Here is a 57,671-nt window from a genome sequence, read left to right as displayed (position 1 = left end):
CAACTCGCTGTCATCAACGACAAGGAGATGCGGTCCTGCCGCTTCCTGCTTGCTGGGGGAAAGCGGTTCGGGGGCGCTGGCCGGGGGCTGGATACGGTGTGCCAAGCGGGCCAGGATCACGGATAGCTGGTCCAGAACCGGCTCGGCCGCGGCTTCCCATCCCTCGACACCACCCCGGATCATGTCTTCGACCGACCGGGCCGACCGGCCCAGATCCTCGGCGCCGATACTGGCAGCCGTGCCAGCCAGCGCATGCAGGATGGGCAGCACGCGGGCCGCCTCCCGCGATTGGATGGCCGTGCGCAGATGCGCAAAATCGCCACCTTGCTGACGGACAAACCCGTCCAGCAACTGTACCAGCAGGTCAGCGCTGCCACCCGCTCGTCGCAACGCATCATCAATGTCGAGCAATGGCGACAAATCCCGCAGCGCCGAGATCGTGGACGCGGTCGGTGCTGGCAGGTTCACCGGCGCCAGGATGAGTGCCCCATCGCGCCGGGGTAGCCAGGTCAGCAGCGCCTCCACCAGTTCTTCGACCACGACAGGCTTGGTGACATGGCCATCCATGCCGGCGTCTCGGCATTTTTGCCGGTCGCTTTGCAGGGCATGCGCCGTCATGGCCAGGATCGGCACGCGGGGCCGGTCTGGCATGGCCTCGGCCTCTGCCCTGATAACACGCGTCGCCTGATAGCCGTCCATCACCGGCATCTGAATATCCATCAGCACCAGATCAAAACGCTCGGCCTTGACCCGATCGGCCGCCTGCCGCCCATCCTCTGCCAGTGTGACCTTCATGCCCCAGCGGCTCAGCAGGTCAAAGGCCACCTGTTGGTTCAACGGGTTGTCTTCCACCAGCAGGATATCCGCCCCGGCCACGGGAGCCAGCCGTTCTTCCGGGGTAGCAGCCAGCAGGGATCGTCCCCGAACCTGGGCAAAGGTCTGGCGCAACGCATCGCGCAACGCCGTCGGTGTCACCGGTTTGGCCAGGATCTGCCGAACGGGGGTTCCCGCCGTTGCGGCTGCCAACTCATCGACATCATAGGCTGTGACCATCAACATCGGCGGCGGTGGGGCTGCCGCTGCCATAATGGCACGGCAAAGATCCAAGCCATCGGCGTCCGGCATACGCCAATCAGTGATCACCAGATCATAGACAGGGCGGTCGGCATCGCGCAGGCGGGCCAGGGCCGTGTCAACATTCTGCACCCCCTCCACCTGAATGCCATACTGGTTCAACATGCTGGTCAGCACATCAATGGCCAACGCGCTGTCATCGACCAGCAGCGCGCGCTTGCCTGACAGGTCCACATCATTGTGCAGCAGGTCCGCCGACGCGGCCGGGCGCCAGCGCAGCGGCAGGCTGAAATAGAACCGGCTGCCCTGACCGATGGTGCTGTTGACGGCGATGCTGCCGCCCATCATCTCCACCAACTGCCGGCAAATGGCCAGCCCCAGACCGGTGCCACCATACCGGCGGGTGGTAGAACTGTCGGCCTGCGAGAAGCTGACGAACAGACGCTCCATCTGTTCCTGGTTCATGCCGATGCCGGTATCCTCCACCTGGACCGACAGCCGCAATGTCTCGGCCTCTACCGCCTCAAAGCTGGCGGAGATCGTGACACCGCCTTCATGGGTGAACTTGACCGCATTGGCGATAAGGTTGCTGATCACCTGGGTCAGGCGCAACGGGTCGCCCAGCAGCACACGCGGCACGCTGATCGGCCGACGTTGGATAAATTGCAGACCTTTGCGTCGTGCCTCATCCCCATGCAGCGAGGCAACGCTGTCCAGCAATTCATCCAGCAGGAAATCGACACATTCAATGGTGACGCGACCGGCCTCGATCTTTGACAGATCCAGCACGCTGTTGATGATGCCCAGCAGCGATTTGCCAGCTTCTTCGATCTTGGTCAGATATTCCCGTGCCTTTGGTGGCAGGTCGGTACGCAGCGCCAGATAACTCATCCCGATGACAGCATTCATCGGTGTGCGGATTTCGTGGCTCATATTGGCCAGGAATTCGGACTTGGCCCGGCTGGCAGCTTCGGCGGCTTGCTTCGCCTCACCCAGCGCTTCGGCCAGTCGCTGCAACTCCGCCTCACGCCGGCGGGCCTCCGTGACATCGGCGTAGGAGGTCACAAAACCACCACCGGGCATCGGATTGCCATGGGCATCCAGAACGGTTCCATCCGGGCGCACCACTTCAAAACGGTGTGGTTCTGTCCGTCGGGTGCCTTCAAGCCGTGCTTCGATCAAGGCATCAATGCCACCAGGCGGCACCGGGCCATATTCCTCCCGCAGCGCCTTCCAGCGGATCAGTTCCCGCATATCCGCACCCTGCCGGCAAAGGCCGGGCGGCAAGCCATGCATGGCGATAAACCGGGTATTGAAAGCCAGGATGCGCAGGTTGGAATCAAAGGCGACAATTCCCTGATCCACCGTGTCCAGCACCGTGGCCAGCATGGTTTCGCGCGACCTGGCGGTAGCCCGGGTCTCCTCCAACAGGCTGACATCCTGGAATGTTCTGATCCATTGCACAACGCGCCCCCCATCACCGGTGACGGGCGCGCTTTCTTCACGGATCCAGCGCACCGTGCCATCCGGCAGGCGCAGGCGGCTCAGGCGGTTGACCACCCCATCCTCGGCTGGCAAGGGCGCTTCGGCCGCCCCCGCCTCCATTCGGCGGGCAATCAAAGAGGGCAGCGCATCCGGCTGCATCATTTCCGACGGCGACAGCCCGAGCAGCGGTGATAGATTACCCGAAACCTCGCAACTGGCATTGTCGATATCCTCGACGAGCCAGGCCAGATTGGCTACCCGCTGCGCTGCCGCCATACGTTCTTCCCCCCAGCGCAGGGTTCGGAATCCCTCCCAATTGCCGCGCAGGAACAAAATCTGTCCCATGGTCATCAGCAGCATGAGCAATGTTGTACCCAACCAGATCGGGTCGTCGCGGTCACTGGCCGCCAAGAAAATCGCGGCTCCCATCATCGGGCCGGCATAGGCGAGGCAGGCCTGTGGCACCACCGACAGGGCCGCATTGGCGCCAACCGCCAGAAAGGCGCAGCCGCCCAGCAGCAACGCCTTTGCCTCTAACGGCGCCTGCGACAGGTAAAACAGCATCATGCCCGCCCAATAGACGCCCATGACACTGGAACTCATGATGATTTGACGGATACGCCGGCGCGACGCACTGCGTGGCGGGCGCCGCCCGCGGGCTTTCAGCAACCCCCGGATGGCCGGCAACATCAGCAGCGGGACACCCAGCAGCAAGGGGATCAGGGCCAGCAGCGAAAAATCATGCCAAAGGACCACCGCACCAATCCAGGCACCCAGCAGATTGCCCAGGATGATCATGGGTAACTGACGAACAAAGGCCGCCGACTGTGCCGCCCTGATCGTCTCATCGTCCTGAATGCGATACCAGGGGCTCAGCACAGGGTCGTTCCGTCCAGAAGAGGGGAGAACCAAGAGATCAATCTTGCCGACGCCGCAACCGGCCCGCCATCCTCATCACTGGATGGTGCTCCACACAGCATAGTATGTCGGGGACAAGGGGGCCGTGCAATCACCGGCTTATCTCATTTGGTTAGGTCTGCGATGCTTTCAAGAAGCCAGCAGTCACCCCGAAACAAGGAAAGGCCCGGAGCAAGGTCCGGGCCCTCCCTCACCCCTCTGGCGGGGGTCAGCAAACCCACCACCGGGCGCCGCAGCCGCGCCAACCCGGTGGTGTCAGAACGCCGGTGTTGACACCGTCGGCGAACCGGATCGACGGCGGCTTAAGCAGCCGACCGGGCAGTCGCCTCGGGCAACAGGGTGAGATCAACCGGCGCATGGAAACGCAGGCTGACCCCATCGGTGGCGGGGACCGCCCCGGAAACCCGCGCTGTCAGTCTGCCGAGCCGAAACTGGACAATGCCATCCGTATCCAAGGGGCCGGTAGCAATGATACGCGCGCCGTTGGCAGAGATATCAATCAGTCGGGCTGACGTAATCTGGCCGCCGCTCAGCTGCAGCTCACAGTCCGCTTCGATCCGATGGCGGGGTGCTACCCGACGATCCACTTCCGGTGTGGCCGTCCGGATGGCTTGTACCAGCACGCTTTGCAGCCCCGTGAGATGTTCACGTACACGGGCGGCGGCGTCACTGACCATACCGGCCACGACGGTGGTCTGCTCCGCTTCTTGCGACACCTGCCCCATCCGGGTTGAGACATCACGGACCGCGTCAATCACCTCCAGCACAGAACGGGAGATCTCTTGTGTGGCGGCAAGCTGCTGTTCCACCGCGGTACCGATATCGGTTGCCGCCACCCTTGCCTCCGCAATGCTGCGGGACATGCCGCCAACTGTGGTGACAGCATTACGCATCAGCGTATCGATCTCCCGCACGATGCCGTCAATTTCGTTGGTGGATTGCGCCGTCTGGTTTGCAAGGTTCTTGACCTCGCTGGCAACGACGGCAAATCCCTTGCCAGCTTCGCCCGCCCGCGCGGCCTCGATGGTGGCGTTCAATGCCAGAAGGTTGGTCTGTCCCGCGATACCGGCGATAATTTCTGTGATGGATCGGATGCGCGCCACCGCCTCGGCCAGTCGGCCGATTTCCGCAGCAGCCTCGGTCCCCGCAGCATCCGCTTGCCGGGCGACCTCGGCGGAAGCCTGGGCACGCCTGCCAATATCGCGAACATTGGACTCCATTTCGTCCGTAGCCGCACCAACCGTCTCGGCATTGCCCAGAACCTGCGCCATCGCAGCCGAAACCCCGGCCGCCTCCTGCCCGACCTTGCGGGCGGAATCGGCCATCTCTTCGGCTCGGCTGCTCATGTCGTCGATGCGGACGCTGGACACAGAGACAACCTTGCTGGTCTCCGTCTCCACCGTGTCGGCCATATCCTTCAGGGAGGCGGTGCGATGTTGCTCGGCCAGTTCCCGATCTTGCTGGGCCCGCGCTTCCAGGTCACGGGCATGCATCAGGTTGCGGCGCAGCACAGCCGTTGCCCGGACTGTCCGCGACACTTCATCGGTGCGCTGTCCAACATCCGTCAGGGTGATATCATACTGTCCATCGGCCAGACGGGTCACCGTATCCGCCACAGATTCGATACGGCCGGCAACCGACCGTGACAGATAGCGTCCCATCCATAATGACAGCACAGAGGCCGCCACCAGAATAAAGGAAAACAGACTGAACATGGCGATGGCCTCCGCCCGCAGGTCCGCCAGAAGCGCAGTCTTTTTGCCAATGGCACTGGCGGACAAGGCTTCAGCGACCGCAAGAGCCTGGGTGCTCTGCGCGAAGAATGCCTCAAACGCGATGTCATACTGGCCCGTCGGGGCGGCAGCCTTCACCCGCTGCCGGATCTCGCCATAGGTGCCAAAATATTCGCGCTCCAGCCGATCAATGTCGGCCTGCAGGTCCGCCGGCACCCGGTCACGCAGGTTGGCGATACCGGCCCGACGGCGCAGGGCAGTATCGTGAAAGGCCTGCATACGGACAAGACCAGCCTCGCTGACCGGTTCTTGGCGGGCAATGGCAATGGCCATCATTGTGCGCTCCCGTCCGCCATATTCGCGGATGGCCCAGGCCAGATGCTGAATTTGCTCCAGTTGCAGCACCTCCATCGGCACGGTCACGTTTGGATCACGCAAAACCTGGCTGAGCAGTTCCAGATCACCAATGATGCGCGGCACTTCAGACGACCACCGGGAGACAAAGTTGGGATCGCGCTCGGTGCGCGGCAGGCTGAGAAGCCGGTCAGCCTCCCGCCGCAGCGCATCCAACTCTTTCAGGCTGGCATCCACCTTTCCTTTGAAGACGGCATAGCGTTTGTCCGCCTCCGTCAGGGCGCGGATTTCTGCGAATCCCGTCGCGACCTTACGGCGCTGCTCATCAATCATGGTGCGGTATTGCGCCGCGATGGGCGTGTCCAGCGACAAGGTGACCTGTACCAGCGATCGTTCCAGCGACAGTTCGATGACCGTACTGGACAGACGCGCCATCACTTTGCCGACATCACTGATCTGATCAATCGCACGCATGCTCTGCGCAGATTTCCACAGCAGCCCGACCGAAAGAGCAGCCACCAGAAGAAAGGTCACTGTCCCAATCAGGAAAGATAAGCGACGGATGCTCATCACTCCAACCTCGCCAAGTTTTATATTATGAATTCATCATTAAGCTGGGTAACAACCGACTAACAATCTATTCCTTTGGATATAATACCTTACCACCCATGGTCTGATGGCGTCGGACCCTTGTTGCAGGGCCGGCGACGACCACGACACAATCATCTCTGTGGAATGCACCCCTGGAATGCACTCCTGGAATGGATGAATTTCACCCCCCTCCAGCGGGTCTTACAGGCAGCACCCGTCAGTGTGCGCGGTCCTGGCCGAACAGGGGATGGGATGCAACATGACCAGATGGCCTGTCGGTAACCGTCGCTGCACCGCAGACGCCACGCGCATCGCCAAAGCATGCATCAACGCAACCTTGGGGGCGCCTCACCGAAAAGATCATCGAACAGCGGCGGGAAAGGAAACCCCCAGCAAAAGCGGCGACGCGCCGCGGCGGGGGTAAAAGGGGCAGAAAACACTTTGTTCTCAATGCCCTGCTTCGAGGATGGTGATTCCGGTGGGATTCGAACCCACGACCCCATGATTAAAAGTCACGTGCTCTACCGACTGAGCTACGGAATCATACCGGCGAAGTGGCGCGCACCATAGGCAAGCAGACTGCATCCGTCAACATGCACGATGCGGCATCGCACCTTTGAATAATTGCAGGGCTTCAAGCCCCCTTGGTTGCCCTTTCGGCATCGAAACGAGACTGAAGACTGGCCGCGACACGTGGGCTGACAAACTGGCTGATATCGCCACCCAAGCGCCCAATCTCCTTCACGAAGCGCGACGAGATGAACTGGTGTTTGTCCGATGCCATCAGGAAGACCGTGTCGATGGCAGGGTTCAGGCGGGCATTCATGCCAGCCATCTGGAATTCATATTCGAAATCCGACACGGCCCGCAGGCCACGGATAATCACCGAGGCCCCACAATCCATGGCGAATTTCATCAACAGTTGGTCAAAGGGCCGCACCTCAACGCTGAACCCCTGCTGATTAAGGGTCGCCAATTCCCCGGCGACCAGGGCAACCCGTTCATCGGTGGTGTAGAGCGGACCTTTGCCGGCATTGCTGGCCACACCCACAATCAGATGGTCGACCATGCGGCAGGCGCGCTGGATAATGTCGAAATGACCGTTGGTCACCGGGTCGAATGTGCCCGGATAGACGCCGATACGCGGTGCCGCCATGGTCCTCTACCCCTTCCCCTCTAGTCTCTCTTTTGACCGTCGGCCCGGGTCATGGCCCGCGCACTTTTCCGGTCAACCGGTCGGGTTCCTGGGGGCTCTCTCCCCGGAACCCGCGCGGATGATTCTCAATTCACTCGGTTGCGGCGGCCTCTGCGCCATCGGCGCTGGCATCGGAACCGTCATCTTCCAGACGGGCCACCGACACCACCTTTTCCTCACCCGACAGGCGGAACAGGGTGACGCCTTTGCTCTTGCGGCCCGTCAGGCGGATATCATGGACAGGCATGCGGATGACCTGGCCGCCATCGCTGACCATCATGAGCTGGTCGGTCTCATGGATGGGGAACACGGCCGCAATGGCCTTGTTGCGATCCCCCATATCCATGTTCCAGATGCCCTGGCCGCCACGGCCTGTCAGGCGATATTCATAGGCCGAGGTGCGTTTGCCGAAGCCCTGCTCAGACACGGTGAGGATCATTTCCTCCCGCGCCTGCATCTCGGCAAACTGCTCAGGCGAAAGCTGCGCCTCGCCCACCGGCTCGGCATCGACATCCACCGCGTCATCTGTATCCTCGCCCTCGGCCCGGCGCAGTTCGCGCGCCTGCTTCAGATAGGCGGCGCGTTCTTCCATGCTGTAATCGGTATGGTGCAGGATCGACATGCCGATCACCGCGTCGCCACTGGCCAGCTTGATACCGCGCACACCGGTGGAGGTACGGCCGCTGAACACGCGCACTTCCGTCACGGGGAAGCGGATGCAGCGCCCCAGATGGGTGGCCAGCAGCACATCATCCTGATCGGTACAGGTGCGGACGGAAATCAGGGTCTCCCCCTCCTCCTCCAGCTTCATGGCGATCAGGCCATTGGCGCGGATATTCTGGAAGTCCGACAGCTTGTTGCGGCGGATGCCGCCCTTGGACGTGGCGAACACGATCTCCAGATCGCCCCACGTGGCCTCATCCTCCGGCATCGGCATGACGGTGGAGATGGTTTCCCCCTCCTCCAGCGGCAGCAGATTGACCAGGGCCTTGCCGCGCGTCTGCGGCGTGCCCTGCGGCAGGCGCCAGACCTTCAGCTTATGAACAATGCCACGGCTGGTGAAGAACAGCATCGGCGTATGCGTGTTGGACACGAACAGGTCAGAAACCTGATCCTCTGCCTTCAACTGCATACCCGACCGGCCTTTGCCGCCACGGGCCTGGGCGCGATAGGTGGACAGCGGTACCCGCTTGATATAGCCGCCCTGGGTGACGATGACGACCATGTCCTCGCGCTGGATCAGGTCCTCAATGTCAGACTCGAATTCAGACTCTTCAATGGTTGTGCGGCGCGGCGTGGCAAAGCGGGCTTTCATCTCGCCCAGCTCGTTGCGGATCACATCCAGCAGCAGGGTACGCTCGGCCAAAATCGCCAGGAAAGTCTTGATCTGATCGGTAACCCCGGTCAGTTCCTCACCGATCTTGTCGCGCTCCAGCCCGGTCAGCCGGTGCAGACGCAGATCCAGAATGGCACGGGCCTGGGCTTCCGACACACGGTAGGTACCCGCCTCCGACAGGCCACGGCCCGGCTCGTCAATCAGCGCAATCAGCGGGGCCACGTCAGCGGCGGGCCAGTCGCGCGCCATCATCTGCTCACGCGCCGACTGCGGATCGGGCGCATTGCGGATGAGCGCGATCATTTCATCCAGGTTGGCGACCGCAACGGCCAGACCGACCAAGATGTGCGCACGCTCACGCGCCTTACCCAGCTCAAATTCCGTCCGCCGCGTCACCACCTGTTCGCGGAAGCGGACAAAGGCGGCAATGATGGCCTTCAGATCCATCAGTTCCGGCCGGCCGCCATTCAGCGCCAGGGTATTCACGCCGAAACTGGTCTGCAGCGCGGTGTGCCGGAAAAGCTGCGCCAGCACCACGTCGGGCACGGCGTCGCGCTTCAGTTCCACGACCACACGCACGCCGTCGCGGTCAGACTCGTCGCGGACATCGCTGATGCCCTCGACCAGCTTTTCATTCACGCATTCGGCGATACGTTCCAGCAGCTTGCCCTTATTGACCTGGAACGGGATCTCGGTGGCAACAATGGCCCAACGATCCTTGCGGATCTCCTCCACCTCCGTCTTGGCGCGCATGATCACGCTGCCACGACCGGTATGGAAGGCCGACCGGATACCCGACCGCCCCAGGATCAGGGCGCCCGTGGGAAAATCCGGGCCGGGAACGATCTCAATCAGTTCATCAATGGAGATGTCGGGATTGTCGATATAGGCCAGGCAGGCATCAATCACCTCGCCCAGATTATGGGGCGGGATGTTGGTGGCCATGCCCACCGCGATACCGCCGGCCCCATTGACCAGCAGGTTGGGGAACTTGGCCGGAAGGACCGTGGGTTCTTCTTCCGACTCGTCATAATTGGGCTGGAAATCGACCGTTTCCTTGTCGATATCGTCCAGCATGAATTCGGCGACCTTGGCCAGTCGGGCCTCGGTGTAGCGCATGGCCGCCGCCGCGTCGCCATCCATGGAGCCGTAATTGCCCTGACCATCAATCAGGGGCAGGCGCATGGAGAAATCCTGCGCCATACGCACCATGGCGTCATAAATCGCACTGTCGCCATGCGGATGGTATTTACCCATCACGTCACCGACGATACGCGCCGACTTCTTATAAGGCTTGGTACTGTCGTACCCGCCTTCCTTCATGGCGAACAGGATACGCCGATGCACAGGCTTCAGGCCGTCGCGCACATCCGGCAGGGCTCGGCTCACGATCACGCTCATCGCGTAATCGAGATAGGATCGCCGCATCTCATCTTCGATGGTGATGGGCGTGATATCGGATGGCAGAGCGGGCGTGGAGGTCACCGAGCGGAACTCGTCATTACGGGTCTACAAAGCCAGACGGCCGGCAGGACCGGCCATCGGGCACCCCTTGTAGCACCATTCGCGGGTGCGAACAACGAAAGGGGAAATCAGACACCGGCCGCCCGATCATCCCGCCGTGACAGCCACCAGAACCGGCCCATCAGGAAGGTCACCGCCACAAAACTGGCAATCAGAATGCCCATGAACAAGCCCAGCACCCCCTGGCCCATGGGGAAGGCCAGATACCAGCCCAGGGGCATCATGATGGCGTAATAGCTGACAAAATGCATGGCGGTGGGTACCCAGGTGTCGCTGCGTCCGCGCAGGGCTTGCGCCATCACCACCTGCCCGCCATCGGCCACCAGCAGCCAGGCCGACAGCGCCAGCAAGGGCGCGGTCAGCGCGATCAGGGCCGGGTCCGCCGTGAACTGCGCTGCAACCCAGGCGGGAAACAGCAGGAAGATCACCCCGACCAGCGCCAGGATGACGCTGGTCACGCCCAGCCCGGTCCAGCCGGCAACCTTGGTTTCCACCCGGTCCCCCGCACCATAGGCATTGCCCACCCGCACCGATGTGGCCGTCGCCAGCCCCAGCGCGCACATAAAAGGCAGGGCGATCAGGTTCAACCCGATCGTGTAGGCCCCGACCGACATGGCACCCAGCCAGCCCGCAAACAGCGCCAGCGCCGCAAAGGCTGATCCTTCCAGCCCGTTGGACAGGCCTGCGGCATAACCCACCTGCCGCTGTGGACCGCTGTCTCGCCACCAGCCCTTGAACCCGCCGCGAATGCCCCAGGCATGGCGCGCCGGCAGCCACCAGACATAGGCGATCAGGCCGATAGCCCCCAGCCAGCGCAGGATGGTGGTGGCCCAGGCCGCCCCCTCCGCCCCCATGGCGGGAAAGCCGAAATGGCCCCAGACCAGGACCCAGTTCAGCCCGACATTCAGGACATTGCCGATCAGCATGGCCACCATGCCGGGAATCGGTCGTTTCATCCCTTCCAGATAAAGGCTGGTGGCCAGATGCAGGCCGGCGGCTGGCATGCCAATGGCGATCACCGCCATCACGCCGGCCCCACCGGCGGCCAGGTCGGGGGCCTGGCCGGTGATCAGCAGGAACTCCTCACCCAGCAGGCACAGGCCCGCCATGCCCCCTCCGACCAGCAACGAATAAGGGATGGCCCGGCGCCAGATCATACCGGTCGATGCCTCCTCGCCCCGCCCCACGGCCTGGGCCGTCATGACCACCACGCCCAGCATCAGCCCGACCATGACGCCCAGCATCACGCCGACCGGCATGTTGCCCAGCCCGTAATAGGCCAGTTCCTGGGCCCCGAACCGCCCGACCATCAACGTGTCGGTCAGCGCCATGACCATGATGCCCGCCCGCGCGATGATCACGGGAATGGCCAGCCGAAACAGTTCGCCGACATGGCGCTGCACGCGGTGGAAAAGGGTTTCGCCCGGAGGGGTGGCGGCAAGCATCGTGAACCATTGTCCGGCAATCGTGAAACGCCCGGCACAATACATCCGATATCGGAAATGTCTAGTGACGTCCTGTCAGGGGCACAATGCCGCCCGCGCCCGCCCGCTTTGGACACGGTTCGGACAAAGATGGATGTATCGGCACTTGACGTCCGCGCCGTGTCGCGCGACATCACCGCCCATGACACAGCACACCCCCATCCACGTCATCGGCGCCGGCATGGCCGGCAGCGAAGCTGCATGGCAGATCGCCCAGGCCGGCATCCCCGTCATCCTGCATGAGATGCGCCCCGTTCAGAAAACGGACGCGCACCAGACGGATTTCTTTGCGGAGCTGGTCTGTTCCAACTCCTTCCGCTCTGACGACGCCGAATATAACGCCGTCGGCCTGCTGCATGAGGAGATGCGCCGTTGCGGCTCGCTGATCCTGACAGCAGCCGACACGCACAAGGTGCCCGCCGGCGGCGCCCTGGCCGTGGACCGCGATCATTTCGCCGAACATGTGACCGCCACCCTGACCAGCCATCCGCTGGTGACGGTGGAGCGGGGCGAGGTTGCCGGTATCCCGCCCGAAGACTGGGACAATACCATCATCGCCACCGGCCCCCTGACCAGCATGAAGCTGGCCGAGGCGATCCGGGCGTTTACGGGCGAGGAGCAGTTGAGCTTCTTCGACGCCATCGCCCCCATCGTCCATACCGACAGCATCGACCTGTCCAAGGCTTGGTTTCAGTCGCGCTATGACAAGGTGGGGCCCGGCGGTACGGGCAAGGACTATATCAACTGCGCCATGGACAAGGAGCAGTATCAGGCCTTCATCCAGGCGCTGATTGATGGCGAAAAGGGCGACTTCAAGGAGTGGGAGAAAAACACCCCCTATTTTGAAGGCTGCCTGCCGATTGAGGTGATGGCCGAACGCGGCGTCGACACCTTGCGTTATGGCCCGATGAAGCCCGTGGGCCTGACCAACCCGCATGAGGGCAAGCGCCCCTATGCCGTGGTGCAGTTGCGTCAGGATAATGCCCTGGGCACGCTCTATAATCTGGTCGGCTTTCAGACCAAGCTGAAATATGCCGAACAGGTCCGGGTCTTCCGCATGATCCCCGGCCTGGAAAATGCCGAGTTCGCGCGGCTGGGCGGTCTGCACCGCAACACCTTCATCAACTCCCCGCGCCTGCTGGACGCCACCCTGCGCCTGAAGGCCCTGCCCCGCCTGCGCTTCGCCGGGCAGATCACCGGCTGCGAAGGTTATGTGGAAAGTGCCGCTGTCGGCCTGCTGGCCGGCCGCTTCGCCGCCAGCGACCGGCTGGGCCAGTCCCCCTCCCTGCCGCCGCGCACCACGGCGCTGGGCGCCCTGCTGTCCCACATCACCGGCGGGGCCGAGGCGGAGACGTTCCAGCCCATGAACGTCAATTTCGGCCTCTTCCCCCCCATCACCGACCGCCAGCCCAACGGCAAGGACCTGCACGGCAAGGACCGGAAAAAGGCCTACACCACCCGAGCGCTGGCGGATTTGGCCGGGTGGCTGGGGGCCGCTTAAACCCAATCGCGTTGCGTGGATTTTATCGCAATTGGCTGCGGCGGCGACTGCCGCCATGGGGTTCGCGCCGGACAAAATATATCAATTTTGATATATTCAGCCCACGGGGACGGTTGAAACCCTGAATGAAATCGTCGATGCGGAGATTTTTGCCTGCCTGTGGATTTACGGGCACGGCTGGTCCGCATCCTCCATCTTATTGAAGCCGTCGGCCTACAGAACCTGCCGCATGACACGGTAATAGCGGTTCCCGATGAATTTGACGCATCGGGAACCGGTTCGGCGGCGACTGCCGCCGCGCGCCACGTGGCGCGTAGCCGAGCCGCCTGATGGCGGCGCTGGCGATTGAAGCCCGGTGATCGGTGACGATCACTGGGATGTGGTGTAACGCACTTGAGGGCAAGCTGTGGGAATTGCGCGTGAAGGGCCAGGGCGGCCTTTCGCGGGCGATCTACCTCACGGCGACCGGCAAGCGGGTTGTCATCGTCCGGGTGTTTGTCAAAAAAACACAGAAAACCCCGCGCCATGAGCGGGACTTGGCCCGTGAGCGGGCGAAGGAGATCACATGACCAGGATCAAGGAACTCCACGCGGATTGGATGCAGGACCCCGCCTACCGCGAGGCATACGACGCGCTTGAGGAAGAATTCACCTTGGCCCAGGCCATCATCGAGGCCCGCATCAAGGCAGGTCTGACGCAGGAGGAACTGGCCGCGCGCATGCAAACCTCCCAAAGCGCCATCGCCCGCCTCGAAAGCGGCCGGACAATCCCATCCGCCCGAACCCTGGCGCGCTTCGCCAAAGCCACAGGCACCCGCCTGCGTATCAGTTTTGAGGTCGGCCCTTCATCGGCGAGCGTGTGAGGCCGGATGAAGGCAGCGGCAGCATTGCAGTCGTTCTGAGTGGCTCAAAGGGGGCCGGAGGCGGACGGGCGGGTTTCTGTCAGGGCAACGAGAAAGCGGCCGAATTCTGGGTGTCCGTCAAACCTCCGTTTGACGGACACGCGGGCGATGTTAGTCGCACTCCCAAAGTTCGAAAGAAAATCTTTGATAGTTTTCAAAGAAACTACACCATAATCATGTAGGCATACCTTCATCATTTATTCTTGTGGGGAATGCACCTATAATATGGCCGGTGCGATGGGAGGGAGAGAATGGCAAGAAATAGCGAAGTATCGAAGGCAATCTATACCCTTCACATCCGGCTTTACCGGTTGATTAATGATGCGTGGATATTCACCGAGCTCCTGCGGCCCGATCTTAAAAAACGGGCTGAAATACTGCGAAATTCTAAGAGCAAAGCAAAAAAGCCATACCAAGTGCCAAAGCGCGACGGCACTGTGGTTAGCAGACGTCGCGATGAAGATATCGGCCTGATTTTCCACGCCCAACACGAGCGGGGCATTTTCGAAACTAACATCGTGTCATTGGTATCGCGCACCGAAGCTTTTATCCAGGACAGTCTCGTCATTGTGGCGACAGCACAACCTTTGAAACTGTCGGTTCTTTCTGATAAGGGCGGCATACCTCTCGACTTATTTCTGGCTTATGAAGAGCGCGAAGACGTGATTCGGCGTTTTGTCGTCATGAAGTGCGAGGGGCTGATGTTTGGTAAGCCAGCGGAATATCTTGATAAGGCCGCTAAGGTGCTATCCATCGAGATGGATACCGATGTGGTGAAGGCGTTTATTGAGATAAAGGCCTCTCGAGACATCATCATCCACAACAGTGGCCGGATCAACAAACTCTATATTGAGAAGGCCGGTGATAAGCGCCGCGGCGAGGATGGCGAGGAACTGGTAGTAGACCGCGCTTATTTCCGGCACGTCGTTGTGACACTCAAAAAACTGTCAGGCGGAATTCAGTCGAAGATCGAGGAGAAGTACAAGTAGCAGCGCCGCAGCAGGTGAGCGGTGTAGATTTAAGGGCCGGTCACCTCCGGCAAACCCGGCTCCGTTCAATGGCACCTGAAAGCGGACCTGCAAATAACTGGCAGGGTTCCTTTGGTGGGGGTATAAGCAGAACTTCGAAGTGAACTGGGCGGCAAAGATGGACCACCAACGTAAGCTAAATCTGGATGATTTGGCGCCCATGTGGGACCGCAAATTCAGCTATCCCATGAGCGAGCCCGACCTGAACCGCCTCTTGCGGCGTGATGAACACGTCCTTGAACCTGCGCGCTTGGAGGACGTTGTCTGGGAGGTTGGTACGCTCGCGCAGGATGTTTTCAGTGCGACCGTCATCCGCCAAGGCCGCATTCAGCGATGATTGCAATCGCTCCGCCGACATTCCTTCCTGAGACGGAAACAGTGAAGTCGGGTGGATCATAAACATGGAATGTGCCGAGCAATATCGATGCTCCGCTGCCAGGAAAACGACAACAGCTATTGAACTGCAACTTCCGATATTATGCACCCTCACTTTAATAGGTAGCGCACGGATAAGATTATACAGAAAAATGCCGTCGGCTACATATCCGCCGTTGGAACTTACGGCAAAATGAACTTCATCAAATTGATTGTTCGCTGCGTGATTCATGGCCGCGGCTATTCGCGTGGCTCCATTTGGATCAATTGGCCCTGTGAATCCGTAAGAGGCTATCTTCTCTCCTGCCAAGTCAGGCATTTCCACCCCCACCATTAACCCCCATAGGGTACATCCGTGGCCAGAAGCTGTACAAGGCAGATGATTTAGTCACCCAAGCAGATAGCCTTTTTTCAACAGACATCACTGAGAGTGGTCGGCACTATCTTCACCGCCTGTGGCCCCCCTGACGGTCGGACAAGGGCGGAATGTCCGGAATCCAGAAGGGAACACGAAAAGCCGCTCGCCCGCTCCCGGACCCGTCCTGGCCATCCATTCACATCAAACCCTGTCCGCCAAACCGTCCTTTGGCGGTCAACACGACGGCTGTCCGGAAACTGGCGCGCCCGATGGCAATCCGGACAAATTGTTTGTCGGACCACTTTCCGGACAAAGACGTTCGGCGGAATGTCCGCTGATGGGTCGGCCATCAGGACGGTGGAAAGACTGAAGTGGCGCGCAAAGCGGCGATACAAACCTGCCCCACCCGCTACATTGCCCCCAGCATGCCATCTCACCGGCCTAACGCTTGAGGACCGGACTGCAGAATAACGCCGGCCCCACCGACTGCCCCGGCCGGCACCACCGCACCAACCGCTGACTTTCCGGCCACCGCGTGCTATACTCCGTCATCAACACTCTTCGTCCGTCTGGGTCGGATCGGTACCGGTGCAACACGGGTCGGCCATCGGGTCGGTCTGTCCGGAGGTTGCAGCCATGGCCCCTGAAACACAGCCCGCTTTTATGGTGCACAATGTTGCACAGGGTTGACCGGCGCTGCTTTTGCCGCACTGGCACTCTGAAACACACCCTGTTTTGCGGTTCCACGATGTTTCACAGGGTTAACATCCGCCGCCCATCCCGGCCCCCGCCCGGTGGAACAGGGCCGCGCACCGCGTTCCAGGATGTTTCACAGGGTTAACATCCGCCCCCTTACCGTCCCGGTGCCACCCGGCGGTAGGACAGGGCCTCGGCCACATGGATGCGGCGCACACCATCGGCGCCGTCCATGTCGGCCAGGGTGCGGGCCACGCGCAGGACGCGGTGATAACCACGGGCCGACAGTTTCAGCCGTTCCGCCGCGTCGGTCAGCAGGTGACGGCCCTGCGGATCGGGGCCGGCGACCTTTTCCAGCACCTCGCCATCGGCCTCGGCATTGCTGCGGATCGGCGGGTGGCCGGGGGGCAGCATGGTATGATAGCGGGCGCGCTGTATCTCCCGCGCCTGGGCGACACGGGCCGCCACCTCCGCCGTGCCCTCCCGTGGCGGCGGCAGGGACAGGTCGGCGGCGCTGACGGCGGGGACGTCGATATGCAGGTCGATCCGGTCGAACAGCGGGCCACTGATCTTCGACTGGTAATCCAGGGCGCATTTCGGGGCGCGGCCACAGGCCAGGGCGGCATCGTCCAGATGACCGCAGCGGCAGGGATTCATGGCGGCCACAAGCTGGAACCGTGCCGGATAGGTGACATGATGGTTGGCGCGACTGACGGTGGCGCGACCGGTTTCCATGGGCTGGCGCAGCGCCTCCAGCGTGCCGCGGGCAAATTCGGGCAATTCGTCCAGGAACAGCACGCCATTATGGGCCAGGCTGATCTCTCCGGGCCGGGCACGGCTGCCACCGCCCACCATGGCCGCCAGGGTGGCGGAATGGTGGACCTCCCGGAAGGGCCTTGTGCGGATCAGCCGCCCCTCTTCCAGCCCGCCGGCAATGGAATGGACCATGGACACCTCCAGCGCCTCCGCCGGGTCCAGCGCGGGCAGCAGGCCCGGCAGTCGGGCGGCCAGCATGGATTTGCCCGAGCCGGGCGGTCCCAGCATCAGCATGTTGTGACCGCCGCTGGCGGCAATCTCCAGCACCCGTTTGGCCGTCTCCTGCCCCTTGACGTCCCGTAAATCCTTGATACTGCTCGGTATGTCGGCTTGTAGCTTTGGTTCCGGCCGCGACAGGACCTGCGTGCCCTTAAAATGGTTGATCAGCGCCAGAAGCGAGGGCGGGGCCAGGATATCCAGACCCTCACCGGCCCAGGCCGCCTCTCCCCCGCTGGCCGCCGGGCAGATCAGGCCCTTGCCACCGGCCAGGGCGTTGATGGCGGCCGGCAGCACACCGGCCACCGGAGAGATGGACCCGTCCAGCCCCAGCTCACCCAGGGACTGATACCCGGCCAAGGTATCGTCGGGCAGGATGCCCATCATCACCAGCAGGGCCAGCGCAATCGGAAGGTCGAAATGCGAACCCTCTTTCAGCACATCGGCCGGCGCCAGATTGACCATCAGCCGCTGCGCTGGCAGCGCAATACCCAGGGCGTGCAGGGCGCCACGGACCCGTTCCCGGCTTTCGCCCACCGCCTTGTCGGGAAGGCCGACGACGGTAAAGGCAATCGGCCCGCCCGTCATCTGCACCTGGACGTCGATGTCGAGTACATCTATGCCTTGAAAGGCCACCGTGCAAACGCGCGCCGCCACCCCTGCCCCCACCCCGACTTCATCTTCTGGTGAGTATAGAGGATTAGACTTGCAGGCGGAAAGGGCTGTCAGACACCCTGCCGCCAACATCGCCGCCGCCAAATGATTAACGATATGTCTGAAAAGACATAACGAATAGGGCGGTCATGGAGCGTCCATTTGACCACACAGGGTGAAATGATCGAAATCTGGAAGACTGTCGACACGCTGCCGGGGCATGGTTGTGACTGACCGAAGGCTTGGCGAGAGCCTGCCAGATTTTCATTCTTGATTGGGGTCAGCGATGATTAACCTCGATATCAACGGCAAGGTCCGCGCCGTGGACGTGCCGGAGGACATGCCTCTGTTATGGGTTCTGCGCGACGAACTGAACCTGACAGGCACAAAGTTCGGCTGTGGTATCGCTCAATGCGGGGCCTGCACGGTCCATGTTGACGGCCAGCCAACGCGGTCGTGCCAGTTACCGGCATCCGCTGCGGTGGGCGCCAAGATCACAACGATCGAGGGCCTGTCCGGCAAGGCTGCCGCCGCCGTACAGAAGGCCTGGGCGGATCTGGATGTCGTGCAATGCGGCTATTGCCAGTCAGGTCAGGTTATGGCGGCCACGGCCTTGATTGCGGAAAATCCCAACCCCACCGATGCTGATATCGAAGCGGCGATGGACGGTAATGTCTGCCGCTGCGCCACCTATGTGCGGATCAAGGCGGCTGTGAAGCAGGCCGCCAAGCTGGTGAGGACCTGAGCGATGATGCTGCGTCAATTGTTGCGCCAGGCCGCGTCCAATGTGGCCGAACCCGCACCCAGTCGCCGTACCTTTCTGAAGGGTACGGGCGGCGCCCTGATCATCAGCGCCACGGTCCCGTTGGGATCTTTCGCTGCCGAAGCGGCCGGCCCTGCCATCATTGGTCCTGCCGACCCGCGCCCGAATGTCTTTGTCCGGGTGGCGAAGGACAATAGCGTTACCGTCTTGGTGAAGCACCTGGACAAGGGTCAGGGCATCATGACGGGCCTGACCACCATTGTGGCGGAAGAGTTGGATGCCGACTGGTCGCAGATGCGCGGTGAGCACGCGCCGGCCGACAGCAAACTTTACGGCAACCATTTCTTCGGTATCCAGGGTACCGGCGGTTCCACCGCGGTCGCCAACAGTTGGGACGAACTGCGCATGGCCGGCGCTGCTGCGCGGCTGATGCTGGTCAATGCGGCTGCCGCCGAATGGAAGGTTCCCGCCGACCAGATCAGTGTGTCCAGGGGCGTGGTCAGCCACAAGCCATCCGGAAAATCGGCAACCTTCGGCCAATTGGCCGAGGCGGCCTCAAAACAGCCGATTCCCACGAAGGTAACGCTCAAAAATCCCGACCAGTACAGCCTGATCGGCAATGAGACATTGCACCGCCTGGACCATGTGTCGAAGACTAATGGCACCGCCATCTTCGCCATGGATGTTCGGCGTCCTAATCAGGTTACTGCCGTACTTGCCCGCAGCCCACGTTTCGGTGGCACTGTAAAGTCAGTGGATGATCAGGCGGCCCGTGCCATCCCGGGCGTGATTGATGTGCTGACCCTGCCGGTTGGTGTTGCCGTGGTGGCCAAGAACACCTGGGCCGCTATCAAGGGGCGCGAGGCCCTGTCCATCCAGTGGGATGATACCAACGCTGAAAAGCGCGGCACCGACCAGATGCTGGCCGCATACCGGGCCCAGGCCAAAAAACCCGGCACCTCCGCAGCCCGCAAGGGTGACACGGCCACCGCTTTCAAAAGCGCTACCAAGGTAATCGAGGCGGAATACAGTTTCCCCTATCTCGCCCACGCCCCAATGGAACCGCTGAATGCCACCTTGGAGATCAAGGATGATGGCGGTGCGGAGATCTGGGCGGGGTCACAATTCCAGGGTATTGAGCAACCGGTCGTTGCCGGTATCCTTGGGACAACGCCCGACAAGGTGAAGATCAACACCCTGTGGGCCGGCGGCAGCTTCGGACGCCGCGCCACCACCAATGCGGACTATATCGCTGAGACGGCCTTGATTGCGAAGGCACTGGCGGCAAAGGGGATGAAGGTGCCTGTGCACCTCGTCTGGACGCGCGAGGATGATATCCAAGGCGGGTGTTATCGTCCGCTTGTCGTGCATCGCGTCAAGGGCGGATTGGATAAGTCCGGCAACCTGATTGCCTGGGAACAGTCCATCGTGACGCAGTCCTTCATGGCCGGCACTCCGTTTGAGCCGGCTGTGGTTAAGAATGGCGTCGATGCTACGGCGGTGGAAGGGGCGGCGGACATGGCCTATTCCGTGCCGAACATGGCCGTCGACTACCATCAGATGGCATCGCCGGTAACCACGCTCTGGTGGCGCTCGGTGGGCCATACGCATACAGCCTATGCCAAAGAGGCCTTCATCGAAGAGTTGGCGGTGGCGGCGGGCAAAGACGGGGTGGCCTTCCGTCTGGCCTTGCTGGGTGACAAGCATCCTCGCCTCTCCGGTGTGCTGAAACTGGCAGCCGAGAAGGCTGAATGGTCAAAGCCGCTTGCGCCCGCTCCAGACGGGTCCAAGCGCGCTCGCGGTGTCGCCGTGCACGAAAGTTTCCAGAGTTTTGTTGCGCATGTTGCAGAGGTGACGGTCGCTAAGGACGGTAAGATCAAGGTTGATCGTGTGATTGTTGCCGTGGATTGCGGGCAGGCCGTGAACCCCGATGTCATCAAGGCACAGATTGAAGGGGGGACCGGCTTTGGCATTGGTCATGCGCTGCGTGACCAGATCACCTTGACGGACGGTCTTGTCGATCAGAACAACTTCGATGGGTACGAACCGATGCGTTTGTCGGACATGCCCGAGGTCGAAGTGCATATCGTAAGGTCGTCCGCCCGCCCGACGGGTGTGGGCGAACCCGGTGTGCCGACGGCGGCGCCGGCGGTGGCAAACGCGGTCTTTCGGGCCACGGGTCAGAAACTGCACGATCTGCCATTCAGCAAGGCCGGGATTGTGTAAGCAATGTGTGGGGGGGGGCCGGACAACCGGCCCCCCGTCCTGGCCGTGCCTTATGCACTATCCGACCAGATCCCGTCGCACCGCAAAACGGCGGCATCCATAGACATCAAGCCCCTTTTGGTTTTAGCCCCAACACATCCCGATGAAGAAAAACATGGTGGGGAGTGGTCGGCAATCAAGGGGCCTGGGCTTGACGGCACCCGACCACCCTCTGTTACGTCACCAAGACGATGAGCATCATCGGGACGTCCATGCCACCTCCACGCCAGTTACCGGTTGGCGACATCCGAGAATCGTGAAACGATCTGTCTGCACATCTATGCCTGGAGGGCAAAATGGCAGCAATACTGGGTTTGGGGGGATTGTTCATCAAGTCAGAAGACCCAGCCGCCATGGGCGCCTGGTACAAACAGGTACTTGGCATTGACTGGGGTGAGTATGGGGCCATCTTTCCCCACCCCGACCGTGGTTTCACGTTGATCAGCGGTTTCAAGCACACAAGCCACTATTTTGATCCGTCACCATTGCCTGTGATGCTGAACCTGATCGTGGACGATTTGGACGGTATGCTAGACCGGGTGAAAGCAGCGGGGGTGGAGCCGCTGGGTCGGGACGATAGCGATCCAAACGGCCGGTTCGGCTGGCTTATTGATCCTTGGGGACTGAAGATTGAGCTCTGGCAACCGCCGGCGCCCGCCGGGTAACCGCAAAGCCCATCACACCCGTTTGCCACCTGGGCGCGGACCTGTACGGCTCTCCGCATAGGCCTTTGTCGCTGCCTCTGGTTTTTTCAAGTTTTCCATGAGTGCCGTGGCGAAACGCCCGCCATCGTTTCGGGAGCGCAGGAAGGAGGCGACCACGTCACGTGCGGCTTCTTTATCATAGGGCACATGATCCGGTGGCAGCGTCCGAGCAGCTTCCACCGCTTCCGCCGCCTTCTGGGCGCGGGCCAAGACATCGGGATCAATTCGGCGCCGGATCGCCCGAATCTGGCGCAATAACTCGTCTTTCGGATCCTTGCCCATAAATGTGGTTCCGGATTGCCAACCATCAGAAGATGCGCGCAACCCGTTGCCACAGCAAGCGTTAATCAAATCAAGCAAATGGCTGATCGATAGGTTGCAGATGGTCGACATCGCCCTATCTTGGCCGCCTGTGCCGGGATGAATACGGGAGGGAAACCCATGAACCATGTTGACGCCGAAGCCAAGTGCCTGTTATCGCCGATTAACCCCACGCTGTCGCGACGGATGTTCGCTATGACGACATTGGCGGGCGGTTTTGCCCTGTCCACCCTGCCCGTTTCCGCTCAGACGATCACGACGCCGACCGACGGTCTGGTCGCAGGTGAGGTGTCAATCCCGGTGGAGGGCGGCAACCTTCCCGCTTACCGCGCCAAGCCCGCGGGCGCCGGTCCGTTCCCCATCGTGATGGTGGTGCAGGAAATCTTTGGCGTGCATGAACATATTAAGGATGTCTGCCGCCGCTTCGCAAAAGAGGGCTATCTGGCCGTTGCAACCGAACTGTTCGCTCGGCAGGGCAATGCCGCGTCGTTCACCGATACTGGTGCCCTGATTCGCGAACTGGTAAGCAAAGTACCGGACGCGCAGGTCATGTCCGACCTGGATGCCACGGCGGCATGGGCCGCCACGGATGGCGGTGATGTTACCCGACTGGGTATTACCGGCTTCTGCTGGGGTGGTCGGACCACATGGCTTTATGCCGCGCATAACCCAAAACTGAAGGCTGGTGTCGCTTGGTATGGTCGCGTGACCAGTACACCCACGGCACTGCAGCCGATGGTGCCGGTCAACCTGGTGCAGAAGATGGTGGCCCCGGTGCTGGGCCTTTATGGCGGAAAGGATGGCGGCATCCCGATGGCGGATGTGGAGCGGATGCAGAAGGCGCTGGTGGCGGTGAATTCCCGCAGCACCTTTCATGTCTATCCTGATGCTCCGCACGCTTTCCACGCCGATTACCGCCCGAGCTACCGGCCAGATGACGCAAAGGATGGGTGGAAACGCTGCTTGGAGTGGTTTCGGGCGAACGGTGTGGCATGAACCCCGGCAGGATCATGCCACACCGGTCTTTCTGACGCTTGCGGCACAAGGGGCGGGACAGCATAGTCCCGCCCCGCCGATCCACGCCGTCAGTCGAAAGCCCACGCCATGGCCGCCCACCCGCATGATATCGACGCCCGCGCAGAAACGTTCACCCATCGTCACCTGCTGGGGATCGAGGGCCTGACGGCCCCGGAAATCAATCTGCTTCTGGACACTGCCGACCGTTATGTTGAGCAGAATCGGGGAGAGAACCGGGTAACGAACAAGCTGGCGGGCAAGACAATCGTCAACCTGTTCTTCGAGAATTCAACCCGTACCCGCACCAGCTTTGAACTGGCAGCCCGTCGTCTGGGCGCTGACGCTATCAATATGTCGGTCGATGGCAGTTCAGTGAAAAAGGGTGAGACACTGATCGACACTGCTTTGACTTTAAACGCCATGCATCTGGACGCGTTGGTGGTTCGGCATCAAGAATCAGGCGCGCCGAAGCTCCTGGCCAGCAAGGTCAACTGCGCCGTCATCAATGCCGGCGACGGGCAGCATGAACACCCTACCCAGGCACTTCTGGACGCACTGACCATCCGTCGTCGTCTGGGTACGTTGAAAGGCCTGACCGTCGCCATCTGCGGCGATATCCTGCACAGCCGCGTGGCCCGATCCAACATTCATTTGCTGAACATCATGGGCGCCCATGTACGGGTGGTGGCTCCCCCTACCCTGCTGCCCGGTGCTATCGACAGGCTTGGCGTTGAGGTCCATCATTCAATGGCGACCGGTTTGAAAGACGCCGACATTGTCATGATGCTGCGCCTGCAACTCGAACGTATGCAAGGTCAGTTTCTGCCCAGTCAGCGAGAATATTTCCGTTTCTTCGGCTTGGATTATGACAAGCTGGCGGTGGCCAAACCCGGCGCCCTGATTATGCATCCTGGCCCGATGAACCGGGGTGTGGAGATAGACACCCTTGTCGCCGACGATATCCACCGGTCGGTTATTTTGCAGCAGGTCGAACTGGGTGTGGCGGTTCGCATGGCCTGTCTGGACCTGTTAACCACAGCGCCCAAAGCGGCCTGACCATTGTCAGCCCCAGTCCCAGACACCGGGTTCATTGCGATGGCTGTCGACCTTGGCCGCAGGGGGCGGTAGCACACCCGTATCCGGTACGGCCCGCGACGGGCGGTAGATTTTATTCCCGATGCGGAGAAGCAACCGAAAAGGGCTTCCCTTGAAGTCTGACGGTGTCAGCACCGCGCGTTCAAGCATGTCGTGATGATCCATGTCTTCCCCCGCTTCACAGAGCGGTCCATATAGAACATTTCATGAACAATAGCAACTCTGCGGCGCAGGACCATCGCAGACGAACGTATGTTTCACCAACGCGGGGGCTCTGACCGCAAGGATCGGAATGCGCCCGACAAAAGCCGGTTCTATGCTGTCAACTGTCACGATAAAAGAGCACAGGGAAACAATGTTAAGCCCGGGCGCATATGACTGGCCGTTAATCACGGATGAGTTGAATAGTCAGGGCTGCGCCGTGCTGCCAGCCTTGCTGACGCAAGCGGAATGCACCCTGATTGCCGGGATGCACCTGGATGAAAGCCTTTTCCGTAGCCAAGTGGTCATGGCCAAGTATGGATTCGGGCGGGGGGATTACCGGTATTTCCGTTATCCGTTACCCGATCTGATCGGGGCTATGCGCACGGCGCTCTACCCGCGCCTGGCCGTAATTGCCAATGATTGGAGCGCGCGGTTTGGTCGGGAGCATCATTATCCGGCAGCACATGCAGAGTACTTGGCACAATGCCATGCCGCAGAACAGCAACGGCCGACACCGCTGTTGCTGCGTTATGATCCCGGTGATTACAACTGCCTGCATCAGGATCTTTATGGTGATCTGGTATTCCCGTTGCAGGCAGCAGTACTGTTGTCGGAGCCCGGCCGCGATTTCAAAGGTGGCGAGTTTGTGCTGACCGAACAGCGGCCGCGCATGCAAAGCCGGGTGGAGGTAGTGCCGCTGTGCTAGGGCGACGCCGTGATCTTCGCCGTCAATGAGCGCCCTGTGCAAGGTACCCGCAGCCCCTATCGCGTAGCAATGCGCCATGAAGTCAGCCGGATTCGATCCGGCCAGCGCCATACGCTGGGTATCATCTTTCATGATGCACGGTAGCCTGCACCGACCAAAAGGTCATATTTTTACTAACTACTATCAGTAGATTTGCTATACAGTATAATTCTACCATAAATATAGGTGCGACATGGCATCCGGAATCTCCATTGAGCAGATCTTAGAAGCGGCGACTCTCGATGGCGCCCCACAAATACCCCTGACTTTCATAACGTTCAAGACCATGACCAAGATTGGGATCAATGTCAGTGTCACTGTGCCTGGGTGGAACAACGGACAGCCCGTTTCCGCGGTTTACGAATTCGACACGGGCGGAAAAGGCTTTTGGTTGAATTCCGTGGGTGTTGACATGACAAATGTGAAGTCGCTGGGGGCTGTGGAAACACTCTACACCAGCGGATATTTCTACAGCGGTGTCGCTGCAACGGCTACGATAACCTTTCCGAACGTCACGCTGCCGTCGGGCACACCAAGCCCCAGCATTCACGCCAATGTCGGCCTGGTAACCGAGTTTCTGAAGTACCCCCAGGGCAGTATGTTCAACCCCAAGGACCCTCAACAGGTCATCTCGCGAATGACGGGTAAACCGGTCAAGAGTAAGCCGGACAGTTTCCCCATTTTCGGTCAATGTTTCGGTGATTTCGGTGCGTCGCTGTGTCCGACGACCGTATCCGGCGGAAACACCGTTGTAATGCTGGGTGCACTGTCACAATACCTGCCGCCGGTGCCGGGACTCGACACAGGTTTTGTTGTCTCGGTGCCACAGAGCGAAGGCGATGCCGGTTGGTTAATCCTGGGGATTGGCAATCATCTGCGCACCTTGTTCGGCTCCGCGAACACCCTGCCAATGAACCCCGCATCGCCAGGATCCTTTCCAGCCTGGAACACGGCACCGTTCGGTACCCCGACGATGGTCAATACCTTCTCCGAGCAGGCCATCAATGCCACCGTGGCGGTAACACAGCCCACTTGCAATGACGCACCAGCACAAACGGTAACACACACGCTGCAAAATGTCGGGATGTGCCTGGATACCGGCTGTCCGCATGTGGTGATGCATGGCGGTACGGTGCTGACGGTTGGCAACAATCAACCGATTAACTATGGCACCGGGACCTTGAACATCATGACGACCACAGGTGACGGCATAGTCACTGGTTCCAAGGATTATTCAGCGATGCCGACGTCGGATGTCGGTCCAGCGATTCCCGGCTATGTGAATACCGGCGTTCAGAATTTCATCAATTTCCATGTGATGTACGACATCACCCAGTCGAACCTGTATCTCGCCCACCGGTGACAGGCACGGCTTGCGGGTGGGAGAAAATGGCGGAAGCGGTGGGATTCGAACCCACGGTGAGTTGCCCCACGGCGGTTTTCAAGACCGCTGCCTTAAACCACTCGGCCACACTTCCGTGTCCACACGCCTAGCCGAAACGCGCGACAGGGGCAAGTCCCCCGTCGCGTTCTCGCGAGAAATCTGCGCAAAGCCCTGATATGCTGAACCCAGCGCAGGGGTTTGACGCCTTGACGCACACAGCGTGGTTAACGGTGCGTTTAGGTTTGCCCAAGCATAGTGCGCAGAATGGTTAGCAGAGAAGGTTGTGCGTTCATGGGTGGTGACGACGCGGATGACCTGTTCGCCCCGGAAGAGGATGATGCGCAGTCTGGGGCATTAGACGGGATGAACGGCGCGGTAGCCCCTGCTCCGCCTTCTCCGTGGCCTGTCCTGGTCGTCGATGATGACGAGGAGGTGCACATCATGACGCGGCTGGTGCTGTCCAAGCTGCGTTACAAGGACCGCCCACTGGAACTGCTGACGGCGCGATCAGGGATGGAGGCCGATCACGTTTTCCAACAGCGCGATGATATCGCTGTGGCGCTGCTGGATATCGTGATGGAGACGGATGATGCGGGTCTGCGGCTCGCCCGCCGCATCCGGGAAGAGTTCGCCAACAGCGATACACGGCTGATTCTACGTACCGGACAGCCTGGCCAAGCGCCCGTTCGTGACGTCATCGTCAATTATGACATCAACGACTACAAATCTAAGACCGAGCTGACCTCGGAAAAACTCTTCATTACGATCATCACGGGCTTACGATCCTACGACAATATCCGCAGCGCCCGCATGGCTGAAAGCGCGTCCAAACTGAAATCCAGTTTCCTGGCCGCCATGAGCCACGAAATTCGCACGCCAATGAACGGCGTGCTGGGAATGTTGGAATTGCTGGCCCATACCCCACTGGATGAGGACCAGCGGGATATGTTGCTGACCGCGCAGGACTCAGCCAGCGCCTTGCTCAGGATTATCGATGATATCCTTGATTTCTCAAAAATCGAAGCGGGACGGATGGATATCGACAGGCACCCCGTCGATATCGGCGCCATCATCGAAGGGGTTGCCGACACGCTGGCTCCTGCGGCGCGCAAGAAGGGACTGTCGTTTAACATACATATTGACCCTTCCCTGCCCGATGCCCTGATGGGTGATCCGGTACGTCTGCGCCAAGTCCTGTTCAATCTCACTGGTAACGCCATCAAATTCACGGAGAATGGCAGCGTCAACGTCCGCGCCGAGCGTCATCCCGACCCGGATACTGATCTTGTCCGCGTCCGTATCGCCGTCACCGATACGGGCATTGGTATTGCGCCCGACCAGAGGGCCAGACTTTTCGAGCCATTTACACAGGCCGAAATCTCCACAAGCCGACGATTCGGCGGTACCGGTCTCGGCCTGTCCATCAGCCGTCGATTGGTTGAACTCATGAAGGGCCATATCGGCCTGGAGAGTGTCGCAGGCCATGGTTCTACATTCTGGTTCACCCTGGATCTGGAGAAGGCTGAAACTTTAACAGCGCTCACCTCTTGCTCGGGCGATATTGCCAGTCTCAACATCGGCCTCGATATTGCCGAACCGGACCTGTTGGAGACGGTTACCGCCTATCTGCGCCAAGCTGGTGCCACGTTGGTTGCCATGGATGATCCCGCCGCCGAACTTTTGGTGTGCGCTGGTCGTGGCGGGTCCAGTTGGCCTGTTCCAATGACCATACTGCCAACAGTTCTGATCGCAGATGTGGACTCCGTCCGATCAACGGATATGCCGCCCAGTACGCAATTGGTCGGTCGCCCTGTGCGCCGTGCGACACTGATCCGCGCTGTCGCTCTGGCCGCAGGCAGGGCTGCTGGGCAAGCGAGTGCGAACCCAAAGCTGCGGGCCACCATCACAGCCCCCACTGTGAAACAGGCAGCAGATCAGGGACGCTTGATATTGGTGGCAGAAGACCAACCGGTCAATCAGATGGTGATCCGGCGACAATTGGCCATTCTGGGCTATGCGGCCGATATCCATGCCGACGGGCATGCAGCCTTGGCAGCATGGCGCCCAGGAGCCCATGGCCTGTTATTGACCGATTGTAACATGCCGGGAATGGATGGGTATGACCTCACAGCAGCCATTCGTGCGCAGGAAAAGGCACAGAGTTTACCGCGGCTGCCAATCGTTGCTTTGACCGCCAATGCTATGGCAGGTGAGGATCAGCGATGCATCAATGCTGGTATGGATGATTTCCTCTCAAAGCCGCTGAATCTAGACCAGTTGGACCGTTGCCTTAGTCGTTGGTTTGGTCCCGGCGACGCATTGTTGGCTCAGTCGGGCACCACAATGGCGTCAGAGCTTTTCGACCCAACAATGACCCTTGATCTGTTTGGCGGTCTTGACGGAGATGCACGGGGCTTTCTCGAGGAGTTTGCCGGTTCGCTGAAGTCATTGTGGGCAGAGGCGGAGAATGCCTTTGCCCACAATGATTTTGTCATCGCTCGCTCGCGCATTCACGCCTTGTCAGGTGTCGCTAAGAATGGCGGTGCACCTGCTCTTGGCGCTTTGGCCGATAGCGTTGAAGGATTGCTGAAAGCCGGCAACCATGAACCTGCGCGCATAAGTGCCTTGAAAATACCCGGTATGATTGATCGGGTAGTTGCCGCGATCGTCGCTCTGTAGTCAACTGTGGGAGAATGGGGTCGCAAGACCTCGTCACTGTGCACGTCCATAGGGAAATCGCAGATGGCGGTCTTTAGCAACTTCAGCAGGATGAATGCCCTGATCGTGGAAGATCAGGCTTTTATCCGGACCGTGGTGTCCCGCATCCTGAAACAGTTGGAATTCAACAATATCTGGGAAGCAGATGACGGCACCGGCGGCCTGTCGCTGGCATTGGAGCGGAAACCCGACATCATCATCTGTGACATCGAAATGGCACCGATGGACGGTCTGACCTTCCTGCAGCAGCTACGGCAGAAGGAAGATTTGGGACGACGCACGCCCGTCATCTTTCTGACCAACCATGCCCAGAAGGATATGGTGATAAAGGCGCGCGATCTGGGGGTGAATGCGTTTATTGCCAAACCGGTAACAGTGGTCGGCCTGCGAGAAAAACTATCTGTTCTTTTGGGTAATCGGCGTTGACAGCCGACCTCACCTTCAACTGGCAGGGATTCGAGGATTTCACGCCCGTCACCCTGTACGCTATGCTGCGATTTCGTCAGGACGTCTTTATCGTCGAGCAGCAATCACCTTATCCCGATTTGGATGGCCAGGACCCCTTCTGCCGGCATCTCTTGGTGACGGACATCATGGGCAGACTGGTCGCTTATCTGCGGGCACGCGGCCCCAACCTGGAAACGGCAGCCTTCATTGGGCGCATCGTCATTGCCAGGGACTGGCGCGGAAAAGGTCTCGGCCGCCAGCTGGTACAGGCTGGACTGGATTTTATGGATCAAACTTTTCCTGGTCAGCCGATCGAAATCGGTGCGCAGGAACATCTGACTGATTTTTATATGGGTTTCGGCTTTGTTCGGGAGGGCGAGACCTATGATGATGGCGGCATCCCGCATGTCACCATGTGGCGACGATAGAAAGAACGGCTGGTTGAAATTCCGCGATAGTTATGTTCCATTTACTATCCAAGATAGAAAGTGGAGCGTTGATCGTGCGGATACCAGTGCGGCATATCCTCTTCTATCTGGTTGTCATCATAGCCGTTATCACCTTCTTATGGCTTCAGGTGGCAGAAGCCAATCAGCGTATTGAGGAACAGCGGCAAACGGCTCGCCTGGATGTGACACGGAGGGTTGAACAATCCATCGGCACTGCCGTTAATTTTCTGGAGCTAATGCATGCGCAGATGGAGGAGGGTCTGGTCAGAGCAGTACCAGGAACCCCACCCTCACCGTTACGCAGGGCATTACGCGCGGATGTTGATGGTTCTTTTAATCTTGATGTGGTGCCCGCGCCTTATGATCGGACTTTGGTTGGCAACCTGACGGGGCTGGGCGGGTTGTCACAACGGGGGGTGGCTTTCGAGGCCGAAATTGAAGCTGCCCTCTCACTGCACACCGCCTTTGCGCAAGCCCAGCGTCGCCTTCCGAACATACCCTGGGTTTATTACATCTCCGCCAACAGGTTCGCCTTTGTTTATCCTTGGGCCCAAGCAGAGGATTTGGCATTCGAGGATAAAGACCTGGAAATGGAGTATTTTCAGGCGTCGCTGCCATCGAACAATCCTTCTGGAGACCTTTTCTTCTCCAAACTTTACGAGGACGATGGCGGAAAGGGAATGATGGCTACCATAGGTATGCCCGTCTACCATGGCGATCGGCATCTGGGCGTCGTGGCGCTGGACATAACGGTTGGTTATCTTTCGTCCCTTCTGAATGGCTTTCCTGCCACATACGGTACGCTGACACTCGTTGCCCCAGATGGACAGATTCTGGGTACTTCACAAGGTCAGGGCCGGCGACAGGCTCCAAAGGCGGCCATGCAAGCCGCCATAAGAGAAACAACAAGCCATGACGGCCCAATGCGCATGAAACGCGAAGGTTGGGAGTTCACCAGCCATATCCTGCGCTACTCCAACTGGCGCATCTTAATGGCACAGGATGAGTCAGGACGTGTGCGCGCTGTCATGGGGGAGAGCGCGCCGCCTATCCTGGTGGCGATGATGCTTTTGGGTCTGATCGGGGGTATGGAATTTCGACGCCGGACGGATGAGCGCATACGCAAACAGTCGGAAATACTGGCAAAGACCAACCTTGATCTGGCCCGCGCCCGTGACGAAGCCGAACAGGCAACACGCGCCAAATCGACTTTCCTTGCCACCATGAGCCACGAGATACGCACACCCATGAATGGGGTGTTGGCAATGGCCGAAATGCTGGCCGACACCCCGCTGAATGAGGATCAGCAGGGGATGGTGAAGGTGGTGCGCGACAGCGGCGGGGCGTTGCTGACCATCATCAACGATATCCTGGACTTCTCAAAGATTGAGGCAGGTAGGCTGGGTATCGAATGGATCGATACCGACATCCTTTCCTTAACCGAAGGAGTTGGGGATCTTCTGGCACGCCGGGCGGAAGAGAAAAGCCTAACCCTGACCATCGATTTTGATCCTGCTTTGCCTCGCCGTTTGATTGCCGATCCCACCCGTCTACGCCAAGTGCTTCTGAACCTGACGGGCAATGCCATTAAGTTCACCGAACATGGCGGCGTTTCCGTCCGCCTTGACCGTTTGCCCGACGCGGACCACGACAAGGTCGGTCTACGGGCGGAGATTGTCGACACGGGCATCGGCCTGACCCCGGAACAGCAGGGCAAGCTGTTCCAACCCTTTGCCCAAGCCGACGGAACGACGGCCCGTCGTTTCGGCGGGACCGGGCTGGGCCTGTCGATCTGCCGGCGCCTGGTGGAACTGATGGGCGGCACGATCGGCGTCGCCTCGCAAGCGGGCGAAGGCTCAACTTTCTGGTTCGAACTGTGGCTGGATGCAGGTAAAGCGGATTTGGAGGCGGTAGATACCCCATCACTGTGGGGCCTGCGCGTCGCCATCCTGGGCGGCCTTCCTGCTGAGCGAGCCAGCTTGACCCGCACGTTGACGGCCCGGGAAGCAGAGGTAGTGGAAATGACCGACGAGGCAATGGCCCTGACAGCATTGCGTCAGGCCGCCGCTGATGGCATGCATTTTCATGCAATCTTGATTGATGCCTATCCGGGCGACGGGGTGGGCCTGGATATCGCCCGCCGGTTGGGCGTGGCCGAGGGAACAGGCGGAACACGGACGGTGCTGATCGCCCCCGTTTCTCTAGTTTCCACCCTCTCCGAGGCAGGCCGGGCCAAGGGCATCTTCGCCGCCATCCCCAAACCCGTGCGCCAAGCCCGTCTTATCAAGGTGGTGGCAGCCGCCGACGGCCGCGCCTCCCTGGACATCACCGCCACCACGGGCAGCAGCGATACGGCATGGCAGGCGCCGGAGGTGGAGAGTGCAGCGGCCAATGGCGCCCTGGTCCTGGTGGTTGAGGATAATGCCACAAACCAGATCGTCATCCGACAGGCAATGCGTAAGCTGGGATTTGCCGCCGAGATCGCTGGCAACGGGTTGGAAGGGCTGGCAGCTTGGCGCACGGGCCGGTTCGGTGTGGTCGTCACCGATTGCCATATGCCTGAAATGGACGGTTATGACATGACACGCGCCATCCGGTTGGATGAAGGTAGCGCCGCCGATGGCCGGCACGTGCCCGTTATCGCCCTGTCTGCTGACGCGGTCAGCGATGCAGCCCAGAAATGCCGCGATGCAGGCATGGATGACTATCTGACCAAACCCATTGAACTGGCCAAGCTGGAAGCCGCCGTGCTGCGATGGGCCCCGGTGACGGCGGAGATGCGACAGCGCGTGTCGGCAAGGCATGCCCCGCCCGTCACCCCCAGCCCCGTCGCCCCGGTGTCAGTACCAACCGCAGAGATGGACCCCACCATACTCGATATCAGCCGGTTGAAGGAAATGTTCGGGCATCTGGACACGGAGGCTATCACCCTGCTGGACATGTTCCTGGTGCAGGCAGAGGCGCGGGCTTCCAGCGTGGAGGAGGCGCTGAACAATGGCGATCTCAAGAACGCCAAGGATGGTTCCCATTCGCTGAAAGGTTCCGCCAACGGCGTTGGCGCCGTAGCATTGGGAGATCTGTTCGCGCGGATTGAAACGGCTCTGAAAGAGGGGAACGAAGAAATGGCGCAGGAGCTGCGCTGGAATATCGCGCCCGCCTTTGAAGACCTGCGCCATCAGATTAGAATCGTGAAAGGGTAGCGGCACCATGGCCGATCTAGATTTTTCAAAACTGAAGGTCCTGATCGTTGATGACGACCAGTTCTATCGCGGTATCCTGAAACGCCTGCTGTTCCAGGCCGGCGTGCGCATGATTGCCGAGGCGGAGAACGGGGAGGCGGCCATATCGGCCATCACGCGCCTGAAGCCCGACGCGGTGCTTTGCGATATCGAAATGGAACCCGTTGACGGTATCGAGGTACTGCGTCGTATTCGCTCGATCGATACCCAGCAGATCGCAACTACCCCCATTATCATGGTGACCAGCCATGCGACCAGCGATCTGGTTAAGCAGGCGGTTCAGTATCAAGCGTCTGGGTATCTGGTGAAACCGGTCTCACTTACCGACATCCAGAAACGCCTTACCGTCGGCATTCAAACACGGCCTGAGGTATAATGGCCCTTGCCCAAGGCGGTTGGAATCCCCACATTGCGGGCAAATCAATGTTTTGATGGGAGAATTGCCCGAATGTCACTGACCAGGAAGGCACTGGCCGCAGTAGCCGTCGTGCTGATGACCGGTACCGCTGCCATCGCTGCACCCAAGGAGTTCACCACATTCCCCGCCCCGAAGGCCCGTCACGATGTGAAAGTGACGGTTGTGGCGGAGGGGTTGGACACGCCTTGGGCCATTGCCTTCGTGCCCGATGGCCGCATCCTGGTCACTGAACGCACAGGCAATGTCCGTGTGATCAAGGATGGCAAGCTGCTGCCGGACCCAATTGCCGGCCTGCCGAAAATTGAAGAACACCGCCAGGGTGGTCTGCTGGATATCGCGCTTGACCCGGACTATGCGCAAAATCGCTATGTGTATCTTTCTTTCATGGAGAAGGCTGTAAAAGGACCGGACGCCAAGCCGCGCGACCAGGACAAAGGTTACCGCACCGTCATCGCGCGCTTCACCGACGATGGCACAGCCTTTAAGGATATGAAGGTGCTGTACCGTGGTTCGTTGGTCGATAGTGGCCTGCATTTCGGCAGCCGCTTTGCCTTCGATAAGCAAGGCCACATGTATTTCGGAATTGGCGAACGCGGATCACAAGACCGGGCGCAGGATTTGATGGACGCGGCTGGCAAGGTCTTCCGCCTGAACCGGGATGGGACGGTCCCAGCCGATAATCCGTTTGTCGGTCGTTCTGATGCGCTGCCGGAAATCTACACATATGGCAATCGCAACCCCCAGGGTCTGGTGACTCAGCCCGGCTCAGGATTGATCTGGGAAAGCGAACATGGTCCGCAGGGCGGAGACGAGATCAACATCATCCGTCCTGCTACCAACTATGGGTGGCCCGTCATTACCTATGGCAAAACTTATGGCCTGGGCAGGAAGATCGGCGAAGGGACAGAAAAGGCCGGTATGGCTCAACCAGAGCTGTATTTTGTGCCCTCTCTAGCCGTTGCCGGCATGGCCTTTTATGAGGGCAGTACCCTTCCCTTTTGGCGCGGCGATCTGATTGTCGGCCTGCTTGCGGGCGGCATTGCGCGACTGGATGTCGAGGGTGATAAGGTTGTAGCCACCGAGCGGCTGCTGGAATCGGAGCTGCCACGCACCCGCGATGTGGAACTCGGCCCGGATGGGCGACTTTACGCATTGATCGAAGCCGGGGCGCCGGACGGTAAACTGGTGCGTATCGACAGAAAGTGATCACTTTGGATAGTGCGGCGGGGTCGGAAAAATCCGGCCCCGCCGAAATGGCATCCGAGGGATCTTAAAATTTTTGGATCACCAGAATTGACGGGCTGGTGTTGCAAAGCGTTCTTCAAACAGACACGGGGGTGGATGGTACAACGGGTCTGGGTTTGCCGTCCTTGCTCAAAGCCACGTAGGTGAAAACACCTTCGGTGACTTTATAGGCTGTACCATCGTAACGGCGCACCCAGACGTCCACACGTACCCGGATAGAGGTATTGCCAATCCGCTCCACCTCTGTGTAGCAATTCACCTCATCCCCAACCGCAATAGGTCGATGAAATTTCATCGCCTCCACCCCTACGGTCGCGACCGGCCCACAGGCAATGCGGATCGCAGGTGCGGCACCCGCAAGATCCATCTGCGACATAACCCACCCGCCGAACACCTGACCATTACCATTTAGGTCCGCTGGCATCGCAAAGGTACGCATGGATGGGGCGTCACGGTCGAAATCCGGGCTGCGGTTCTGGCTCATGTCTTGAAACTCCCTCTGTCATCAAAATGTAGGGGTCTATATCGTCGGGAGATACCGCATCTCCTTGAACAAGACCGCCACCCATTCCTATAATGACGCATGAGCGATCTCTTTCAGAACACCGCCGCCAAGCAAGACAGCTATTCCGCCCAGGACATCGAGGTCCTGGAGGGGCTGGAACCCGTCCGTCGCCGCCCTGGGATGTATATCGGCGGAACCGACGACCGAGCCCTTCACCATCTGGTAGCCGAAATCCTGGACAATGCGATGGATGAGGCGGTGGCTGGCCATGCCAGCCGTATCGACCTTGACTTGTCTGCCGACGGAACCGTAACGGTGCGTGACAATGGCCGTGGCATCCCGACGGACGAGCATCCAAAATACCCAGGCAAATCGGCTCTGGAAGTGATCTTCACCACACTTCATTCCGGCGGTAAATTCTCCGGCAAGGTCTATGCCACCTCTGGCGGCCTGCATGGCGTCGGTTCAGCAGTCGTGAACGCCCTTTCTGATCGTCTGCATGTGGAAGTGGCGCGTGATCGCCAATTGTTTAGCCAAACATTCTCGCGCGGTGTTCCGTTAGGACCGCTCACCCCGGCAGGTACGGTTCAGAACCGACGCGGTACCACGGTCAGTTTTCATCCGGATGCGGAGATTTTTGGGGCCGACGCCCATTTCAAACCAGAACGACTCTACCGACTGTGTCGATCCAAGGCATATCTCTATCGGGGCGTCGAAATCCGTTGGTCCTGCGATACATCCTTGATTGGTACCGACAGCGGAGTACCCACAGCCGAGGTTTTGCACTTCCCCAACGGTTTACTTGATTATCTGAACGCCACCTTGAAGGCGCGCGCCACCGTGACGCCACAGCCCTTTGCTGGTCAGGCTGATTTCCCTGGTGATGCAGGGCGGGTAGAATGGGCGATTGCGTGGCCAGAGGATGACGAGGGCTTCAGTCACACCTACTGTAACACCATCCCTACCCTGCTAGGTGGCACGCACGAGGTGGGACTGCGTGGCGCATTGACCCGCGGCATAAAATCCTATGGCGAGATGCTTGGCAACAAGCGCGCGGCCACCATAAGCGCTGAAGATGTGATGGAGGGGGCCACCATTCTTTTGTCGGTGTTTATCCGCGACCCACATTTTCAAGGCCAGACCAAAGAACGTTTGGTCAGTGCTGACGCGCAGAAGCTGACCGAAAGTGCCATCAAGGACCGGTTTGATCATTGGCTGTCTGGCTCCCCAGATGCGGCCAAGGCTTTAATTGAGCGGCTGATCGAAAAGGCGGAGGAGCGGGCGCGTAAGAAGGCCCAGAAGGAGATGGCACGCAAGACGCCAACCCGACGTCTGCGCCTACCCGGGAAACTGGCTGATTGTTCACGCCAGAGCGCGGAAGATACCGAGATTTTTATCGTCGAGGGTGATTCTGCCGGTGGATCGGCCAAGCAGGCGCGGTCGCGCGAAACGCAAGCCATTCTTCCCCTGCGCGGTAAGATCCTGAATGTGGCTTCCGCCAGTGTGGACAAGTTGCGCGGCAATCAGGAACTGGCCGATCTGGCCCAAGCGCTGGGATGCGGAACAGGAAAGGAGTTCAGCGTCGATAAACTGCGTTATGAGCGCGTCATTATAATGACCGACGCCGACGTCGATGGTGCCCACATTGCCTCACTCCTGATGACGTTCTTCTATCGTGAGATGCCCGGGCTGATCCAGCAAGGTCACCTTTACCTCGCCCTGCCCCCGCTCTACCGTCTGGCCGGCGGCGGCAACACCCGATATGCCCGCGATGACGCCCATAAGGAAGAGTTGATGAAGACCGTCTTCAAGTCTGTAAAAGGCAAGGTTGAAATCAGCCGCTTCAAAGGCCTGGGAGAAATGCCGCCGGCGCAGCTGAAAGAAACCACCATGGACCCGAAAAAGCGCACCTTGCTGCGCGTCGTGGTGCCGGATCAGCGTGACCCTGACCAGCAGGACGATGTCGAGGGAACCAAAGCCCTGGTGGAAAGCCTCATGGGCCGGAAGCCGGAACTGCGGTTCAAATTCATCACAGAGAATGCGAAATTCGCTCAGGACCTAGACGTGTGATGTTCATCACCAATGCCCCTTGAAACGAGCTGCTGCGGTGTTGACGGTTTCGGCGTGAGATCTGCGCGAAATGTCGAGTCTCTGTTGCTAGGCTGGAATATCGCAAGGTGTAGGCCGGCGCGGGAATAGGATCACGTCCTATGCCTTGCTGCGCATTGACCATGGATCTTTTGATAATTCCTGGAGGAACCCGTTTAGGGATTGTTTTGGATCCTCTGGCCACCACCCGCTTGTGCCGGGATCGGAATGGCGGAGGGGATGGGATTCGAACCCACGGTACCAGTTTCCCGGTACGACGGTTTAGCAAACCGTTGCCTTCAGCCGCTCGGCCACCCCTCCGCACCGTCTGCAACCAACCGGCATTGCCGGGGCTGCGTCGGTGAGAGCGGTGTTTAGTGGGATGAAGCGGGCTTGTCAACGGCGCTGCAACACCCCATTCTTAAAAAATGTTCCTGGCAGTGATGTCTGGTACATACCGGGACGGGGGCGGCCCGGTGATCTGCCGCTGTAACGCGGTTACGCACGGGGGGAACCCCGAGCCCTGATAATGGAGTTCGACACCATGTTCGGACAGAAAAAGCGCTTCGCCATCAAAAACACCGTAGCGATTCGTGGCGAAGGTTCCGTATACAGGACCGGCGTGATGGCCGGCATCCTTGGTTTGTCATTGATGGTTTGGGCGGCAAGCACCGCGGACGCCAAAGAAAGTGCCTGGGATGGTATCCCATCGGAAAAGGCACCCAAACTGGCAACCGAGGGGCTGACGGAGCAGGACCATCCTAACCTCGACAAGGTCTTCTTGAAGCCCGGCGTCAACCTCGCCGCCTATGGCAAGGTAATGTTGGCCCCGATGGATACCGCAATCGAGCGCCGCTTTGACGAGGTACTGCTGTCGGTACGCGAACGCGACCATGCGTTTGAATACATGACTAAGCAGCTGGAAGAGGCGTTTGGGCCTGCGATGGTGAAGGAAGCCGGACCCGGCGTTCTTAAACTGGCCATCACCTTCACGGACTATGTTCCAAACCGTTCCTTCCATGCTGAGAAGGCGAGTGGCGGTGGCACTGTAGACCGCGTCTACGCAGTTGGCCGCGCCGCCTTTCAAGCGACCCTAACGGACAGTCAGACGGGCCAAGTGGTAGCAGTTATCGCAGATGCCGATATGGGCCTGCCCTTCCCCGACAACATCAACAGCTACACGATTTATGGCGATGCGGATCGGTTCAGCCGCCGTTGGGCCAAGCAGATTGCCAAACTGGTGATGAGCGACGCCAGCAGTTAAGCCCTTCTGCGACTGCGATGGCTTGATCAGGCGCCGGTATCAAACCCGGCGCTTTTTCTGTGCGTGGCGCACAGGCCACCCCCGAAGGAATCGGGACTGCCACACAACATCCAAGCGCAGGCATAGTGCTTTCCGTTGCGCGTACCCCGCCCGCCCTTGGATGCCCATTGATGAACCGTATCCTTGTCGCCATTGTCGACCCATTCCTACTAGCCCTTCTGGCGACGGTGGGGTTGGCTGCCCTGTTCCCGGCCACGGGCCCAGCGACGGTCTTGGTTAATCACGTGGCAGATGCGGCCATTGCGCTGCTGTTTTTCTTTCACGGAGCCAAGCTGTCACGCGACGCCATTCTGGCCGGCATTGGCCATTGGCGCCTGCATCTGGCGGTGCTAGCCAGCACGTTTGGTCTGTTCCCGCTGTTGGGACTGGCGGCAGGCTTGCTGCCGGCCTCGGTACTGTCGCCGGTTGTCGCTACGGGCATCCTGTATCTGTGCCTGCTGCCCTCCACGGTGCAAAGTTCCATCGCCTTTGTCTCCATTGCGGGCGGCAATGTACCGGCAGCGATCTGTTCAGCCTCCGCCTCCAACCTGCTGGGCATCTTCATCACCCCGCTGATGGTGGGTCTGCTGATGCATACCGGCGGACAGGCGGGCATCTCGTTGGCAGCGCTGGAGGCGATTATCCTGCAATTGCTGGTGCCCTTCATCGCTGGCCATCTGGCGCGGCCTCTGATCGGCCAGTTCGTGCAGAAACATAAACAGACCATTTCCTACACCGACCGTGGGTCAATCCTGCTAGTGGTTTATTCCGCTTTCAGCGCGGCCATGGTTGAGGGGCTTTGGCACAAGGTAGCGCCGTCCGACCTGCTGGTGATCAGTGCCGCCAGCATCATGCTGTTGGCCATGGTCCTGGTCGCGACGGCACTGACGGGCCGTTGGCTGGGCTTCACAGTGGCCGACCGGATTGTGCTGGTCTTCTGCGGCTCCAAGAAGAGTCTGGTGTCGGGCGTGCCCATGGCGGGCGTGCTGTTCCCCGTGGCGCAGGTCGGCCTGATCATACTGCCGCTGATGATTTTTCATCAGATCCAGTTGCTGGTCTGCACCTGGTTGGCCGCACGGTACCGCCGATCGGCATAAAGAAGGCCGCCAAGATCGCCTGGCGGCCTTCGACCTCATACATACTCCTGATGAATGTCAGCCCTTAAGCTTGACCGCCAGGATTTCGTTCACCAAGGCCGGATTGGCCTTGCCTTGACTGGCCTTCATCACTTGCCCGACGAAGAAACCGAACAGCTTATCTTTGCCGGATCGGTACTCGGCGACCTTATCGGGGTTAGCGTCCATCACCTGGGCGATCACCGCGTCAATGGCGCCGGTATCAGTGACCTGACGCAGGCCCTTCTCATCCACAATGACGGCAGCGGACTTGCCCGTTTCCAGCATGAGCGCAAAGACGTCCTTAGCCAGACGACCGGAGATGGTGTTGTCGGCAATCAAGTCTATCAAGCCACCCAGATCAGCGGCGGAAATCGGTGATTCGGTAATATCCTTACCAGTTTTGTTCAAGGCACCCAGCAGGTCGCCGATGACAAAGTTGGCGGCAACCTTGGGATCGCGGCCTCTGGCCACCTCTTCATAGAAATCGCCACGGGCCTTTTCGGCAACCAGCACACCAGCGTCATAGGAAGGCAGCTTGTACTGCTCCATGAAGCGGGCCTTCTTGTCATCAGGCAGTTCCGGCAGGCTGGCCTTTATCTGATCGACCAGTTCCTGTTCGATCACAAGCGGCAGCAGGTCGGGATCAGGGAAATACCGGTAATCATGGGCCTCTTCCTTGCTGCGCATGGAGCGGGTTACACCCTTGGCCGTATCCCACAGGCGGGTTTCCTGCACGACAACTCCGCCCTCCTCGATCAACTCGATCTGGCGCTGGGCCTCATACTCGATAGCCGCATGCATGAAGCGCATGGAATTGACGTTCTTCGTCTCGGTGCGCGTGCCCAGCGGACCACCGGGACGTCGCACCGACACGTTGATGTCACAACGCATGGAGCCTTCATCCATGTTGCCGTCACAGGTCCCCAGATAACGGACAATCGTGCGCAGCTTGCGCACGTAGGCCACCGCCTCTTCCGGGCTGCGCATATCAGGCTTCGACACAATCTCCATCAGCGCCACGCCGGCCCGGTTCAGATCGACATAGGTCTTGGACGGATGCTGGTCGTGCAGCGACTTACCGGCATCCATTTCCAGATGCAGCCGTTCGATCCCCACCTCACGCGTGGCACCATCGGCCAGATCCAGGATGATCGTGCCCTCGCCCACGATGGGCTGCTTGAACTGGCTGATCTGATAGCCCGACGGCAGATCGGCGTAGAAGTAATTCTTGCGGTCGAAAACGCTGCGCAGGTTAATCTGCGCCTTCAACCCCAGGCCGGTCTTGATGGCCTGCTGCACGCAGAACTCGTTAATCACAGGCAGCATGCCGGGGAAACCGGCATCGACGAAGCTGACTTGGCTATTGGGGGCTGCACCGAAGGCCGTCGCGGCCCCGCTGAACAGCTTAGCATTTGAAATGACCTGGGCATGGACCTCCAGCCCGATCACCACTTCCCATTCACCCGTTTCGCCCTGAATCCGGTAAGCCATCGTCTCTGCACTCTGTGATAACGGAAAGACCAGGGGCTTTTCATGGCCGGATTCGGGGCAAAGGGCAAGGGGGTTGGACGTCATAGAGGGTTGAAGCGACACCACTACGCCCTGCCTTTGCATGTTTCCTCACGCACCGGGCACTGCCTTCGTCAGCTTTGGCTTCCCCGCACACCAGGGTGCGGGCCAACGGTCGCTGGCCTCCAGTGGCCTCGAATGACCCTTGGCTCAAAACCGCTTGGCCCCGCGAACCGCCACCGTCACGGCATAAAGACCGGTTGTCGCACATATATAGAGTCGATTACCGCGCACGCCGCCAAACTCTACATTTGCGACACGTTCCGGCACCCGGACCTGGGCAAGCAGGCTGCCATCGGGGTGAAAGCAATAAACGCCGTCCGCCTCTGCCATCCAGAGGTTGCCTTGTTCATCGCAGCGCAGCCCATCAAAGCCATTCTGGGAGGACACTGCGAAGATGCCGCCGCCACGCAGCCGTCCCTCTTCCCCAACCTCAAACGCGCGAACATGGCACGGGCCATCAGTAAAATGGGTATGGCCAGTATCCACGACATAAAGCCGCTTCTCATCAGGGGAGAAGCAGATGCCGTTAGGACGCACGAAATCATCAGCGACAACCAACAATGCGCCCGTCACCGGATCAAATCGGTAAACGTGGCAGCCACCGATCTCGCTCTCGGCTTGCTCACCTTCATAGATGTTATCAATCCCGTAGGTCGGATCAGTGAACCAGATGGTGCCATCGGATTTCACCACCACATCGTTGGGGCTGTTGAGGCGCCGCCCCTGCCAGCGGTCGACAAGGACGCTGATACTGCCATCATGGTCGGTGCGGGTGATGCGCCGGCCCCCATGTTCGCAGGTGACAAGCCGTCCCTGCCGATCCACCGTATTGCCGTTGGAAAATCCCGCTGGCAGGCGAAAGGCACAGACGGCCCCCGTCACCTCATCCAGGCGCAGCATGCGATCATTGGGGATATCGGACCAGACCAGGGTGCGGTGGGCCGGGAACCAAGCCGGTCCCTCCGCCCAACGGCACTCCCCATACAGCTTGTCCACCTGCGCGGTGACGTTCAGCACGGCCCGCGCGCGGGTACGGTCATGAATGATGAAATCGGCAGCAGACATCGGCACCGGCTCCGGGGACAGGAGAAGGGATGATGGAAAGGGGAAATATCATATTTTTCTGCCCCCTCTCGATCCGATTGAAGTTTCACGCAACCCCGCCCTTCGCTGCGGCGGGTGGACGGGTCCGCCCTGGCATGCCATGTAAGCAGCCCTATGCAACCTACCTGGAGTGTCCAGGACATGATGTCGCCCGCCGCCAATGACCTGCTGGTACTGGCCCTGCCCAAGGGTCGGATTCTGGATGAGGTGAGGCCGTTGCTGCATCATGTCGGCATCGTACCGGAAGCCGATTTCGACAATCCGAAATCCCGCGCCCTGAAGTTCGACACCAACCTGCCGCATGTGAAGATCATCCGCGTGCGCAGCTTTGATGTCGCCACCTTCGTGGCCTTCGGGGCCGCCCATCTGGGCGTGTGCGGCAGCGACGTGCTGATGGAGTTTGATTATCCGGAGCTCTACACGCCACTGGACCTGGGCATCGGCAAGTGCCGTATCGCAGTAGCCGAGCCCGTAGACTTGTCCGCCAGTGACGATCCGTCGCGCTGGTCGCATGTGCGGGTGGCCACCAAATATCCCGATATCACTCGCCGACATTTTGCGGCGCGGGGCGTGCAGGCCGAATGCATCAAACTGAACGGCGCCATGGAACTGGCCCCCAATCTGGGCCTGTGCTCACGCATCGTCGATCTGGTGTCCACCGGCACGACCCTGAAGGCCAATGGGCTGGTGGAGATTGAGCATATTGCCGATATCTCCTCTCGCCTGGTCGTTAACCGGGCGGCTTTCAAGACGCGCCATGGCGAAATCCAAGGCTGGATCGACCGTTTTCAGGAGGCCATCGGCAATGCCGGTTAAATTCTCCACCCGCGACGCCAGTTTCGAGGCCCGTTTCAAGGACCTGCTGGGCGCCAAGCGCGAGGTTCAGGAAGACCTGAACAATGCCGTTACTGCTATCCTGAACGATGTCAAGGCTAGGGGCGACGCTGCCGTCTTGGAATATACGAAGCGTTGGGACCGGCTGGAACTGACCGCCGATACCATGGCTTTCACGGCTGCGGAAATCGCATCAGCCGTGGCGCAATGTGACGCCGAAACGCTGGATGCCCTAAAACTGGCGGCCGCGCGGATTGAGGCGTTCCATCGCACGCAGCCCATCGAGTCCTCTTTCTTCGCCGATGCGGCCGGCGTGCGCCTGGGTGCCCGCTGGACCCCAGTCGGCGCTGTCGGTCTTTACGTGCCGGGCGGTTTGGCCTCCTACCCCTCATCGGTGCTGATGAATGCTATCCCGGCAAAGGTCGCCGGCGTACCGCGTATTGCCATGGTGGTGCCGACACCCGATGGGGCAATCAACCCATTGGTCCTGGCCGCTGCACACTTGGCCGGGGTAACAGAGATCTACCGTATCGGCGGAGCGCAGGCCGTTGGCGCGCTGGCCTTCGGTACCGATACGATCAAGCCGGTAGACAAGATCACCGGCCCCGGCAATGCCTTTGTCGCCGCTGCCAAGCGGCAGGTGTTCGGCACCGTCGGTATCGACATGATCGCCGGCCCGTCGGAGATCCTGGTGGTGGCCGATGGTCAGAATGACCCAGCCTGGATCGCTGCCGACCTGCTGTCGCAGGCCGAACATGACACCAGCGCGCAAAGCATTCTGATCACCGATGACGCGGCCTTTGCCGATGCGGTTTCGGCGGCTGTAGACGCCCATTTGTCGACCCTGTCTCGGGCAGAAATCGCCGGCACCTCCTGGCGCGACCATGGTGCGATCATTGTGGTGGACAGCCTCGATGAGGCGGTGCCGCTGGTGGACCGGTTGGCACCCGAACATCTGGAACTGGCCGTGGCCGATCCCGACGCGATGGCCGCCCGCATCCGCAATGCCGGTGCCATCTTCCTGGGCCGCTACACGCCGGAAGCCATCGGCGATTATGTGGCCGGTCCCAACCATGTGCTACCCACGGCCCGGTCGGCCCGCTTTTCCAGCGGTCTGAACGTGCTGGACTTCATGAAGCGCACCACTCTTGTCGGCTGTACCCCGGAAAGCCTCGCAAAGATCGGCCCGGCGGCCGTATCACTGGCCAATTCCGAAGGGCTGGGCGCTCACGCATTGTCTGTCGCCATCCGCCTGCGCTGACGGGTTCCGGCTTGCCAAGCGGGGGGGTGGACAGGCAGGTTAAGAAAAAGTGAAGACAGGAACCAGGGAGGGATGATGAACGCGCCACACCACCGCATCGTCCATGTGGAACTGGTGGAAAAGAATGTGATCCGCCGGAACATGGAAGTGGAGCATGAGCGCGCCGTTGCCCTGTTCGACCTCATGGACGAGAATCGCTTCTCCCTGGTAGAGACACCGGACGAAGGGCCGTTTCGCCTGTTCTTGTCGGCGGAGGATAACCGTCTGATTTTCGATGTACGCAAGGCTGATGACGAACCGCTGAACCGGCTGACCTTGCCGCTGACCCCATTCCGCACCATCGTGCGGGACTATTTCATGATCTGTGACAGCTATTACAAAGCCATCAAGACAGCGTCCCCGTCCCAGATCGAGGCCATCGACATGGGGCGACGCGGCCTGCACAATGAAGGATCGGAACTGCTGCGGGAGCGGCTGGCCGGCAAGGCCGAAATGGACCTGAACACGGCCCGGCGCCTGTTCACGCTCATCTGCGTGCTGCATATCCGGAATTGAGTGCCGCGTCGATGGCCGATATCAGCCCGACCCGCATCTCCTCCGTTCTCTTCGCTTGCACCTATAACGCCATCCGCTCACCCATGGCGGAGGGACTGCTGAAGCACCTGATGGGACGGCAAATTTATGTCGACAGTGCTGGCGTGCGTGAGGGCGAACCCGACCCATTCGTGACCACCGTTATGGCCGAGCTGGGGATTGATATGTCACGCCATCGTTGTAAGACGTTCGACCAGTTAGAAGACGATAGTTTCGACCTTGTTGTTTCGCTGTCCCCAGAAGCGCAGCACCGGGCCGTGGAAATGACCCGTACAACAGCATGCGATGTAGAATTCTGGAACACGTTCGACCCGACTTTGGTGGAAGGCAGCCGCGAGGCACGACTCGATGCCTACCGGCAAGTGCGCGATACTTTGCTGAAGCGCATGAAGAAGCGGTTCGGGATAGAGTGAGGCGCGCCCCAGCTTTGTCCAGCCGCCATCCTGCTGCCCAGCGTGTGAAACGCCCTTGCTTTGCGCTGAAAACACTTGACCCGCGCGGCTGTGGCGCTCACCTATGTGCGCGTTTTACCATCCCGAAATCAGGAAAAAATGGCCAAGGAAGATCTTATCGAGTTTTCTGGCACAGTCACCGAACTGCTGCCCAACGCGATGTTCCGCGTTAAGCTCGACAACGAACATGAAGTGCTGGCCCACACATCTGGCAAGATGCGCAAGAACCGCATCCGTGTGCTGGCGGGTGACCGCGTCAACGTCGAAATGACCCCGTACGACCTGACCAAAGGTCGGATCACCTTCCGCTTCAAGTGAGCGGTGGGATTTGACGATGAGCGTGCGTGCGGCGGCAAAGTCCGACCAACCCGGCATTGACCGTCCGCGCCTGATCCTTGCCTCGGGGTCCCCCCGGCGGCGGGAATTGCTGGCCCAGATCGGGTTGATACCGGATGCCATTGATCCGGCGGATATTGACGAATCCCCTCTGGCAGATGAACTCCCCTCCCCTCACGCCCAGCGCTTGTCGCGGGAAAAGGCGGGGATCGTGGCCACACGCCATGCCGGTGCTATTGTCCTAGCTGCCGACACAGTGGTAGGGCTGGGCCGGCGTATCCTGCCCAAAGCCGATGATACCGATACGGCACGCCGCTGCCTGAACCTGCTTCAGGGCCGCCGCCACCGTGTCTATACTGGCATCGCTTTGGTCGGCGCTGACGGCAAGACCTGGAACCGGGTGGTCGAAAGCCAAGTGATCTTCCGGACCTTGTCGCGCGATGAGATTGACCAGTATCTGGCCACCGGCGACTGGAAGGGCAAGGCCGGCGGCTATGCCATCCAGGGGCTGGCCAGCCTATTCGTGCGGCAGCTTTCCGGCAGTTACAGCAATGTGGTCGGTCTGCCACTGACCGAAGTCGCGGGTATTCTGCGCGCCGCCGGCATCGATGCGTTGGCCCTGGCCGCCGCCCAAGCCGAAACCGGGGGCTGATGCGCCGCCGGCTGCTGATCGATCAGCGCGGGCCCTTGCGGCGCTGCGCCATGCTGTCTGACGGTATCCTGACCGATCTTGCCCTTGACCACACGGAGCGCTTGGGTTGGCTGGGCGCCATCGTGCTGGGCCGTGTAACCCGCGTGGTGGCCGGCCTGGACGCCGCCTTCGTGGAATTCGGTGACAGCATACCCGGTTTCCTGTCCGCTGCCGATATCAGACCCTCCCGCCGCGACGCCCGCATCGGACAATTGCTGCGCACGGGTCAGATCGTCATAGCGCAGGTGAAGGCCGACGCCCATGACGGCAAGGGGGCGGTCCTGACCATGGACCTGTCGCTGCCCGGCCGGTTCCTGGTCCATACGCCGCTGGGCGGCGGTATCCATATCTCCAAACGCCTGGGCAAGGGACCCGAGGTTCAGGCCCTGCGCCAGCGCCTGTCCGCCACCCTGCCCAACCAAGGCGGCTGGATCGTGCGGGCAGAGGCTTTGCTGGCCGACCCCGCCCTGGTGCTGGGCGAGGCCGAGGCCCTTGTGGCCGACGCCTACCAGGTGCAGCGGGCGTCGGGTGGCACAACCCCCACCACGCTCCTTCCCGCTCCAGACGCCATTCGCCGGGCCCTGGTGGAGCTGCCGCGCGACGGGCTGATGGAGATTGCTGTGGAAGGGCCGGAGATGCTGGCGGCGGTGAAAGCCACCGCGATGGCCCTGGCACCCGACCTGCTACCCCTGATCGCCCCGCATAAGGGCGCACGCCCCCTATTCGATCAGGGAGACGTGGACAGCGCCATCGCCGCCCTGACTGACCGCCGCGTCGATCTGGGCCAAGGGGGATCGCTGGTCATCGACCGAACGGAGGCGTTGACCGTAATCGACGTCAATGGCGGCGAACGCGGCAACCCGCTGACCACCAACCTGGATGCCTGTATGGAGATTGCGCGGCAGCTTCGTCTGCGCAATGTCGGCGGCATCGTGGTGGTGGATTTCGTGAACATGTCGCGCGCGGGCGACCGGGAGGCGGTGATACAGCGCCTGTCATCGGCGGTGGCGGACGATCCGGTCGCTACCCATGTCTATGGTATGTCGCGCCTTGGCCTTGCGGAGGTTACCCGCGCCCGCCGCGGCCCGCCGGTGACCAACCTGTTGCTGTGAGGACCCCTGCTGATGAGTGACGATCCCATCGACCTGTCCGCGCTGCGAAAGCCCAAAAAGACTGCTGCCTGCCCCATCTGCGGGCGCGCACCGGCGCTGGAATTCCGGCCCTTCTGTTCCAAGCGCTGCGCGGATGTGGACCTGAACCGCTGGCTGGGCGAGGTCTATCGCGTGCCCGTAGAGGACACGGCGGACGATGATGAAGGCCGCTGAAAAAATTACACAGAAGCGCAATTCAATGCTTTACAGCCCTGAATGCCTTGTCTATAAGGCGCACCACACCGGGCGCCGGTGAAAAACAAACGCCCCGGTGAGTACGAAGTACGGTGTGCCCAGGTAGCTCAGTCGGTAGAGCAGGGGATTGAAAATCCCCGTGTCGGCGGTTCGATTCCGTCCCTGGGCACCACTTCTTAACCCCCGGAACTTCAATTTTTGACAATGACGCCACAGCGACAGCTTTGGTGGCCCGCAAGCTGTGTATGACGTTGGCATTCTGACCCAGCGTCATCGTGCCATAGTTAAACGAGTTTTAGCGTTGTATCCCTTCTGAAATACGAGCGCCTGTGACTTTTGAAAACGTAATCTATCGCCGTTGACACTTTTACATAATTGCAGAACCATAGGTTCATGCAATTTTCACTCTCACCCCTACCCTTTGTAGAGCGTATCGACCGGGTCCGACTGATCCGAGCGGAGAATGTTGGCCCGGTGACATTTCTGAGGCTGATGGAACGGTTCGGAACGGCCACTGCGGCGTTGGCAGCCCTACCGGACCTCGCGAAACGCGGCGGGAGAAACGCACCCTTACGCATTCCGGAAAAGTCAGAGGTCGAACGCGAAGCGGCGACGCTGGACCGGATGGGTGCTCGGTGGCTGTTCCGCGGAGAGCCCGAATATCCAGAGCCACTGACGGCGTTGGATGATGCGCCGCCGGTGCTGACCCTGCTCGGCTTCCCTGCGTTACTGTTGCGTCCCTGTGTGGCGATCGTTGGCGCACGTAATGCCAGCATAGTTGGGCGCAAAATGGCCGAAAGACTAGGCCGTGATCTGGCGGAGGCAGGGTTCACCGTTGTATCGGGACTGGCGCGCGGCATTGATACGGCAGCCCACCAGGGGGCACTGGCCGGCGGGGCGGCGGGTGGCGGAACGGTGGCGGTTGTGGCGGGCGGAGCGGATATCGTCTACCCGCCAGAAAATGACGGCCTATATCGCGATATTGTGCAGCGTGGGGCCGTTCTGGCCGAATCACCCCTGGGCACAGAGCCGCAAGCGCGGCATTTCCCCCGGCGCAACCGGCTGATCTCCGGCCTGTCGTTGGGCGTGGTGGTGGTAGAGGCAGCGTTGAAGTCGGGATCGCTGATTACTGCCCGCTTTGCCGCCGAACAGGGGCGCGATGTGTTTGCCGTGCCAGGATCGCCCTTGGACCCGCGCGCGCAGGGATGCAACCGCCTGATCAAGGAAGGCGCGGGGCTGATCGAGAATGCCGAAGACGTCATCAGCCACCTGAGAGGCGCCTTCCACCGCCCCCTAGGCGAGCCGGCAGGCGCGCTGTTTCGGCCCAACAGTCCGACCCGCGAAGATGAAGCAGAACTGGAAAAAGCGCGCCGTCAGGTGGCGGAGTGCCTATCCCCCTCCCCGGTTCTCATTGACGAAGTGGTCCGCGGCTGCCAATTGTCTGCCGGGGTGGTGATGACCGTTCTGCTGGAACTGGAACTGGCGGGACGTCTGCAGCGCCATCCCGGTGGGCAGGTCAGCCTGATCTGATCCTGTTCCGCCCTCCGGTGTCCCTATTGATTAAAAGGCGGGTCCTTCAGTGGCTGGCAGTGTCGTCATCGTCGAATCCCCGGCCAAGGCCAAGACCATCAACAAATACCTCGGCCAGGATTTTACTGTCCTGGCCAGTTTCGGGCATGTGCGTGACCTTCCGCCCAAGGACGGGTCGGTGCGCCCCGAAGAGGATTTTGAGATGGATTGGGAACTGGGTGACCGATCCAAACGTCATGTTGATGAGATCGCTCGCGCCGTCAAAGGGGCCAGTCGTGTTTTCCTGGCCACTGACCCTGACCGCGAAGGTGAAGCCATCGCCTGGCATGTGCATGAGCTGCTGAAAGAAAAGCGGTTGGCCGGCAAGGCGGAAATCCGCCGCATCACCTTCAATGAGATCACCAAGAGTGCCGTTCTGGACGCCATCGGCAAGCCGCGCGATGTGGATCAAGAACTGGTCCAAGCCTATCTGGCCCGTCGCGCACTGGACTATCTGGTAGGTTTCAACCTGTCGCCGGTCCTATGGCGCAAACTGCCAGGGTCGAAGTCCGCAGGCCGCGTGCAATCGGTGGCCCTGCGGCTGATCTGTGAACGCGAGGCCGAGATTGAGGCGTTCAAGCCGCAGGAATACTGGACCATCGAGGCGGAGTTCAAAACCCATGACGGTTCTACGTTCACGGCACGCCTGACCCAGCTTGACGGTAAGCGGCTGGAGAAGTTCAGCCTGGGCGACAAGGCTGCGGCAGAAGCCGCCCTAGCCCGCATCCGCCCCATGCTGTTCAAGGTTGGCCGCGTGGAACGCAAGGAGGTGAAGCGTAACCCCTATGCACCCTTCACCACCTCCACCTTGCAGCAGGAAGCCAGCCGCAAGCTAGGTTTTGGCGCCGTCAAGACCATGCGCACCGCCCAGAAACTGTATGAGGGTGTGGATATTGGCGGGGAGACGGTCGGTCTCATCACTTATATGCGTACCGATGGCGTGTCGTTGAGCCAGGAGGCCATTGACGGGTCGCGGCGCCTGATCGACCAGACCTGGGGCAACAATTACGTCCCGGAAAAGCCCCGCATCTACAAGACCGCCGCCAAGAACGCCCAGGAAGCGCACGAGGCCATCCGACCGACCGACCTCTTCAAGCGGCCAGACCAACTCTCGCGCTATCTGGATAAGGATGAACTGCGCCTGTACGAGCTGATCTGGAAGCGCACGGTGGCCAGCCAGATGGCCAGCACCATCATGGATCAGGTCACTGTCGATATCATGTCTAAGGGAGCCGAAGCCGTTTTCCGCGCCACCGGCTCCATTATTCGCTTCGACGGCTTCCTGAAAGTGTATCAGGAAGACAAAGATGATGATGGCGAGGATGAGGAAAATCGCCGCCTGCCACCAATGAAGGATGGTGACGACCTAACGCGCGGTGCGCTTAAATCCGACCAGCATTTCACCCAGCCGCCGCCGCGCTATACCGAGGCGAGTTTGGTCAAGAAGATGGAAGAGCTGGGCATCGGCCGCCCCTCAACCTATGCCTCCACCCTGCAGGTTTTACAGGAGCGCAATTATGTGCGGCTGGAGAAAAGGCGGTTCGAGCCGGAAGATCGCGGGCGGCTGGTCACCAGCTTCCTTGAGAACTTCTTCAACCGCTATGTCCAGTATGATTTCACGGCAGCGCTGGAAGAGAAGCTGGATGATATTTCGGGTGGGCGCATCTTCTGGAAGGATGTGCTGCGCGAGTTCTGGAAGCATTTCCATGCCGCCATTGATGAGACCAAAGACCTGACCATTACGCAGGTGCTGAACGCCCTGGACGAGGCGCTGGGGCCGCATTTCTTTCCCGACCGGTTTGATGCCGAGGGGCAGAAGATCGACGTGCGCGTTTGCCCCACATGCGGGTCGGGGAGGCTGTCACTGAAGCTGGGCAAGACGGGCGCATTCATTGGCTGTTCCAACTATCCGGACTGCCGCTACACCCGCCCACTGGCCGTGGCGGGCGAAGACGCAGAGGCGGATGCAGACCGCGATCTGGGCGTCGATCCAGAGACGAACCAGAATGTGGTGATGAAACGCGGGCCCTATGGCGTTTATGTCCAGCTGGGAGAGGCGGCGACCAAGGCGGAGAAGCCAAAACGCGTCTCCCTGCCCCGTGGCCTGAATCCCCAAGACGTGGACCTGACTATCGCCCTGGCGTTGCTGTCCCTGCCGCGCTCGCTAGGTACGCATCCATCCTCAGGCCAGGAGATCCAAGCCGGTATCGGGCGGTTCGGGCCATATCTAAAGCATGGCGATGCCTATAAAAACATCCCGCCCGACGATGATGTGCTGACGATCGGGTTGAACCGGGCCGTCGTGCTGCTGGGCGATGGCCCGGTGAAGAAGGCCGTAGCGGGGCGCGAACTGGGCAACCATCCCAAGGATGGTAAGCCCATTTCCATCGGCTCCGGTCGCTTCGGTCCCTATGTGAAGCATAACAAGCTGTTTGCCAGCATTACCAAGGCCTATAACGCCGATACCCTGACCCTGGAACAGGCGGTGGAGCTGCTGGCGGCAAAGGCGGCAAAGGACAGCATCAAAAAGGGCGCTGCGCCGGAGGCGGAGGCCGAGGAAAAACCGAAGAAGGTACCGGCCAAGAAGGCTGCAGCACCAAAGGCGGCGGCGGCCAAGAAGCCGGCAGCGAAGAAAGCGACTGCCGCGGCAAAAAAGCCAGCGCTAAAGAAGGCTAAGGTATAGGCTTGGAAAGAAAGACAGGGTGAACCACGTTCAGCCGTGTAAAGGGTATCATCACCCTGGAGGGCCCCATGCGTACCTTGTTTCTAGCAGGCTTAGTCCTGTCGATCATCGCCTTCTCGGCGACGGCGGGGGAGCAGACCACATCAACCAACACCTTCACCCTGCTGGAGAAGAAACCAGAGGCCCAACCGGTCGGCGGTGGGCCCACGTCCCGGACCCTGCCCGATTATAGCCAGGGCGTACCAGTGGCCGAAACGCAACAGGCCCAGCAGGAATCCAAGTGCCGGGTGCGCAAGACGGTGGAGGCCGGCGTCGTCATGGGTGGGGTCAGCGGCACCTATGCAGGGGCGCGGCTGGATTATGGTAAGGATGACAAGGCCCTGGCCCGTGGCTATGCCCCCAACCCCTGCCCCGACACAGGCTTTGCCATGTCCATTGCTGTATCTGGGAGCGACATGGAAGCAAAGCGCCGCAATGATGTCCGGGACCGCTTTCAAACAGACGCAGATCGTCGACCTGACCTAACGGAAAGATAAGTCGATCATCAGGAACCAGTCAGCGTCTTTTCGATATTTAATCCGACTGTAAGACCCCCAATTACCGTACCCGGTTTCGTTCCAGGAATAGTAAAGCTGATCTGTACGCTGAACTGACTAGTGGATTGATCAAAGGCTATATTGTCCACAAAAACGGTGTCTGGACCATTAGGTACAGTCATTGAAAATTTTCGTTCATCAGCTTGCCATAAATCGGTGGACAGTGGGCTAGACGCGACCGCAACACCGGCAGCATTGAACAATAATATTTCTGAGACAGCACCACCGCTCTCGCGCCGGATCCTGGTGAATGCGTCAGACAGCGGATGATCAACAACCGAACTAACCAGCGGCTCGTTTGGATTTGCCCGGTTTTTCTGGAATCGATGGTCCTCATCCATGATTTGCTGGACCGACTTTGCGCCATCGATAGCCCAAGAGGCTTGCAAAGACGAAATCAGCAATGGAGATGCGAGAACCTGATCACGCACCTGCTGAGCCGCCTCTATTGCGATCCGGCGCTCACCGGCAGTCAAGGACATGTTAGCGGCGGCGCAATGTGGTACCTTGGCATTGAAACGTTCCAAGAAACCAGGATGCGCCGCAAGGAAGGTCTTGGAGAAATATACACCAAGCGGCATGTAACGTTGAAAGGTAACCTTCAGGTAAGCGGGGTTGATATTGGCTTCCTTCCAGGCAAAACGGAGTTCTGCTTCATCCATAAGGACTGCCGCGACCCGACCGCCGGCCAGCATACGCAGCAACTGTGTCGCGGAACGTGCACTCCCGTCGGTGATAGCTTCTTGTGCGGCCAGAAACTTCAACTGATTAGAACCAAGGACAGCGGCGACCGGTAAACCGGGGCGGACCTCTACAGGTAAAGTGCCACCGCCCACAGACGTAACCCAGACCCAGCGTTCAAGCGCCAGAGGCAGTGAAAACTTTCCTTCCGGACTGTCGCCATCTATATCCGGAGCAATAGAAAAGACGCCATCCGCCAGACCCATCCGCACCTGCTCACGCGCACGGAGCCAAGGCGCTAAGGCAACTTGATAGCGATGGTTCATCCGATCCATAACGCAGTTAAAGGCCCGCGTAGAGGTACCGTCGAGGTTACCGCCCACCATTTCCTGGTAAGGGGGCGCGATATTGGTCAGAACCCGAATAACCTCTGTGGCGTGCGTCTGCGCGGCGGAGCCGACCAGGACAGTTGCTACCGTCAGCAGGCGCCTAGCCATCGTGACAAGGCGCATAATCACTCCCTTCCTGCCGGTCTTAGGGCCAGCACACGAAGAAAGCTTACGCACATTTAAGCCAGCGCGAACATCTATCCGGAAGGTGCGGAAATGCACGCCTTGTGCGTTACCGACCTCAGCGCAAATGACGCGGGCAATAGATTAGTCAGTAAACTTGTTGTTCCGAGGGAAACCCGTTGGCGGCATCTTTCCTTGGGTTCCGCGAAAAGCGATCCAACCGGCCAGTTCCGGCATGGCAACAGTACGGATACGTCCTTCTGCCCCCCCCAGCTTCCAGGACAGGCCCTCGGTGAGATTGAAACTTTTAACATCAGCCAAGCTGGCATCTTTGTATTTTTGCAAAGCCACACCCTTGCCACGCGTAATGAGCGGCAACTCATCCAGCTTAAACACTAAAAGCTTTCGGTTATTGCCGATGACCGCCACCGCGTCGCCCTCTACCGGAATGACCAATGCAGCAACACCATCATCGGATGGGTTTAAGACCTGTTTGCCGGCTCGCGTCTGGGCCAAGACCTCATCGGCTTCAACCTGGAAACCCCGGCCATCACTGCTGGCGACGATCAGCTTCTGCCCAGGTACATGCGGGAAGAGGGCAATGATTTCGGAGTCGCCGAAATCTGCCATTAGACGTACCGGTTCTCCGAAGCCACGCCCGCGCGGAAGCTTGTCGGCCCCTAGCGTGTAGAATTTTCCGTTCGAAGCAAAAGCCAACAGTTTATCGGTGGTCTGTACGCGCAGGACGAAGCGTTCTGCATCGCCATCCTTGTACTTGGCATCGGCCACCTCTGCGGAGGTAAGATGGCGCGACACGGCGCGAATCCAGCCCTTTTCTGACAGGAACACAGTCAAGGGTTCCCGCTCGATCATCGCTTCAACCGGCACAACAATCTCGGCGGGTACATCCCCAACTTCCGTCCGACGTTCCCCTAAGGCGGTGGAGCGACCGAACTTCTTATCCATCTGCTGCACTTCGGCGCGAATGGATTTCCACCGTTTACCCTCGTCCGCCAACAAGTCGGTCAGCTTAGCCTTCTCTGCCGACAGGGTATCGTGCTCTTTCTTTATCTCGAATTCTTCCAAGCGGCGCAAAGAGCGCAGCCGCATGTTCAAGATCGCTTCAGCCTGGACATCAGAGAGCTGAAAAACGCGCATCAACTCCTTCTTCGGCTCATCCTCCTCCCGGATGATCCGGATAACCTCATCCAGGTTCAGATAAGCGATCAGATAGCCGCCCAGCACCTCTAGCCGATGCTCAATCTCAGCCAAGCGATAGCGTGAGCGGCGGATCAAGACTTCCTGGCGGTGAGCCAGGAAGGCGGTCAACACCTCATGCAGCGTCATCACGCGCGGTATGGTGCCGCCATCCAGAACATTCATATTCAGGCTGAACCGAATTTCCAGATCCGTATTGCGGAACAATTGCTCCATCAACACCGCTGGATCAACATTCCGGCTCTTGGGGATCAGCACAAGGCGAATATCCTCGGCAGACTCATCGCGCACATCGTCAAGGAGCGGCAATTTTCGCTCTGCCAGCAACTCTGCAATCTTCTCAACAAGACGAGACTTCTGAACCTGATAGGGTATCTCAGTAACAACCACCTGCCATGTACCCTGGCCCAGGGCTTCCTTTGTCCAGCGAGCGCGCAGACGAAAGGAGCCGCGGCCCGTACGGTACGCCTCAATAATATTAGCGCGCGGCTCCACCAGGACACCGCCTGTGGGGAAATCTGGCCCCCTCACCCAGCTCACCAGTTCATCCACGCCCACGGGACGGCGCTTTTCTGGAGCGGGCAGCAATTCGCGTTCGATGATAAGGTTCAAAGCACCGCAGATTTCCCCGACATTGTGCGGCGGGATGCTGGTCGCCATGCCGACGGCAATACCCGCTGAACCATTGGCCAGTAGGTTGGGAAACGCTGCGGGTAGCACCATCGGTTCCAACCCGTCACCGTCATAGGTAGGGCGGAAATCGGTCGCGTCTTCGTCAAGACCCAGCATAAGGGCCTTGGCGACCTCCGTGAGCTTGGCTTCGGTATATCGCATCGCCGCGGCATTATCGCCGTCAACATTACCAAAGTTACCCTGCCCCTCCACCAACGGATAGCGGCTGGCGAAGTCCTGGGCCAGACGAACCAGCGCATCATAAACTGACTGGTCACCATGAGGATGAAACTTGCCGATGACGTCGCCGACAACACGCGCCGACTTTTTGGGCATAGTGTTCGGGTCCAGCTTTAGCTGGCTCATCGCAAAAAGAATTCGTCGATGCACCGGCTTCAGGCCGTCGCGCACATCAGGTAGCGAACGGGATACGATTGTCGAGAGTGCATAGGACAGATAACGTTCGCCCAGAGCTTCGGCGAGGCGCTTGTCCAGGATTTCGGTGGCAGCGTCGGTCATAGTCTATCCATACCAGATGCCGAAGGGCGATTTCTATACTGCCTATGAGGTTTAACGGGGCTCTGCCATCAAGCGCGGTAATCCGTCCAAAGAATGACACCCAACCCAACTAGGGTAAGAAAAACCCTCATCAACACCCAGTACCTCCGGCAATCAGTTGCGCCCGGTCATGGGCGATGAATTCGGGCATAGCGCTCAACAAACCGAACACGGGCCGACGGCACTTCTACATGACGTTGGGCAAAGGCCCTATGTTCCAGGAAATGGCCCGTCAGGGCCAAACCTTGCTGAACCTCTTCCGGGCCGCCTTCGGATAAACCCAGCAGGAAAGGCGGCAGCGGAAGAAGCTTGCTCTTGTAGGGTTCCGCTGCTGACGCCGAAACAGCGCGCCCCGTGCGTGGACTGACATGGGATAATCTGTCATTGCCGGTGAAGAGGTCTGATGCCGCCTGACCACTGGCGGCGCAGCGGGAAAGATCAAGGCCGAAACCCACCTCCTCCAAGAGGCCAATTTCCCACCGCACATAGACCTCGGCCCAGACATCCGTCGATAAAGCCTCGAACAAGGCTATTGTGGCGCCGAAAAGACCCGGGTGCGGTTCCCGGTCGGCCAGCAGCCCGTCCAGCAATGCACAAACTGATGCCAAACAAGCGAGTCGCTGTGGGTCGTCGAGGAACGGCGCCGCATAGGCCCGCTCCACTTCCAGAGACCAACTCCCCAACTGGTCGGCGACCCGTGCCCGCCAACCTGCCGTCAGCAGATT

45 protein-coding genes, 4 tRNA genes and 1 pseudogene (2 of these 50 running past the window's edge) are annotated in these 57,671 nt (G+C 60.0%); 32 read left to right on the top strand and 18 right to left on the bottom strand.

All coding sequences use genetic code 11. From position 1 onward, the window contains the following. The 6 genes from CHU95_RS15525 to CHU95_RS15500 form a co-directional block, all read right to left on the bottom strand. A protein-coding gene (locus CHU95_RS15525) for a response regulator (RefSeq protein WP_094457191.1) crosses the window boundary here: on the bottom strand, positions 1 to 3,438 show its 5' portion. It extends 366 nt beyond the left edge of the window; only the first 3,438 of its 3,804 coding nucleotides appear in the window; the start codon lies at positions 3,436 to 3,438; its stop codon lies beyond the left edge, outside the window. 341 nt (positions 3,439 to 3,779) lie between these two features. Then, on the bottom strand, positions 3,780 to 6,134 hold the full coding sequence (locus CHU95_RS15520; RefSeq protein WP_094457190.1) for a methyl-accepting chemotaxis protein: 2,355 nt from the start codon (positions 6,132 to 6,134) through the stop codon (positions 3,780 to 3,782). A gap of 488 nt (positions 6,135 to 6,622) precedes the next feature. After that, positions 6,623 to 6,698 (bottom strand) — tRNA-Lys (locus tag CHU95_RS15515). A gap of 91 nt (positions 6,699 to 6,789) precedes the next feature. Beyond that, a complete protein-coding gene (coaD, locus tag CHU95_RS15510; protein ID WP_094457189.1) occupies positions 6,790 to 7,311 on the bottom strand; it encodes a pantetheine-phosphate adenylyltransferase in 522 nt (173 codons plus the stop codon). A 130-nt stretch (positions 7,312 to 7,441) separates the two neighbouring features. Beyond that, positions 7,442 to 10,171: a DNA gyrase subunit A gene (gene gyrA / locus CHU95_RS15505; RefSeq protein WP_094457188.1), complete on the bottom strand. Its 2,730-nt coding sequence runs from the start codon at positions 10,169 to 10,171 to the stop codon at positions 7,442 to 7,444. 107 nt (positions 10,172 to 10,278) lie between these two features. Continuing rightward, positions 10,279 to 11,655 carry an MATE family efflux transporter gene (locus CHU95_RS15500; protein WP_094457297.1) on the bottom strand — a complete coding sequence of 459 codons (1,377 nt, stop codon included), beginning with the start codon at positions 11,653 to 11,655 and terminating at the stop codon, positions 10,279 to 10,281. A gap of 181 nt (positions 11,656 to 11,836) precedes the next feature. On the opposite strand from CHU95_RS15500, the gene trmFO reads away from it, so the two are divergent. The 4 genes from trmFO (at position 11,837) to CHU95_RS15480 (ending at position 15,085) form a co-directional block, all read left to right on the top strand. Continuing rightward, entirely contained in the window at positions 11,837 to 13,195 is a 1,359-nt protein-coding gene (gene trmFO / locus CHU95_RS15495) for a methylenetetrahydrofolate--tRNA-(uracil(54)-C(5))-methyltransferase (FADH(2)-oxidizing) TrmFO (protein WP_094457187.1), read from the top strand. Between the two features lie 362 nt (positions 13,196 to 13,557). Further along, on the top strand, positions 13,558 to 13,764 hold the full coding sequence (locus CHU95_RS15490; RefSeq protein WP_245838301.1) for a type II toxin-antitoxin system RelE/ParE family toxin: 207 nt from the start codon (positions 13,558 to 13,560) through the stop codon (positions 13,762 to 13,764). Continuing rightward, the gene (locus CHU95_RS15485) at positions 13,761 to 14,057 is read left to right on the top strand and encodes a helix-turn-helix domain-containing protein (protein ID WP_094457185.1); all 297 of its coding nucleotides are present in this window, start codon (positions 13,761 to 13,763) and stop codon (positions 14,055 to 14,057) included. The genes CHU95_RS15490 and CHU95_RS15485 overlap by 4 nt, the downstream gene beginning before the upstream one ends. A gap of 290 nt (positions 14,058 to 14,347) precedes the next feature. Then, a complete protein-coding gene (locus CHU95_RS15480) occupies positions 14,348 to 15,085 on the top strand; it encodes a hypothetical protein (protein WP_094457184.1) in 738 nt (245 codons plus the stop codon). A gap of 175 nt (positions 15,086 to 15,260) precedes the next feature. Here the strand turns inward: CHU95_RS15480 and CHU95_RS15475 are convergent, their stop codons facing one another. Further along, the gene (locus CHU95_RS15475; protein WP_165772204.1) at positions 15,261 to 15,818 is read right to left on the bottom strand and encodes an ATP-dependent Clp protease proteolytic subunit; all 558 of its coding nucleotides are present in this window, start codon (positions 15,816 to 15,818) and stop codon (positions 15,261 to 15,263) included. 891 nt (positions 15,819 to 16,709) lie between these two features. Continuing rightward, positions 16,710 to 18,242 (bottom strand): YifB family Mg chelatase-like AAA ATPase, encoded by a 1,533-nt coding sequence (locus CHU95_RS15470; protein WP_094457296.1) that lies wholly within the window; start codon positions 18,240 to 18,242, stop codon positions 16,710 to 16,712. Positions 18,243 to 18,525: 283 nt separating this feature from the next. On the opposite strand from CHU95_RS15470, the gene CHU95_RS15465 reads away from it, so the two are divergent. From CHU95_RS15465 to CHU95_RS15455, 3 genes are all read left to right on the top strand, one after another. Continuing rightward, positions 18,526 to 18,984, top strand: coding sequence for a (2Fe-2S)-binding protein (locus CHU95_RS15465; RefSeq protein ID WP_094457182.1), 459 nt, complete (start codon positions 18,526 to 18,528; stop codon positions 18,982 to 18,984). 3 nt (positions 18,985 to 18,987) lie between these two features. Next, the gene (locus tag CHU95_RS15460; protein ID WP_245838300.1) at positions 18,988 to 21,228 is read left to right on the top strand and encodes a xanthine dehydrogenase family protein molybdopterin-binding subunit; all 2,241 of its coding nucleotides are present in this window, start codon (positions 18,988 to 18,990) and stop codon (positions 21,226 to 21,228) included. Positions 21,229 to 21,563: 335 nt separating this feature from the next. After that, positions 21,564 to 21,932, top strand: a complete 369-nt coding sequence (locus CHU95_RS15455) for a VOC family protein (protein WP_094457181.1) — start codon at positions 21,564 to 21,566, stop codon at positions 21,930 to 21,932. A gap of 12 nt (positions 21,933 to 21,944) precedes the next feature. Here CHU95_RS15455 and CHU95_RS15450 read toward each other — a convergent pair whose 3' ends face one another. Beyond that, on the bottom strand, positions 21,945 to 22,364 hold the full coding sequence (locus CHU95_RS15450) for a hypothetical protein (RefSeq protein WP_245838298.1): 420 nt from the start codon (positions 22,362 to 22,364) through the stop codon (positions 21,945 to 21,947). A 48-nt stretch (positions 22,365 to 22,412) separates the two neighbouring features. Here CHU95_RS15450 and CHU95_RS15445 point away from each other — a divergent pair, with 48 nt between their 5' ends. Both CHU95_RS15445 and CHU95_RS15440 read left to right on the top strand, forming a co-directional pair. Then, a complete protein-coding gene (locus CHU95_RS15445; RefSeq protein WP_094457179.1) occupies positions 22,413 to 23,288 on the top strand; it encodes a dienelactone hydrolase family protein in 876 nt (291 codons plus the stop codon). A gap of 108 nt (positions 23,289 to 23,396) precedes the next feature. Further along, complete coding sequence (locus tag CHU95_RS15440) at positions 23,397 to 24,365, top strand: aspartate carbamoyltransferase catalytic subunit (protein WP_094457178.1); 969 nt, start codon at positions 23,397 to 23,399, stop codon at positions 24,363 to 24,365. A 6-nt stretch (positions 24,366 to 24,371) separates the two neighbouring features. On the opposite strand, the gene CHU95_RS15435 is transcribed toward CHU95_RS15440, so the two are convergent. Then, positions 24,372 to 24,554, bottom strand: a complete 183-nt coding sequence (locus CHU95_RS15435; RefSeq protein ID WP_133065541.1) for a hypothetical protein — start codon at positions 24,552 to 24,554, stop codon at positions 24,372 to 24,374. Positions 24,555 to 24,696: 142 nt separating this feature from the next. On the opposite strand from CHU95_RS15435, the pseudogene CHU95_RS15430 reads away from it, so the two are divergent. Beyond that, a pseudogene (locus CHU95_RS15430) lies at positions 24,697 to 25,458 on the top strand (2OG-Fe(II) oxygenase). An 88-nt stretch (positions 25,459 to 25,546) separates the two neighbouring features. Next, positions 25,547 to 26,716, top strand: coding sequence for a hypothetical protein (locus CHU95_RS15425; RefSeq protein WP_133065540.1), 1,170 nt, complete (start codon positions 25,547 to 25,549; stop codon positions 26,714 to 26,716). Between the two features lie 27 nt (positions 26,717 to 26,743). Here the strand turns inward: CHU95_RS15425 and CHU95_RS15420 are convergent. Then, a tRNA-Ser gene (locus tag CHU95_RS15420) sits at positions 26,744 to 26,831 on the bottom strand. Between the two features lie 197 nt (positions 26,832 to 27,028). Between CHU95_RS15420 and CHU95_RS15415 the strand changes: the two genes are divergently transcribed. The 6 genes from CHU95_RS15415 to CHU95_RS15390 all read left to right on the top strand — a co-directional run bounded on the left by CHU95_RS15415 (position 27,029) and on the right by CHU95_RS15390 (position 35,214). Beyond that, positions 27,029 to 29,416, top strand: a complete 2,388-nt coding sequence (locus CHU95_RS15415; RefSeq protein WP_165772203.1) for a response regulator — start codon at positions 27,029 to 27,031, stop codon at positions 29,414 to 29,416. A 63-nt stretch (positions 29,417 to 29,479) separates the two neighbouring features. Continuing rightward, positions 29,480 to 29,881, top strand: coding sequence for a response regulator (locus tag CHU95_RS15410; RefSeq protein WP_094457174.1), 402 nt, complete (start codon positions 29,480 to 29,482; stop codon positions 29,879 to 29,881). After that, positions 29,878 to 30,330, top strand: a complete 453-nt coding sequence (locus CHU95_RS15405; protein ID WP_207762512.1) for a GNAT family N-acetyltransferase — start codon at positions 29,878 to 29,880, stop codon at positions 30,328 to 30,330. Before CHU95_RS15410 ends, CHU95_RS15405 begins: the two co-directional genes overlap by 4 nt. Positions 30,331 to 30,404: 74 nt before the next feature. Continuing rightward, a complete protein-coding gene (locus CHU95_RS15400) occupies positions 30,405 to 33,551 on the top strand; it encodes a hybrid sensor histidine kinase/response regulator (RefSeq protein WP_165772202.1) in 3,147 nt (1,048 codons plus the stop codon). Positions 33,552 to 33,558: 7 nt separating this feature from the next. Continuing rightward, complete coding sequence (locus CHU95_RS15395) at positions 33,559 to 33,966, top strand: response regulator transcription factor (protein WP_094457172.1); 408 nt, start codon at positions 33,559 to 33,561, stop codon at positions 33,964 to 33,966. 72 nt (positions 33,967 to 34,038) lie between these two features. Continuing rightward, the gene (locus CHU95_RS15390) at positions 34,039 to 35,214 is read left to right on the top strand and encodes a PQQ-dependent sugar dehydrogenase (RefSeq protein ID WP_245838296.1); all 1,176 of its coding nucleotides are present in this window, start codon (positions 34,039 to 34,041) and stop codon (positions 35,212 to 35,214) included. Between the two features lie 115 nt (positions 35,215 to 35,329). Here the strand turns inward: CHU95_RS15390 and CHU95_RS15385 are convergent, their stop codons facing one another. Further along, positions 35,330 to 35,737 carry an acyl-CoA thioesterase gene (locus tag CHU95_RS15385; protein WP_094457171.1) on the bottom strand — a complete coding sequence of 136 codons (408 nt, stop codon included), beginning with the start codon at positions 35,735 to 35,737 and terminating at the stop codon, positions 35,330 to 35,332. Positions 35,738 to 35,836: 99 nt separating this feature from the next. On the opposite strand from CHU95_RS15385, the gene parE reads away from it, so the two are divergent. Beyond that, positions 35,837 to 37,828 carry a DNA topoisomerase IV subunit B gene (parE, locus tag CHU95_RS15380; RefSeq protein WP_094457170.1) on the top strand — a complete coding sequence of 664 codons (1,992 nt, stop codon included), beginning with the start codon at positions 35,837 to 35,839 and terminating at the stop codon, positions 37,826 to 37,828. Positions 37,829 to 38,075: 247 nt separating this feature from the next. Here the strand turns inward: parE and CHU95_RS15375 are convergent. Then, positions 38,076 to 38,167 (bottom strand) — tRNA-Ser (locus tag CHU95_RS15375). 223 nt (positions 38,168 to 38,390) lie between these two features. On the opposite strand from CHU95_RS15375, the gene CHU95_RS15370 reads away from it, so the two are divergent. Together CHU95_RS15370 and CHU95_RS15365 are read left to right on the top strand one after the other, a co-directional pair. Continuing rightward, positions 38,391 to 39,110: a DUF3313 family protein gene (locus CHU95_RS15370; protein WP_165772201.1), complete on the top strand. Its 720-nt coding sequence runs from the start codon at positions 38,391 to 38,393 to the stop codon at positions 39,108 to 39,110. 170 nt (positions 39,111 to 39,280) lie between these two features. After that, positions 39,281 to 40,246, top strand: coding sequence for a bile acid:sodium symporter family protein (locus CHU95_RS15365; RefSeq protein ID WP_094457168.1), 966 nt, complete (start codon positions 39,281 to 39,283; stop codon positions 40,244 to 40,246). 57 nt (positions 40,247 to 40,303) lie between these two features. Here the strand turns inward: CHU95_RS15365 and gatB are convergent, their stop codons facing one another. Next, positions 40,304 to 41,758 (bottom strand): Asp-tRNA(Asn)/Glu-tRNA(Gln) amidotransferase subunit GatB, encoded by a 1,455-nt coding sequence (gene gatB / locus CHU95_RS15360; RefSeq protein ID WP_094457292.1) that lies wholly within the window; start codon positions 41,756 to 41,758, stop codon positions 40,304 to 40,306. Between the two features lie 228 nt (positions 41,759 to 41,986). Then, complete coding sequence (locus CHU95_RS15355) at positions 41,987 to 42,904, bottom strand: SMP-30/gluconolactonase/LRE family protein (protein ID WP_094457167.1); 918 nt, start codon at positions 42,902 to 42,904, stop codon at positions 41,987 to 41,989. A 183-nt stretch (positions 42,905 to 43,087) separates the two neighbouring features. Between CHU95_RS15355 and hisG the strand changes: the two genes are divergently transcribed. The 12 genes from hisG to CHU95_RS15295 all read left to right on the top strand — a co-directional run bounded on the left by hisG (position 43,088) and on the right by CHU95_RS15295 (position 53,245). Then, entirely contained in the window at positions 43,088 to 43,759 is a 672-nt protein-coding gene (hisG, locus tag CHU95_RS15350) for an ATP phosphoribosyltransferase (protein WP_094457291.1), read from the top strand. Further along, positions 43,749 to 45,038 carry a histidinol dehydrogenase gene (gene hisD / locus CHU95_RS15345; protein ID WP_094457166.1) on the top strand — a complete coding sequence of 430 codons (1,290 nt, stop codon included), beginning with the start codon at positions 43,749 to 43,751 and terminating at the stop codon, positions 45,036 to 45,038. Before hisG ends, hisD begins: the two co-directional genes overlap by 11 nt. A 72-nt stretch (positions 45,039 to 45,110) precedes the next feature. Beyond that, a complete protein-coding gene (locus tag CHU95_RS15340) occupies positions 45,111 to 45,593 on the top strand; it encodes a UPF0262 family protein (protein WP_094457165.1) in 483 nt (160 codons plus the stop codon). A gap of 11 nt (positions 45,594 to 45,604) precedes the next feature. Then, the gene (locus tag CHU95_RS15335) at positions 45,605 to 46,045 is read left to right on the top strand and encodes an arsenate reductase ArsC (RefSeq protein ID WP_094457164.1); all 441 of its coding nucleotides are present in this window, start codon (positions 45,605 to 45,607) and stop codon (positions 46,043 to 46,045) included. 138 nt (positions 46,046 to 46,183) lie between these two features. Continuing rightward, positions 46,184 to 46,402 (top strand): translation initiation factor IF-1, encoded by a 219-nt coding sequence (gene infA / locus CHU95_RS15330; protein ID WP_028097283.1) that lies wholly within the window; start codon positions 46,184 to 46,186, stop codon positions 46,400 to 46,402. A gap of 16 nt (positions 46,403 to 46,418) precedes the next feature. Then, positions 46,419 to 47,072: a Maf family protein gene (locus tag CHU95_RS15325; RefSeq protein WP_094457163.1), complete on the top strand. Its 654-nt coding sequence runs from the start codon at positions 46,419 to 46,421 to the stop codon at positions 47,070 to 47,072. Then, positions 47,072 to 48,223 (top strand): ribonuclease E/G, encoded by a 1,152-nt coding sequence (locus tag CHU95_RS15320; RefSeq protein ID WP_094457162.1) that lies wholly within the window; start codon positions 47,072 to 47,074, stop codon positions 48,221 to 48,223. The genes CHU95_RS15325 and CHU95_RS15320 overlap by 1 nt, the downstream gene beginning before the upstream one ends. A gap of 12 nt (positions 48,224 to 48,235) precedes the next feature. Next, positions 48,236 to 48,436, top strand: coding sequence for a DNA gyrase inhibitor YacG (locus tag CHU95_RS15315; RefSeq protein ID WP_094457161.1), 201 nt, complete (start codon positions 48,236 to 48,238; stop codon positions 48,434 to 48,436). 117 nt (positions 48,437 to 48,553) lie between these two features. Beyond that, positions 48,554 to 48,629: transfer RNA gene (locus CHU95_RS15310), tRNA-Phe, on the top strand. A gap of 221 nt (positions 48,630 to 48,850) precedes the next feature. Next, positions 48,851 to 49,987: a DNA-processing protein DprA gene (dprA, locus tag CHU95_RS15305; RefSeq protein ID WP_094457160.1), complete on the top strand. Its 1,137-nt coding sequence runs from the start codon at positions 48,851 to 48,853 to the stop codon at positions 49,985 to 49,987. Positions 49,988 to 50,036: 49 nt separating this feature from the next. Next, positions 50,037 to 52,709 carry a type I DNA topoisomerase gene (gene topA / locus CHU95_RS15300; protein ID WP_094457159.1) on the top strand — a complete coding sequence of 891 codons (2,673 nt, stop codon included), beginning with the start codon at positions 50,037 to 50,039 and terminating at the stop codon, positions 52,707 to 52,709. A 68-nt stretch (positions 52,710 to 52,777) separates the two neighbouring features. After that, positions 52,778 to 53,245, top strand: a complete 468-nt coding sequence (locus CHU95_RS15295) for a hypothetical protein (RefSeq protein WP_094457158.1) — start codon at positions 52,778 to 52,780, stop codon at positions 53,243 to 53,245. Positions 53,246 to 53,253: 8 nt separating this feature from the next. Here CHU95_RS15295 and CHU95_RS15290 read toward each other — a convergent pair whose 3' ends face one another. The 3 genes from CHU95_RS15290 to recO form a co-directional block, all read right to left on the bottom strand. Then, the gene (locus tag CHU95_RS15290) at positions 53,254 to 54,498 is read right to left on the bottom strand and encodes a hypothetical protein (protein ID WP_094457157.1); all 1,245 of its coding nucleotides are present in this window, start codon (positions 54,496 to 54,498) and stop codon (positions 53,254 to 53,256) included. A 144-nt stretch (positions 54,499 to 54,642) separates the two neighbouring features. Beyond that, positions 54,643 to 56,907: a DNA topoisomerase IV subunit A gene (gene parC, locus CHU95_RS15285; RefSeq protein ID WP_094457156.1), complete on the bottom strand. Its 2,265-nt coding sequence runs from the start codon at positions 56,905 to 56,907 to the stop codon at positions 54,643 to 54,645. A 167-nt stretch (positions 56,908 to 57,074) separates the two neighbouring features. Beyond that, positions 57,075 to 57,671 carry the 3' portion of a DNA repair protein RecO gene (gene recO, locus CHU95_RS15280; protein WP_094457155.1) on the bottom strand. 153 nt of this gene lie beyond the right edge of the window, so 597 of the gene's 750 nt are visible here — the last part of the coding sequence; its start codon lies off the right edge, out of view; its stop codon occupies positions 57,075 to 57,077.

The sequence above is a fragment of the Niveispirillum lacus genome (genome assembly GCF_002251795.1).
Classification (GTDB): Bacteria; Pseudomonadota; Alphaproteobacteria; order Azospirillales; family Azospirillaceae; genus Niveispirillum; species Niveispirillum lacus.
Note: the sequence above shows the minus strand (reverse complement) of the source record. Positions and strands in the feature narration are given on the sequence as shown.

Bases quoted from the DNA above. Each gene is read 5' to 3' on its own strand.
- CHU95_RS15475 (WP_165772204.1), bottom strand. From the start codon at position 15,818: ATGCCTGACTTGGCAGGAGAGAAGATAGCCTCTTACGGATTCACAGGG.
- CHU95_RS15410 (WP_094457174.1), top strand. From the start codon at position 29,480: ATGGCGGTCTTTAGCAACTTCAGCAGGATGAATGCCCTGATCGTGGAA.
- parE (WP_094457170.1), top strand. From the start codon at position 35,837: ATGAGCGATCTCTTTCAGAACACCGCCGCCAAGCAAGACAGCTATTCC.
- coaD (WP_094457189.1), bottom strand. From the start codon at position 7,311: ATGGCGGCACCGCGTATCGGCGTCTATCCGGGCACATTCGACCCGGTG.
- CHU95_RS15435 (WP_133065541.1), bottom strand. From the start codon at position 24,554: ATGCTTGAACGCGCGGTGCTGACACCGTCAGACTTCAAGGGAAGCCCT.
- CHU95_RS15340 (WP_094457165.1), top strand. From the start codon at position 45,111: ATGATGAACGCGCCACACCACCGCATCGTCCATGTGGAACTGGTGGAA.
- CHU95_RS15465 (WP_094457182.1), top strand. From the start codon at position 18,526: ATGATTAACCTCGATATCAACGGCAAGGTCCGCGCCGTGGACGTGCCG.
- CHU95_RS15445 (WP_094457179.1), top strand. From the start codon at position 22,413: ATGAACCATGTTGACGCCGAAGCCAAGTGCCTGTTATCGCCGATTAAC.
- CHU95_RS15370 (WP_165772201.1), top strand. From the start codon at position 38,391: ATGTTCGGACAGAAAAAGCGCTTCGCCATCAAAAACACCGTAGCGATT.
- dprA (WP_094457160.1), top strand. From the start codon at position 48,851: ATGCAATTTTCACTCTCACCCCTACCCTTTGTAGAGCGTATCGACCGG.
- trmFO (WP_094457187.1), top strand. From the start codon at position 11,837: ATGACACAGCACACCCCCATCCACGTCATCGGCGCCGGCATGGCCGGC.
- CHU95_RS15520 (WP_094457190.1), bottom strand. From the start codon at position 6,134: ATGAGCATCCGTCGCTTATCTTTCCTGATTGGGACAGTGACCTTTCTT.
- CHU95_RS15365 (WP_094457168.1), top strand. From the start codon at position 39,281: ATGAACCGTATCCTTGTCGCCATTGTCGACCCATTCCTACTAGCCCTT.
- CHU95_RS15425 (WP_133065540.1), top strand. From the start codon at position 25,547: ATGGCATCCGGAATCTCCATTGAGCAGATCTTAGAAGCGGCGACTCTC.
- CHU95_RS15455 (WP_094457181.1), top strand. From the start codon at position 21,564: ATGGCAGCAATACTGGGTTTGGGGGGATTGTTCATCAAGTCAGAAGAC.
- parC (WP_094457156.1), bottom strand. From the start codon at position 56,907: ATGACCGACGCTGCCACCGAAATCCTGGACAAGCGCCTCGCCGAAGCT.
- CHU95_RS15320 (WP_094457162.1), top strand. From the start codon at position 47,072: ATGCGCCGCCGGCTGCTGATCGATCAGCGCGGGCCCTTGCGGCGCTGC.
- CHU95_RS15385 (WP_094457171.1), bottom strand. From the start codon at position 35,737: ATGAGCCAGAACCGCAGCCCGGATTTCGACCGTGACGCCCCATCCATG.
- CHU95_RS15390 (WP_245838296.1), top strand. From the start codon at position 34,039: ATGTCACTGACCAGGAAGGCACTGGCCGCAGTAGCCGTCGTGCTGATG.
- CHU95_RS15325 (WP_094457163.1), top strand. From the start codon at position 46,419: ATGAGCGTGCGTGCGGCGGCAAAGTCCGACCAACCCGGCATTGACCGT.
- CHU95_RS15295 (WP_094457158.1), top strand. From the start codon at position 52,778: ATGCGTACCTTGTTTCTAGCAGGCTTAGTCCTGTCGATCATCGCCTTC.
- CHU95_RS15415 (WP_165772203.1), top strand. From the start codon at position 27,029: ATGGGTGGTGACGACGCGGATGACCTGTTCGCCCCGGAAGAGGATGAT.
- CHU95_RS15315 (WP_094457161.1), top strand. From the start codon at position 48,236: ATGAGTGACGATCCCATCGACCTGTCCGCGCTGCGAAAGCCCAAAAAG.
- hisD (WP_094457166.1), top strand. From the start codon at position 43,749: ATGCCGGTTAAATTCTCCACCCGCGACGCCAGTTTCGAGGCCCGTTTC.
- CHU95_RS15290 (WP_094457157.1), bottom strand. From the start codon at position 54,498: ATGCGCCTTGTCACGATGGCTAGGCGCCTGCTGACGGTAGCAACTGTC.
- CHU95_RS15395 (WP_094457172.1), top strand. From the start codon at position 33,559: ATGGCCGATCTAGATTTTTCAAAACTGAAGGTCCTGATCGTTGATGAC.
- CHU95_RS15355 (WP_094457167.1), bottom strand. From the start codon at position 42,904: ATGTCTGCTGCCGATTTCATCATTCATGACCGTACCCGCGCGCGGGCC.
- hisG (WP_094457291.1), top strand. From the start codon at position 43,088: ATGTCGCCCGCCGCCAATGACCTGCTGGTACTGGCCCTGCCCAAGGGT.
- CHU95_RS15335 (WP_094457164.1), top strand. From the start codon at position 45,605: ATGGCCGATATCAGCCCGACCCGCATCTCCTCCGTTCTCTTCGCTTGC.
- gatB (WP_094457292.1), bottom strand. From the start codon at position 41,758: ATGGCTTACCGGATTCAGGGCGAAACGGGTGAATGGGAAGTGGTGATC.
- CHU95_RS15450 (WP_245838298.1), bottom strand. From the start codon at position 22,364: ATGTCGACCATCTGCAACCTATCGATCAGCCATTTGCTTGATTTGATT.
- CHU95_RS15440 (WP_094457178.1), top strand. From the start codon at position 23,397: ATGGCCGCCCACCCGCATGATATCGACGCCCGCGCAGAAACGTTCACC.
- CHU95_RS15460 (WP_245838300.1), top strand. From the start codon at position 18,988: ATGATGCTGCGTCAATTGTTGCGCCAGGCCGCGTCCAATGTGGCCGAA.
- CHU95_RS15480 (WP_094457184.1), top strand. From the start codon at position 14,348: ATGGCAAGAAATAGCGAAGTATCGAAGGCAATCTATACCCTTCACATC.
- CHU95_RS15500 (WP_094457297.1), bottom strand. From the start codon at position 11,655: ATGCTTGCCGCCACCCCTCCGGGCGAAACCCTTTTCCACCGCGTGCAG.
- CHU95_RS15485 (WP_094457185.1), top strand. From the start codon at position 13,761: ATGACCAGGATCAAGGAACTCCACGCGGATTGGATGCAGGACCCCGCC.
- infA (WP_028097283.1), top strand. From the start codon at position 46,184: ATGGCCAAGGAAGATCTTATCGAGTTTTCTGGCACAGTCACCGAACTG.